Below are 57,671 nucleotides of genomic sequence, written 5' to 3' on the forward strand. Positions count from 1 at the left end.
ATTTATATTTTGATAGCAGCTTGAACCATTTAAAACCTACCTTTTGGTAATCACGAAGAACAGATGTTAGAATTGGGGGTATAGTTGCATCCAATTTTTCGGGATCATTTAAATTTTTCATTAGCTTTGCAAAGTTTTCACCTGGATCGACTAAATCACCTTGCTCTAAAGAATTGATGAGCTGCATCCCTTGAATTAAAGGAACTCGAATTTCCTCCATAATATTATCGCTGAATAGCCCCATGTCTTGCATGAAATTCGCCAGTGCCAAAAATTCTGGTGTTTCCAACGATACCAAATTGCCATTTGGAATTCGGTAAAATTTTCGTTTTTCTTCTATAGAAACCATCAGATGTTGGATTTCTTTTTCTGAAATTCCTTTCAAGTCAAAACGAAACTCTAACCACTCCGTTCGTTCCTTCACTTCCACTTTAATCCTAGGACCTATATATGCTTTTTGGACACGCATTTTAACGGCTGTTGAGGCATAAATTTGAACCCATTTTTCCATGTTTCCTAATACATGATATAAAAAATTATATTCTGCTTCCTCGTCGTATAAGAAAAATCCACCATCCGTTTGAGTAAAAGAATTTTCTTTGAGCAATTGTATAATTTGCAGTTCCTTATTTCGCTGACGTCTAATTCCAGGATAATGCGAGAAGGTCTCCTCGGTTTCTTCACTAGGATTGATGATGAGATGCCCATAATGGAACTCCAGCCCTACAAGTAATCGGTGCTTTACTCGGTCTAAAAACATCTTAATCCGAAGCGGAGTTTCCCCCATCCTTTTGGAAATAGACTCTGCAATTTCCACACGGCCAAGTTTTGTCAAGCCAGGTACTACTTTTTCCATAAAGTGATCTATTTGATTTTCCGAGATGACAAGCACATGTTTTCCGGTCTGGTCCAGCATTTCTTTGAGCTCTGCTAGCCTGTTGCATTCTTCTGGAGGAAGCTTGTACAATCCCCCGTCCAAAAGTGCATAGCTATAAGCCTTTAAAACAGTTATTCCCTCTAGCCCTTTAACTTGCAATTGATAGTCAGTCGTATTTCTCTCATCAAATTCAAAACTTAAAGATAGCTCTGTTCCTAAACGCACTCCATCATAAAGCTCTCCGCCTTGCATAAACCTTACTTCTGGTGCTTTTGCTAATAAAGGAAGGAGCTGCTCCCAATCTGAAGCGGAAATGAGTAATAATCCATCTTGCAAGACTACTTTACTTTTCACTCGCTGGCTTTTTATTAGAAATTGAAGTACATCATCCGTTTCTCTTGGCAAACTGTAAAGCTCCGGTGCATACAGCAAACCCTGGGAATATTCAAACGGTGCTCTTCTCTCCACTGCATCAAGAAACTTTGCAAGTTGTGAGATGGGTTTCAATGCATGTGTACCAGCTCTCATCTGAATTCCAATTGCATACTCCCCGTCACCTTGAAAGACCGGACGGCATGTAAATTCCACATGTAGCGTCTGTCTGTTGTCGAAATGCAGTTGCTTTCCAGAAGGTTGCATAGATCTATTTTCAAATAAATCCAACATTCTCGTAGCTAAATGATTCTCCACCCGTTGCTTCTCTACGATAGCTAGCAGTACCGCTGCAATGTGTTGACAGTATGTATGTACAAACCCTATTGGCGGGCATGTGCAAGTAGCCACAATTTTCCCATTAGAGGGTACTTTCACCGTGACGTCAAAATCATCACCAGCTTTCACACTGGCTTTAATTACTGGATCATTTGTTTGAAAGGAATGAAGATTCACTTTTCCCGCCACGTAATAAGTTTTCCCTCTTTTAAAAGCCGTAACGCCACATAATTGCTTTATTTTCGTTTCATTCATCGAAAAATTCATTATCTAATCCTTTCTCGATCATTTCGCTTATCTCTGTATCGTTTTAGTTGGTTATATCTTAGCACGTTTGGACAGACAACTACATTTAGATATACTTTATTTGCAGGGTACTATTTAAGTTACACGCAACATTAATGGCCATATTCGCAATATCGGATGGACTACTCACAACATTTCGATTCATATGCGCAATATATTAAAAAAGCACATCAACTTTATAATTGATGTGCTAAGTTTATAAAAAACGAGGTTCAAGTGTCGCTCAACAAGTGATTTTTTTTACACTAAATGGCACTTCGAGACCAGTCGACTTGGAACCAAGACCAATTTACTCAGAGGCGAGACCAAATACATACGATTCGAGACCAATTCCTACTCACCCGAGACTAGTTGAAAAAAGATTTAGCATGTAAGCATCTTTTTAGCGACCTGTGACTGCAGAAGCAACTATTTTATGCTAAGAAGGAGGCCCGGTGCTTGCCCTGGAAAGCGTCGGAAAACTCTCTATCTTATACTACACTTCATATTCCTTCGAAGTTCTTACCTCTATCGTAAGAAAGCCTTTACCATAGATTGCTTTTATTATAAAAGGTGCTTCTCTTGTATTTTGAAATCTGAAATCTAATGCACCATATGAAACTGTCGCATCTCTTCCTTTTGGGACATAACCTATATCTAAAGAGTGATGATGTCTTTCCACATATGTTACCGGTAATTGATCCACTACATTAAATAGTGTGGAGGACGTTTGGCAAACCCCTCCCCCTATACCCATGACGAGTTTCTTATTAATTATTTCTGGTGCGGGTTGGTAGCCATTTACTTCGTCTCTCGGACCTGTCAGCTCATTAAAAGAGAAATAATCTCCACTTCCAACAATTACATTATTAATAGCTTTCGCTGAAATCTCAATATTTTTGTTTCTGTTTACATCCGATGGATTAAAATAAGTGGTATAAGAAGCAATTATTACTTCTTCTAAACGAGGAATGTCTTCAACATTATAATTACTTTCTGTCACATTCAAAGGAATTTCAACGTCATTGCCAGAAATTGATGCATCAATAATTCTATTCACCAATTCACTTTCTTTTAAAATTATCCTCGGGCTTCCTTTAATAATCTGACCGTCTTCATCCTTTTTATCAAGAACCATCCTCTTGTCATAACCAACTTCTGTTTTTGTACCTCTTGCTAACTCATAAGCTAATTTTTCAATTTCCTTTTTATATGTTTCAAAATCTGTTTCATGTCCTAATTCTTTTGGTGATATAGTTTTTATTATTTCTAGCCTATTTGGATCTACAATATTTACAACTAAAGGCTTCGATTCCTTTTCGGCTTCTTCGTTATGAGCAACTGGTTTTTTTGGTTCCTCCATCGGTTGTTCTTGTTCTTCCTCATTTGTATTTGCTTCTTCTTTTACTGATTTTTCAAGACAACCTGCCAGTCCAATTAAACATAACATGACTAGTGCAACTATCCATATTTTCACAATATCATACTCCCTGCTATAAGGTATTTCCAATTAGATAGCTTATTCAGATAGTAATGATAGTGTGAATTAGTAATAAAACTAGAACTACCTGCAACCCTTTGATTTAGGTATAAACATTAAGAAAGTTTCTAATACTACTAAAAAAAGGTGATCGTTTATGGATTTCAATTTGATTTGGAAGACAGTCCTAATTCTTGTAGTTGGATTGATCTTGTTAAGGATTGGTGGAAGAAGGTCAATCTCTCAAATGACTGCCCCCCATACAATTATCATGATTATGCTCGGTACATTGCTGATTCATCCAGTAAAAAGTAAAGGGGTTTTGTCGACTATTGGAATCAGTTTCATATTAATTTTATCTCTTATCATAATTGAACTCATTGAATTAAAGTTTAATGGATTAGAATCTATAATTGCTGGAAAAGCCAAAATAGTCATTGAAAATGGGGAAATAAATGAAAAAAATTTAAAAAAACTTAGATTAACAGTCGATCAACTAGAAACGCATCTACGACAATTAAGTATAACGAGTATTAGTGACATAGAATATGCAACAATGGAGGTAAATGGACAATTAGGTTATACGTTAAAAAAAGAAAAGCAGGCTGCAACCAAAGAGGATATTCAAAATCTTATTCAATTAATTCAAACAGGCCAACTATCTATACAAAACGAGCAATCAATGGATTCTGAAGAAAATATTTTTACTGAAATAACAAACAAAACTAATTCATCGAATAAAGAAATGACTAAATGAGTAACCTCCCCATTTTAACTGGCGAATGAATATCCGTATATTTTTAATCCAACTGCAATAAACATTTCTAAATTCTCTAATTCATAACAAAACCCTGATTGACATTTAAATTCAATCAGGGTTAGAAGGAAGAAATCTAATTTATAAAAAAGCACATCAATATAATATCCATTGATGTGCATAATGATATTTTTCAGTCGAGATAAACTATCTAAATAGACTTAAAATTGATCCAAATTGTCTCATCATATTAACCCCTTTTGTTATTGTGCCCACATGGCCCATTATATTATTAAAATGGCTTGGCATTCTTTCAAATCTAGAAAATGGACGTTGTTGTTGATAAGGGTTAGAGAAGGATTGCTGATGTCTAAATTGGTTAGGTTGCCTTCTCATTCTATTTGGAGGTCTTCCCCCTTGTCTATAGACTGGCGGGTATGGTCTCCTTCTAGGATCTGGCGGATTAAATAGCATGTCGATTCACCACCTGTCAGTGTTAAACTTTAAAATATTATATGTTTGAATTTCCCAATAGATTAGACTTTTAGATAAGTTATTAAAAATAATATAAACTTCTTACATACGAATCAATCTCATAAATAGCTTATTTTAATCAATATGCCGAACATTCAAACCATGTTATTGAAGTGAAAATCAGCGACTCCAGCGGAACGCGTCCGCCTGTAACGGAAATAATGATACGGCTTACCGTCCCTTCTCTTAGGTGCAATTTTAAGACCTTGTTTAATGAGATATAAAAGTACTCAGAAAAAAAGACCGGACAAATTAATCTATTTGTCCAGTCTTTCTTCTATTTCTCCTTAAACTAAATATCCCTCTATCTCTAATTATTATTATCAAGATATTGATAAACCGCCATCATATCTCGTTTATTCAACTCACGAATACGGTTGAAAATTGGAATATCCGCAACAGCAGCGAGATTTAAACTTTCGGCAACAACATCACTTACTTTACCAGTTAGCCATGTTTGCACGTCTATGCCTTCGACGACTTCCTTCAGACCTTCATCATTGATGCCACTTGCATAACAACTAACACACGGAATTGTTAATTTAAACACGCCATCATGCAAATTATCTTCTGATATAACTTTCTTTCCTAGACAGAATGGACATGGATGACTTTTTTTAATTTTATTTATTTGGGTAACTAATTTTTTGTAACCAAATGCTTCATAAACATATGTTAGTTTTTTGTATTTCCCATTGGTGAAATATTCATCAATAATGGTTTCTCTCGTTTCAGTAATATTGTCAAAATCACAGATAGTGATCTGGTTGTTAATGCTGATTGCTTCAATATTGCTACTAATACTGCCCCAGAATGGCAGGGCATTTTGTAAAACGATTTCATAATGAGCAAAGCTTGCCAGCTCTAGTTCAAGCATTTTCAGTGATACTTGTGTTTCCCTTGGCAATAGGAAGACATCTTCCGTCAAAGCCATATCGGCGCCAACAATGTCTTTCATTTTTTCTAGTATCGGTAAATTCCCAACAGTTTTCATCACTTGATCCAGAGGCTTCCCGATGATCTCACGAATATCCGTGTCGCCAAATTTTAGCTTTTTATGATGATTGAGCACGGTTCCTTGACAAATTGGACAGGCTATCATTTCTTTGGATTCTTTCATATGCTCTTTAATAATCGATTTCGAAATGGACATATACATCCCAATTATGTTATTAAAACCTTGCCATGTTCTTTGTGTCTTGCCTGCTTTATCATAGAATGATTTTTCCCAATACCCGTAAAAAAATGTATGTTTTTCTTCTTCAGTCATGTCATTATAACTTTTACTTATATCCTGACCAAGCTCATTCTTAATCTCATCAAAGATGAATTGTAGTTTTGGATATTGATAGTATTTTAAAACCTCCATTACATCTGGATGCAGTAAGCCATCCCAGAATGGCACGTTTTTGTCCTGAATAACAATATCAAAATCAAATTTTTCAATCACCCGGCGGCCCGAGCAGCACGGACAATGATTTTCTTGGTAATAGAAATCGAAGCTATTCGTATCTTTATTGGTTGGATGCACCGCCACAATATGATTAATCAATCCACCAATTTCATAAAGAAAAGTATATTGACTATACAAGTGACGTTCCAGATCTATGGCGATTACCGGTGCAATTATATCAGATTCGTATTCACCATAAATTAAACGAGCCATTGATGATAAGCTTTTTAAGATACCACCCTTATAGACGTTTTCTGCTTTTTTAAAATAGGTAATCTGATTTTCTTTTAAGTAGTTAATTCCATTTTGTTGATTGACTGTTGAAGAAATTGGCAATGGAACAACTCTTTCCGTACTGTTTTGCTTGCGATAATAATTATCATGACTGACAACATCTAGATGCTCCACAGGTGCAAACTGTCTTTTACCAAAATCAACTATAAAATCTGAGTTTTCTAACATATAGGAATTATGTTCAATCATTATCATTGAGACGGATTCATCTTGTAGAATGACCCTGATACTATCAATAAATTGATTTAAAATATTTTGTGATAACCCTTTTGAAGGCTCGTCAAAAATGAAAAGCGTATGTGGGTTTCTTGAGTTGGCAAACAGCTCAGAAACTAGATGGACACATTGAAATTCACCAGTCGACAGAGACTGTGTTTTTCTTTCCAACGTCAAATAACCAAGTCCAAGTTTGATCAATAAGCTTAAACGTTTATGAGCGATGTCTTCATTTGGCAGTTCTTCAATTATATCTTCAATAGAGCGCTGAAAAATATCATCGATATCTTCGCTATATTTTGTGAGCTTCTTTTTAACATCAAGAAAAGTCGCAACCGTTGACCGACTGGTAATCGATTGGTTTCGATCTTGCCCAACCATTACCAGTTTGTCTTTAGGATATCGCTTTAGAAAATCTTTGGCCATACACTCATTGACAAGTGTAGATTTACCACATCCAGACTCACCAGTAAAAGTTACAAGTCTATTTTTGGGAATCTCAATTTGGGCCATTTGAATATTACGACAGTAAAGATCATGAAATTGATAGTATTCATTTGGAATTGCCTGATTTCGTTCCCAACTAATTGGTTTTGGACGTGGAGATTCTTCAACAATTTTCCCGCCGTATTTACCACTACCTGGGCCAAAGAACAATTGCTCATCCGTTATGTCTAGCACCGTGTCAGAATGATCAATGAGCCAAATTTGATTCTTATACCCCAATTGCTTAATCTCTCCTAAAATTTTCAATAGAGTTTGATGATCAAGACCCACGGAGATTTCATCAATGATAATAACCGTATTTTCACTTGAAGACATAAATTCTGCCAAATAAAGTCGTGTTAATTCTCCACCAGACAATGTGCCCATAATGCGATTTAATGTTAAATAACCGATATTCATATTGATTATATTTTTTAGAATTAGTTGTTTACCTTCACTAATCTTTAAAACTTCTGATAGTGAAAAAATAGTTTCAATGCTCAAGTCATTGATATCGGAAATACTCTGTGCTTTATCAAATACTTCAATCTTATATTGTTCAGCCTCTTGACTATAGCGCTTCCCTTTACACTTTTTACATTCGACATTTTTAGTAGTTCCGCGGCCCTTACAATCTGGACACCAGCCTAATGCATTATTAAATGAAAAAACTTCTGGAGAAAGATTATATTTTTCAGCAAGAGTAGTACGAATTTCTGTAAACACACCGGTATGTGTGCCAATTGTAGAACGTGGATTAGAAGAAATCGATGATCTACCTAAAAAAAGTACAAGAGGCATTTCCTCCATATTGATGGCACTGAAATTGGTTTCCATAATATTAGGAAATAAATACTGATATTCAGCCTTTGGCAATAAGGAAACGAGACGCTTCTTGGATTCTTCACCAATTGTTTGACAAAACGTTGTTTTACCTGACCCAGACAAACCAGCAATTCCTAACGATTTATCTACTGGTAGTACAGCATCTAATTTGTTAATATTGTTCGCAATTAATTGATTTATTTTCATATGTACTTCCTTTCCATTCTCTAAATTTAGTATTGCCATATTAATGCAACTTCAAATGAATTAATTTTATTATGACAAAACTTTTTATTTATTCCATCAAAAAGGACGCTTTTCCGTATTCCGGAAAAGCGTCCGATACCGGCTATCTTTTCTATTGTTCTAATTGTTATGGTGGTTATGTTATTATTCGCCCAACAACTTTTTAAGTTTTCCAACCGCTTCTGTCTGACCGTATTTAGCTCCTTCGAATGCCCCTGGATGTTCACTGATTCCAGTTTGATCAAGATGCAGATGGGTGCTTCCGTCTTCGGCTTTTGTTAATGTCCAAGTAACTGTATGCACTTCCGAACCAGTTCCCCATCTGTAAGATAATTTATGAGGTTCGTCTACTTCGAGTACTTCACCATTTACAATTCCATCCCACCATTCATTTGGCTCAGCTCTGAATTGAAATGTATGCCCTACGACCGGTTTAAAGTCATTTTTCCACATCCATTTTTCTAGCATATCCGAATCTGTTAGTGAATTCCAAATTGTTTCGATTGAACTTGTAAATTGAAAATCTAATGCTAAATCTGCCATTATTTATTCCTCCAATAATAATTTTTTTAAAAGCACCACTTTGTCCTGCCAAAATTTCTCGTAAAAGGTTACCCAATCTTTAATCTCCCTTAAAGGCGCAGCGTTTAAGCGATACCTCGTTTCTCTACCAACCTTTCGATCAGCAACTAGGCCAACTTCTTTAAGGATAGCCAAATGTTTAGAAACAGCAGTACGACCCATTTGAAATTGAGCAGTTAATTCGTGAAGAGGTAACTCTTCAGCATTTGCCAACAAACTTAGTAATTTACGTCTTGTTGGGTCAGCAATAGCTACATAAACATCCCGCTCTTGATTTTTCTCGTTCAAGATCACCCTCACCTTTTGAATTGGACACCAATTAGTGTCTTTATCATATGACACAAAATGGTGTCCCGTCAATTTTTATTTTTGAATAATGGAATAATTTTATTTTCCTATCTTCAAGTGGATAGATGCCCTCTTTATTATTTGGTCAAAAGATTAAACTTCTCGTTACTACCAGTGTGGAATTTCCAATACAAAGGTAGTGCCGTTTGTAAACCAAACTTATTTAGGGCTGATGTTTGCTTATAATTGCTCTAGATTATTGTGTCGTGGCTCTTATCCATCTTATATTTTTTGTATGCTAATGGGGTCATGTGCATTGACTTTCGGAATTTATCAATAAAATAACTTGTACTATTAAAACCTACTTGGTAGGCAACTTCAGTAACATTAGTATCTGTCTGTTGCAGTAGGAATAAACTCTTTTGTATTCGATATTCCAGAATGTAATTTAATGGTGTCGTATTTAAAATTCGCTTAAAATAACGACAACATTCAGAACGACTCAATTGACCAGCCCTTGCAATATCATTTAACATGATTTTCTCAGCATAATGCAGATGTATCCAACTTAACATTTCCTTCATTCGCTGATTCTTTAACACTTCCGTCTGGACATATTCTAATTGGAAGCCGTTAACGATTAAGTTCTTCCAAATTAAGGTAAGTTGCATAGTGATGTCTATTTCATAGTATGGTGATTTCTCTTCAATCCCCTGTTTGATTTTCAAAATGGCATTTAATATGTTTTTTCCCCAAACCTCCCTTTCATCTATATGTAAGTAAGATAAATTAGTTGCTTGAATATAAGGAGTTACGTAGGTTGTATAAAGTTCTTGTGATAAAACGAAATGAGGAGAAATATTTAAACAAATATAGACACAACCCAATTGATTCTTTTCTTCCGCCATATGCAGGCATCCACTATTTATAAAAAGTCCGTCACCTTCTCGAACCTCTATTCTATCCTCATTAACTTGAAAGATGGCTTCCCCTTTTACAATCAACACAAATTGAATTTCATCATGCCAATGAAGTGGAATATATCCATGTATATTTTGGTTAATAATTGTTTCATAACATGCAATCGGTAGCACGATTGTATGGTGTTTGGTTAGCTCTTTTAAGCTTTCGTCGATCATAATACTTTTAATTTGCAAAAATCGACACCTCAATATATTTATATTTTTTCATTCAATATGGGTATTATCGAAACAATTTTCCACTTATCATAACACTATTCTTATATATTAGAGGTGGAAAGTAAATCATGAATAGACGTAGTAGAAGAAGAGGATTTTTTCTCGTTATTACCGCAGCCTTATTTTGGGGTACTGGCGGCACAGTTGCACAAAAGCTTTTTCAGCAATATGCAATAGATGTAAATTGGCTTGTTACGACACGATTGCTCATCGCTGGATTATTACTACTATCTATTCAATTTTTTTGGAAAGACCGCTCACAGATACTCGATGTCTGGAAAAATTGGAAGATAGCTGTGCAATTAATTGTATTCGGGTTATTAGGCATGCTGGCAGTTCAATACACATACATGGCATCCATTAAACATGGTAATGCTGCTGTTGCAACACTCTTGCAATATTTAGCTCCTGCAATGATTATTCTTTATTTACTTTTAAGAAAAAAAACTTCGCTAACACGGCAAGATTTGTTAACTATCTCTCTTGTTATTATTGGCTGCTTTTTCTTATTAACAAATGGCTCAATCACTCAGCTATCTGTCCCAATCCCTGCAATCGTCTGGGGTATTTTGTCTGGAATAACATTAGCATTTTACACCTTAAATGCAGTTCCTTTACTAAAGCAATACGATTCTCTTGTCATTGTCGGCTGGGCTATGATTATTGGTGGTTTCGCACTAAGTTGTATCCATCCGCCTTGGCAAATGAACTATACAAGCTTCAAACCTGAAACCTATTTATATTTATCATTCGTAATCATATTCGGTACAATGATTGCATTCTGGTTTTATATAGAAAGTTTACAAAGTCTTTCACCAAAAGAAACGAGCCTTTTAGGCAGCTTAGAGCCACTAGCAGCTGTTTTAACAACTGTCTTTTGGTTAAGAGAATCTTTCGGGGCTTTTCAATGGTTTGGTACTGCTTGTTTAATAGGCATGATTTTAATATTGGCTTTAAATAAGAGCCCATCTTCAAAAACTAGCCAATCTCTAAAAAATAATAAAGCCCTTAAGAGCAGCTAATTTTACTAGCTCTTAAGGGCTTTATTATCCTACCTGTCATTATTATCTCAAGGAAAAACAATGAAATTCTTTATACAAATTGTTTGCCGTTCACTTATGGTAAGTTTCACCGAACAGTATCTAAACATAAAGAATTATTTGAGCAAAAAATTTACATTGATATATAAGTATTAACTCTAACCACTCCTTTATAACTGGGGTGGTTTTTTGATTTAATTTTAACCTTTAACTAATACCATCTAGATACCATTTTGCAGATTTTTGAAACCTTTTGAAAACATCATCTAGCCAGCCAGTGCTTCGTTCTCTCTCTAAATGTTTATTGGATATTATCCAATTGGTAATATTTAATAAATCAACTTTTTCAATTTTATTCTCTATTGAAGCTAATTTGTCTAACCATGCTTTTTTCGGTGAACTACCACTAGCATTATCTAGCCAAATAATAATTTCCGATTTTAATTCAAATGAATCTTCATGTTCAATTCCTGTTAAAATATTATTAATAGCTAGATAACATCCTTGTTTATTCTTTACCTTATATTTAGAAAGATATTCAATTACATCACTATTGTCTTGTTTAGTAAACTTTATAATTTTTTTAAAATCTTTAATATTGTGATGGTAACCCCTTTGGCTATTTAGTGCTAAAAGGCTTATTAATGCTTTACTGGTTAAGGTACTTTCAGCATTATTAAAAAATCTACTTTTTTTCTCAATTCCCCATATATATTCAAATAAATTTGAATTTGGACTCACTTCTGTTCCAATCATATACTCCAATATTGCAATAAACTCATTAAAACAATAATTTGTTATTAAAGATAATAATTGTTCAATGTATCTACTTATTTTCATCCTATTTGTATCCATTACTGATATTGACGATAACTTACAGCTTTGATATATATCCTTTATCTTTATCAAACGATTTAATAGATATTTTTGTGAGTTTTTCTCTAGATTTACTACTACGTTATCTAACAAGGTGTACAAAGTTCCAAAGTTTCTGTCGAGTTCATTTTCTATATTCTTTTTTAAGGCTAGGTTCAACCATGATTTTACTCTCAAATCTAAAAACTTTATATCTTCATCTTTTACTTGAAGTTCTTTAGCAAATTTACTAGCCTGTTCCATTTCAACAACCCAAAACTCATTTAATAATTCTTTTGACATCTTTAGCTCCTCTTATCCCTTTTCACCAATATGTTTTTAAACACAAAGTATCTTTTGACACAAATAACTTTTATCTAATTATATTAATTGTTTTTTGTAAAAGATAATAGCTGGCATTAGTATAAATGCTGACAAGAAAAGTATTTAGTTTCGATTATACGGAAGTTAATTATTTTCAATTTGAGTAAATTCCCTGACCTACCTTACAAACTAAATCGACTGCTTACTTTTCGTAAGTCGAGTTACTTGCAAACTTGTTTAAATAATTTAATATAAACAAGGTAATTTGATACAACTAGGAGGATTTTATTATGACATTCCAAGCAAAAGATTTCCGTACAGCTGAACACGAAATTGCAGACATATTTTTAAATCGTTGGTCTCCACGGGCTTATTCTGACAAACCAGTAGCTGACGACGTATTAAATCGACTTTTTGAAGCAGCTCGTTGGGCTCCTTCCTCAGGTAATAACCAACCTTGGCGCTTCATCGTTGCTAAAACAGAAGCTGACCTTGAAAAATTCCATCCAATCTTAATGGAAGGAAATTTAGTATGGGCTAAAAATGCACCTGTATTAGCAGTACTAGTTTCTGATAATACTAAAGGATCAAATGAATTTGATGCTGGCGCAGCTTGGGGATTCCTCTCATTACAAGCAGCTAAAGAAGGCTTGATCACCCACCCAATGAGCGGTATTTACAAAGCTGTGGCGAAGGAAGCATTAAATATTCCTGATAACTTCGATGTACAATTAGCAATCGCGATCGGTTACAAAGGTGAAAAAGAAATGCTTTCTCCCGAATTACAACAACGAGAAACACCATCAGGTCGTCGCCCATTAGAAGAAATTTTATTTGAAGGTTTTTTTAAATAATCTTAATAGATAAAATCCTAAGTAAAAATAAGCCGTTCAGCTTTTAAGCTGAACGGTTTATTTTAAAAACCTCACTTACTTATGATAGGGTTCACCGTAATAACTCTAAGTGAGATTATTAATTTTAGGGCATTCACAAAAAAAGATTGAATTTAGTAAATCATAGTTTACTACACATCAAACTCTAAAAAGACACATATCTTTTTTTATCATATAAAAGGGAGGTGATAGAATGATACAAATTCTTGCTTACCAAACAACAGTACCACTAAACACTTTTAATCTCGGTAATGCTTTTACAATTCCACAAGCTCTATTTAAGGTTATTTTAGCCTCTTTTCAAATAAACATCTCTACCTCTGCTTCAAGAAGTAATTGACTCTGTATGTATCAATATCATCATTCAACCCTAGCATCTTGGTGCTTCATAATAGCGTCAAAGTTCATTTTTACAGAATCTGCATTAAAAGCAGAACCGTCTGAGAATGTAACATTTTTTCGACGTGTAAAATCAATTGTCCTCCTATCTTCTGACACTTTCCAAATTCCAGCTAAACGTCCTCCCAACTTCCCATCCTAGTATTCTTCGATTTATAAAAAAAGAATCCATAATGAATACAATTGATTAATCAAAATGGTTCTCGAAGAGATAGGGTTTCAAGATATTCCTTAGGATCATTAAGATAACATTCAAAATATTTGTGTTTCGCATTATGCTTCTTGGAGAGTATTACACCCTTCTCAACCATCTCCTTATAAAAACAAGGACTATCCAGTATAACGCTATGACCTTGAGATAAATGAAAATCAATAATGATTAGTCAATTTCAGCAAATCGCCTCAGAGGCGGCATTTGCTGAATGGGTGGAAAGTAGTAACAGACCTTTCGACCTTGAATTTCTTCGAATAGATTCTGGAAAAACTATAGATAGTTACATAAATGAAGTTATAACATACATAAATAAATAAATAGAATCGAAAAAATATAAGTTTCATTTCTTTATATGATAATTAAATATAAAGCAGAAATTTGGGTACCATCACCCGAATTCCTGCTTTTTTTTGAAAGCGTGAGTGCTAGGCCGACAAACAATCAGGGAGAAACTCGCCTACTACCGTTCGCCTATTCTGAGTCTAGTTTGCTCACACACGTGTAAGCTTACTTACTCTTTTTGTTCATGATTTGTGCTGTTGTTTCATACAATGAATGACAGCGTAGAAGCTTGTCCCGGGATTTTGTTTGGGGTTTCATTTTGAGGGGGAGGATTTATCGGTGAAAAATGAAGTTAGAGTTAGTGAAAAACTTAGCGAAGCACACACATTACCATCATGGCTGTACACAGACCCGAGAGTGTTAGAAGTTGAGCAAAATCAAATATTTGCTAAAACCTGGCAGTACGTGGGACATGTTAGCGAGTTCAAAAAAACGGGCGATTATATTACAACTGAAATCGTAGGAAAACCGATTTTTGTGACTTTAGGAAATGATGGGGAAATTCGTGCATTTTACAATGTATGCAGTCACAGGGCGGCAAAGTTAGTTGAAGGGGAAGGGAATAAAAAAGTCATTGTTTGCCCGTATCATGCATGGTCTTATCGGTTGGATGGCTCGCTGAATCGGGCTCCAAATATGAAGGGTGTGGAGAACTTTGACGAGCAGGCTTTTTGCTTACATGGCGTACGATTAGAAATTTTTGAGTCGTTTATTTTTGTGAATCTCGATCCAGATGCGGAACCAATGTCATCATTGTTCGGTGGACTATTTGACCATGTGAAAAAAAATAAGATGAATCAATTTATTAAAACTCGGGTGAAGGAAACGATTTGTCATTCGAACTGGAAAGTAGGAATTGATAACTATTTGGAGTGTGATCACTGTCCCGGAGTCCATAAATCACTTGTTTCTAAGGTAGATATGAAGCAATATGAATCGTTTCTTTACGACCATTACGTATATCAAGTCACTCCGCTAAAAGGACAAACTGCAAATTTCGAATTAGGACAAGGTGGAAGGTACTACTGGCTCTATCCAAATATGTGGTTTTCGTTTGACCCTGGATCTCCCAATGTATCCATTCACCAATCATTTCCGATAGATTATAAAACGACCAAGTACGTCTATACAACATTTTTTATGAACGAAACGATTTCGAATGAAGAAAAAGAGCTAATGGCGGTTGATGAAGATGTACGAAGAGAAGATAAAGAAATTTGTGAAATTGTTCAAAAAGGAATTGAAACGGGTGTATACAAACAAGGAAGGTTTTCTTTAACTGAAAACTGTGTTCACCATTTTCATTTACTCATGCAAAAAAGAGTAGAGCATCACTTGCCCTTGGATAAGGTTGAAATCTAGTAATAATAATTTGAGGTCTATGAGAAGGATGGTGAATTGAGATGGGAACGGTACAAGAAAGTCCAACAAAACTTAAGCGTGAGATGAAAAGTAGACACTTATTTATGATTTCTCTTGGGGGAGTCATCGGAACTGGTTTATTTATCGGTTCAGGGTATGCGATAGGGGAGGCAGGCCCAATTGGTACAATTTTGGCATACCTCGTAGGTGGTATTCTTATGTATTTAGCCATGGTCTGTCTAGGTGAACTTTCCGTTATTATGCCAGTTTCGGGTTCTTTTCAGGCACATGCGACGAAGTTTATCGGACCTGCCACTGGGTTCGTTATTGGCTGGGTCTATTGGTTAAGTTGGGCGCTGTATGTAGGGCTTGAGTTTGTCGCTGCCGGATTAATAATGGGGAGATGGTTTCCGGATGTACCCATATGGATTTGGTGTGCACTATTTATTGTTCTCCTTTTCTCAATCAATGCGTTAAGCACGAAAATATTTGCCGAAACAGAATACTGGTTTGCAGGAATAAAAGTCTTAGCAGTTATTCTGTTCATTGGAATCGGTTTTTGTGCGATGTTCGGGTTAATCACAATGAATGAAACAGCAACCCCGTATTTGTCGAATATCGCTGGGGATGGTTTATTTCCTACAGGATTAACGGGTGTGTTTATTGTTATGATGACTGTAATTTATGCATTTCAAGGCTCTGAGATTATGGGGGTAGCAGCTGGAGAGACGGAAAAACCAGAGAAAAATATACCGAAGGCCATTCGCACGATTGTTGTGCGTGTAGTGGTGTTTTATATACTGGCAATTTTTGTTTTGTCAGCGCTCGTTCCATGGAAACAAGCTGGTGTTCTTGAAAGCCCGTTTGTCACTGTTCTTGATATTATCGGTATTCCATACGCTGCAGATATTATGAATTTTGTGATCTTAACAGCCATTCTTTCGGTTGGAAACACAGGACTATTTGCTTGTACTCGAATTCTTTATTCATTATCCAAGGATGGGATGGCACATCCTTTATTCGGCAAATTAAACAAGCGTGGCGTTCCAATCAATGCTTTACTCGTCACATTGGGATTTGCACTGTTATCATTGCTTACTAGTTTTATAGCAGAGTCTACGCTATTTGTAGTATTGCTGTCTGTCAGTGGAATTGGAGGGACGATTACCTGGCTGATTATTGCTTTATCGCAATATCGATTCCGAAAACAGTATATAAAAGATGGCGGGAAAGTGGAAGATTTAAAATATAGGGTGCGTCTGTTTCCACTCGTCCCAATTCTATGTATCACGATTTGTATATTTTTATTCGTTTTCACGGCAATTGATCCTACGCAACGTGTGTCTCTAATTCTAGGATTTGGTTTTATTGGATTGTGTTATTTGTATTATTATTTTAGGTACAAAAGGAAAGGGAAATCTAGACATCTTATTCAATAAAACTCTCATGAACGTTGGAACCGACAATGTGGAACCTCATTTAGTCAAGTTTAGTCAAATTGACGCTTTTGTTTTTTTTAGATCGTTCTTCAATGAAAAAGGCAATTGAATAAAAATTTGATTACAGGCTGAAATATACAAATATAAACTGTATATAGTTCAGCCTTTTCTATTTTACCTAGATAATTATTATGAATAAAATGATCGTATTCCCATGTACCTAAAACCTCATTTACTTATGGTACGGCTCACCTTATCATAAGTAACGGCAAACATAAGGTTTCCTTTTTAAATTAAAAGACTCGTTTCCTTAACATCCATTTATTGTGAATTGGAGAATTACAATTTATTACAAACTCTTTATATTACTTTCTTCTCAGAAATATAAGAATACAAAATAGAATAACGCACTGTATAAAGAACATTGTGACAGTATGAGTAATAAATATCTTTACTTCCTCAGAATGAGTTAGAATATATCCTTTACTCTCATCAAGTCTATGTATCGAAACAATAATTTCTGAAATTAATGTTGCCGTCCACATTAAGCATATATTTAGAATAAATAACATCACAAACGACAACCTTATTAAATTGTTACGTCTAAATGTATTCAAAGTAACATTCCATAGTATTTGTTATACCTATCATTATATATAATGATAGGTTCGGTGAGACTCTTTTATTCAAAATGATATTTTTCAATAAGATTTTTGCCATTCTCTATATACCCAAATCTAGGAGATTTCCAATGAGTCTGTTTTTCGGCTAATTGGTTGCCCCTTTACGGTGTAGAAAAAAGAAAAAACTAGGGAGTCATAAATGACACCCTAGTTTTTAGTTGTATAAAAGGATATTTACCAGCTGCATTAGGAGGATCCAAAACAGTTTGATAAAAAAGTATAGAAAATAGTAAATTTGAGTTTACTACACAATCAAACTCTAATAAAACACATATCTTAAAACTATCATATAAAAAGGAGGTGATAGAATGGTACAAATTCTAGATTACCAAGCAACTGAACCTCTAAGCACATTTAACCCAGATAATGCATTTACAATTCCACAAGCTCCATTTAAAGTTCTTTTAGCCTCTATTCAAATTAACATCCCTTCCACTGCTTCAAGAAATAATCGCGTTGAGCTAGTTTCAAGCATTGGCGTTACAGGAATAACAAATATTTCCCAAGTTGTTTTTAGAATCTTTCGAAACGGGAAAGAAATCTTTAATACTCAAGATGGAGTAGAATCAGCTGGTTCAGAAATAAACTACGTCTTTACATTCCAAGCAATTGACTCCAATTTAACATCTGGAGCTAATTTCTATCAGCTAACCGCTGAGAATATTACACCCAACACTCAAGCAAACGTTGTTGGACCCATTTCTTTTAGCGGACTAGCTATTAAATAGCTCTTTCTATGCTAAGATCCACATTTGAATCAAAGTAAACAAGGAGAGTACCCTAATCACTTAGGGTACTCCCCTCCAAGTGAAGCTACGCTCCACTTCTAAAGTCTATTTTTACTATGAACTCATCATTAAATAAGCTTATGTAACTACCATATTTCCTTGTACACTATTGGTCCAATAGAAATTGATTTTAGTTATCTAATATTAGAAAAACCTCATTTACTTATGATGGATTCACCGTAATGTATCTAAATGAGGATTTAGCAAACGGCTTAGTCCTTTACTGAGCCGTTTTCTTTTCTCTCTAAATCTCTCTAACACCTTTATGAGCCCTACACATTGAATAGCACCATCTCTTATTTCTTCACAGGTTGGAAGAAGAAAAAGATATTTTTATCCGCTCCCTCTTAATCGAGAATTGTATTAGCTTTCAAAAAAACCCATAGATTTTGTTTTGTTCAAACTTCTTCGTTATACAATCCCTCGTTCTAAACTCTTACTTTCCGCTATTGATTTTTGAGTTATTAGACTTACAACTACGGTTACAATTGCATTTATGATTAACATATATAATCCATTGTTAATGTCTAATATAAATGAAGGTAAGTTCGGGAATAATGTAGCCACAGTTGTACCTGTTGCTGCGGAGTATAATGCTAATGATACACCCACGACAATACCACTTATTACCCCTTGTTTCGTAACTTGGTTTTTCTTCTGTAAACTAAATATTAGAGCTGGGAATAGTTGCATAATAAAGTTATAGCTAATTAATTGCAGAAACACGATTGCACCGTGTGAATTTAATGCTGAGTACAAGCTAATAATAGCGGCAACGATTGCGAAAAGACGTGCAATATTCATTTGCTTACGAACTGAAGTATCCGACTTCAACGGCATATAAATATTAGAAGTTATCATTGAACCAATAGTAATGAGCATGACTGAACATGGAACTAAAGAAGCCAGTAATCCCGCAGCTCCAATAATTCCTACAAACCACGGATCAAATGTGTCAAATACTAACTGAATTAATGCCAAATCACTTTCCGCTCCAGATAGAGTCGGAATTGTTAATATTGCCGCCAAGCCGACAAGACATGCAAATAGCTGCATCAATGAATATAACGGCATTAAAATAGTATTTTTACGAAGGGCTTTGTCATTTTTCGCTGCATAAGTTGATAAAAATGAATTTGGCCAAAGATATAAACCTAAACACATTAATATGACTGTAGAGACATACCACACAAGACTTAGACCAGTTTTTGGAAATATTAATATTTGTGGCTTAACCTGAACAACCTCTTTAATCATAGATCCAACGCCATCGTGATAATGGAATGGGAAGTAAAGACCTAAAAATAGAAGCACACCAAACATAAGAATATCCTTTATCAAGGCTACACGAGAAGAACCATGAAGTCCCGAAATTAATGTATAAATTACGACAACAAAACTTCCAAACCAAATTGCTGTTGTAGAAGATATGGCTCCGTATGAAGCGACAGATACAATTAGCCCCATTCCTTTTAATGCCATTACTATTGTTGGAATAATGGCAATAGAACCTACTATTGTAATAAGTTTACCTAAAAATGGACTTTTATATTTTTTTTCAAAAAAGTCACCTTGTGAAATTAGATTATGCTCCTTACTATAACGTCTAATTTTTGGTAATAAAAAATAACCAATTATACAAGCAATCGAGATATATGACATGATATAAAGAGTAGCAATCCCACTATTATAGGCTAACCCTACTAACCCAGTTAAAGTGAAGGCGGTAAAAAATTCCCCTGCTAATAAGAAGAACGTAACGATAGCACCCATGCCTCGTCCACCTAGTGCCCATTCCTCCATATTCCCATTTTTCCCTTTACCCGCTTTTATCGCCCAATACATACAAACGATAACTACGGCAATCATAATCGTTAAAGAAATATTCATTCTACACCCTCCTCTTCATCATGTTGATCAAACCTATACATCACCCATATAGTCAAAGAACTTAAAAGGACCCACAAAACAATCCAAAACATTGAAAAAGCAAGCCCTAACACATAGGGTTCAATTCGATTCATTAATGGTACTCCAATAAGGAAGCCCACAACTGGAATAAATGCTAGAAAATACAATGGTTTCAAATTAATCAACCTCCGCTATTACTTTTTCTAATAAAGGCTGTACAAACTGTTGCATACGCTTCATGCCCTTTTCCAGATTCTCCATTGAACATGCATACGAAATACGGATGTACCCTTCTCCATATTCAGAGAACCCATAACCCGGAATAACAGCCACTTTCGCTTCATCAACTAGTTTATTTACGAATTCGTTTGAGCTTAATCCAGTTTTTTCAATACAAACAAACAGGTAGAATGCCCCATCTGGTTTGATGGCTTCTAATCCCATATCGGTAATTTTTTTATAAACATAGTTGCGGCGAAGTTCATATTGCTGACGCATTTCTTCTACTTCTGGCAAATCATGATTTAATGCCTCAATGGCTGCGTATTGACTGACTGAGCACGCACATACACAGTTATACGCGTGTACTTTAAACATTTCCTCTGTGATGAAAGCCGGTGCTAAAGTATAGCCAATTCTCCACCCTGTCATGGCATGGGACTTTGATAAACCATTGATAACTATGCATTGCTCTTTCATTTCTGGGAAAGAAGCGATTGAAATATGTTTCAATCCATAGGTTAGTTCACTGTATATCTCATCTGAAATAATAATAATATCTTTACCTCTTAATAGGTTTGCAATTTCCTCTAATTCTTGAGCAGTTAAAATAGTACCTGTAGGGTTTGACGGATATGGTAAAACGACACATTTTGTTTTTTCTGTTAAGTTTTCTTCAATTAATTTTGCAGAGATTTTACAATTATTTTTTCGGGTATCCACAAACACAGGTGTTGCGTAGCACATACGAATAAGTGGTTCATAACCTGGATAAATAGGCGCTGGTAAAATGACTTCATCACCTGGCTCTAAAATCGTACGGAAGGCAATGTCCAGAGCTTCACTTGCGCCCATTGTAATTAAAATTTCATCTTCTTGGCGATAATTTAGTTGGTAACGTCTTTTTACAAAGTCAGCAGCAGCTTGTCTAAGTTCAAGCACACCTGAGTTATGTGTATAACCAGTTTTACGTGCTTCAATTGCACGTTTCCCTGCTTCTAAAATGGAATCTGGTGTTACAAAATCTGGTTGTCCAATTGTAAAGTTGATAATGGACGAATCATTTGCCACTTTGTTTCCGATTTCACGGATAGCAGAAATCTTAATGTCTTTTACGGTTTTACTAAGTAAATGTTGTATGATATTCTCCCCCTTACTTTCTATTTGTTTGAGTGCACTTTATAAATATGCAAGAAACGTGCCAACTTTAGAATACTGATAAATCAGCACTTTCAAAACACTTTAGATTGAATTTACTATTCAATTCCAACTTACTGATTCTATTTAGATTCACCCCATGTCGAAAAAAGTACAGTGAACCTCTCTAACTCTTTGTGTATAGATTGTTAAAGTGTAAAGTTAATGATACCTGGATTCTTTAACGTTCTTATTGATTAAACGGATCATTTGGTTTGATTAGAGTCAATAAATCTATTTCAATTTTTTTATGCTAAATTTAATGTTTTTTAGTCTTATCAATAGTGAATTAACTTCGAATCAGTGTATCGATTTTGACTCAATATTATTAACCTATTCAAAATATTATGATAGAATTATCAAAAACATAGGAATCGGTGATTATATTGGATAAAAAATCCATTTTTCAGGATCCAAAAAATAAATTATTTCTCGATATTATGAACACCATTAGGGACGTTATTTGGGTATTAGATCGGGAAGGAAATGTAATCTGGGTAAATGAGGCTGCAAGAAGTGTATTCCATGGGATAGCTGATTATCAGGGACTCATAAATGATAATGTCTATGAGATGGAAAAAAGGGGGATATTTTTCCCTTCCCTTGCCCGCCTCGTGACCGAAAACAAACAGTTTATTAACACAGTCCAAGTCACACATGATAACAGAAAACTATTGGTCTCCAGTGATTACATTCCAAATGGAAAAGGGGAGATTGAATATATAGTCACGCATGCCCGTATCCTTAGCGAAACCTTGAATACAAATATGGAACTAGAAAAAGCGGAAGCACTTTTGCAGAAGTATAAGTATCAAATTCGACAAATATTATGGGAGAAAAATAATAAAGAACAAGAAAAAGCATTTGTTGGCAGTAGCAAATCCTACTTGTCTGCTCTCGAATGGGTTGAAAAAGTATCAAATATTGATACTACCATTCTTATTTTAGGCGAAACCGGGGTCGGGAAAAGTGCCTTTGCCCAAAAGATCCACCAATTAAGTGACCGAAACGATAAACCTTTTATCCACTTGAATTGTAGTGCTATACCCGAATCTCTCATTGAGTCTGAACTTTTTGGCTATAAAAAGGGGGCATTTACGGGGGCTAGTAATAGTGGAAAAATAGGGCTAATAACTGCAGCGGAAAACGGAGTGTTATTCCTTGATGAAATCGGGGAATTTCCGTTACACCTTCAGTCTAAATTACTTCAATTTCTTCAAAATAAAGAATATATTCCAGTTGGCGATTCTCAGGTTCACAGATCTGATGTACGAATTATTGCAGCAACTAACGCTAATCTATTAGAAATGACGGAAAACGGGCAGTTTCGGGCCGACCTATACTATCGACTCAACATTTTACCACTGAGCATACCGCCGCTCCGTGAACGCCAAGAAGATATTGTTCCACTACTTGACTATTATCTAAAAAAATATAATACCAAATATCAAAAAGTTCATATTCTCTCAGACAAATTAACCCGCTTTCTATATAACTATGATTGGCCAGGAAACATAAGGGAATTGGAAAATCTCCTAGAACGACTGATCATTACATCTGATAATGATGAAATTTGTATACAGGATCTACCTGATAACTTCCTGTTTGAGAATCAGAACAAGAATACTATGGACGTCTTGGCTGGATTCAATTCTTTACCTGAATACCTTGAAACCATTGAAAAGAAAATTATTGAACAAACATATAACGAACTGCAGAGCACAAGAAAAACAGCAGCAAGACTTGGAGTAACCCAAGCATACATTGCAAGACGATTTAAAAAATACAAATTAAAAGTAGTTAAAGAGAAAAAAATTATTACGGAAAAATAAGGCTTATCCCTTTCTTCTCTTTAGAAAGGGATAAGCCTTAACTCAAAATAGATTATGCAAAAAATCTATTTACAGAGGAATAACATATTTATATTCAATAATATTGCCCAATTTAATAGGAAAAACCACAGGTATGGTACGGCTTTTCGTAACACTTCTAAATGATGTTTTATCCTACAATAATGCTTGGAATATGTGTACTTAAAGATGATTTATGTACTATGCAATTTGTTCTACTCTACACTTTTGGCAAAGGGGATATTCAGATAAAAAAGAAGTCATTCTTTGCTTCATTTCACCAAATGAAATACCATAATAATATAAAGCTGTATTTTCTGGACCTTCCCAATGGCTATAAAATCGTCCAGAACCCTTGAGTAGTTCATCAATTTTTTCAATCACATAATTTATATCACAGTTGTGATACACTTCTTCTGACAATTCTGTACCATTTAAATAAAGTGCTAGACCTTCAAGTGTTCCAACAGATTGTTCGAACCCATCAGCTAGCAGAAAAGAACCCTTTGGTACGCCAATTCTATCAATTATTTGTAGTAGTTTATCAAAGTTTTCCACTTTGTTATCTTTAAGAAGGATTTCTATATCGCAAAACTCTATTTCGCCTGTTGGATGTTGCATCGTTCCGCCGCCGTCTGTGATTCCGCATTTACTAGTCTCTAAAGCTTCGTTAATAGGGTCCTCGAAAAACTCGCCACGGTCAATAGGTAGTAACCGTGCATTAAGTTGCAATCTTAAATGATATTTATTATTTTCCGTTTTTTTCAAAATATCAAACAATCCCATTTATACCTCCACAAATTTTTTCTAAATTAAAAGTAGCACTTTACAAACATTAATAATATAAACTATAAATTCGCCTGCTTTTGAAAAAGATTCTCTTTCATCAACAGAGATTTCCTTATCTTTGTTATTAGAAATTTTTTCCGATCTTTCGTTAAAGTGATTTATTTTTTAAAACATCTATTTTAGTAATTTATAAATTGGAATTCACAAAGCTACTCTTTCTCATTCCATTTAACACCATCTAATTTTCCCAATAATTCTGTCCATTTATCATCTTTATTCCAAATGATTTTTCCATTATAGATTTCTCCAAGCTCAGTCTCCCACAGAAAATTGTTCTCTTTAAAATAGTACCGCCATTTGAGCCCATTAGTGTAGATAACTCTTTTGTAGAAACCAAGATGACCTTCTAACTGTTCTAAATGCTTTTCCAAATCCTCATCCACATATTTTACCTCAACTGCCCCAAGAATATCTGCATCATTGCTTTTATCTCTTGTCCGAATCACGAAGTCTGGAAACCCCGAATCTCCTCTAAATAGTTTAGAAAAATCAGTTTTTCGCCGCGCAGAAACATCTCTTAAAGAAATCTCATTACCCTGTTTTCTTTCTCTGATGATACAGGCAATTATTGAGTACAAATCACATTCCACAAGGTTTTGGGCTCGTATCAATTCAATTTCATCCTTATACATATTAAAATCATTTGCTAATGACATAAATATCAACCTCTCAAATTTTAAACTTAACCAAAAAAGTAGTGCCTTCGGGACTTGTTTGAATATCAATTTTTGCATTATGACGGGCAGCAATTGCATAGCATATACCTAACCCTAAACCAGTGCCATTATCTTTAGTTGTGTAGAATGGAGTGCCCAATTTTTCTAATACTTCGGGACTAATTCCTTCTCCTTGATCTTTCACTGCAAGAACTACATAATTTTCAGCTTCCTTATATGTGCTTATCGTTAGTCTTTTTCCTATGCCCATTGCTTCTAAGCCATTACGGTATAGGTTTATTATTAGCTGCCTTATCTCATTACGATTTAATAGTAATTCGGGAATGTCTTTAGTATTAAATTGGATAAGTTTGTTTTGATTGAATGTATCAATCTCAATAATTGGTTTAATATCATGGATAATTAAGTTTAGATCTAACATCTGTAAATCAGATGTCCTTGTATTGCCCATGGAGAGAAATTCAGTAATGATGGAATTGGCACGGTCCAGTTCTTCTATCATTAGATTAAAGTAGTTCGTATGCTTCTCAAATTTGACTTCTTTTCTTAGTAATTGCAAGAATCCTTTTACCGTTGTCATTGGATTTCTAATCTCATGGCTAATACCAGCTGCCATTTGACCGATTAAATCTAAGTTGGATAACCTTCTTAATTCCTTCTCGTATTTCTTTTTCTCATTTATATTTTTAAACAAACAACAGATACCCTCGTCATAAGGGTATGCGACTACTTCGTGCCAATAACCGTCATAAGGTGAAAGCATTTCGAAATGTACTGTAATTCGCTCTGACATCGCACGATGAAGCTCTTTATAAAAGACCGTGCCCACATTTTTTGGAAATATTCCCCATACATTCTTACCTAATACGTCTTTTACTGTTTTTCCATGCGGTAAATATTGATATTTATTTATGTAAGTAAATTCCCATTCTTTATTCAAAGCAAAGAATCCATCCGTTATGCCTTCTATAACACTAGTCACTTTTTCATTCGCAGCAGCAAGTTCCCTTGTTCGCCCTACCACCATGCTTTCGAGTTGGTCCATGTATAACAAATTGGAAAACGTAGGGGCTGTGGCATCAACGATTGATTGTGCGAGTTGAATTTGAGATTCATCGTAATTGTTAGCTTTCCCCTCTAATTTGACTACTACTATTACCCCTAACACTTCTCCCATGGATACCAATGGAATTATAAGTAGATCGTTCATATCTATATTAGGACGGTGATTTATATTTTTCGTTTTAATGACCATTTGGATCATTTCTTCATAGCTTTCATCAATACTTATGTTATTTAAGATTTCCATCCAATCTGCTTCTGTCCAATCGCAGTCTTTACTTAACTTTGTTAATCTAATGGTTGTTTTCTCAAACGGATCTAGTAAATGGGCAGCAATATAATCGCTATCTAAAATCTTTCCTAAATAGAAGAAACACTTATCGAGGCTTTCCTGTATCGAGGAACACTTCGATAAGTCTCGTGTAACACTAAGTAATAATTGCTTTTCTTCTATTAGGTTTTCCTTTTGCGCTAAATTATTCGCATTTCGTATTGCGACTGCAGCCATATTTACATAAGCTTCTACACTTTGAATTTCTGAATCTGTTAAGTTCATAGGAGTTCCATAATCAAATAAGAAAACTAAACCAAATAACTCTTGTTCGAACGAGATAGGCAGAGCTAGTAAGGATTTAATCTTAAAGGCTTTGACTGGCCCCGGATCCGGTCGATTATCTTTTGATGTATCAGGGATGTAAATAGTTTTCTGAGTCTCAATCACTTCTCTAGCGAGTAAGTCTTTCTTTGGGTCAATTACCTGCGAATCAAGCCTTATTCCATTCATACTCTCTGGTTTTCCGGCAACCCCCGTGAATGTTCCATCTTTCTGAGGCAAAAAAATTCCAACAGAACTACATTGAACAATCTCCTCAGAAATAGCTATTGTTACACGTTGCAATACTTCACGCAGTTCCAACTTTGTATTTATAATTTTCGTTATATTTGCAAGCCTAGAATATCTCGTCTGCTCCATAAACATAATAATGATCTCCAATCACAGGCACAAAAACAGAAAATTATAAATCCAATTAATAATCATGCCTACATACTATTTTCAATTCTATTCCTATATTTTTTTCTTCTCTATTAGCTACTGTTATTATATCTTGACTCTCATGTATCATCCAATCTTTTCTAGTTTTATGTTAGAATATTCTACAAAGATACTTTATATTTGAGCGCTAATCAAAGTAAGAAGTCTAATTATTATTAAGGTGAAAAAAATACATTTAAAATGAGTAAGAAATTCAAAATAGCTAATAAATGATAGTAAATCAGCAGGGATTTACGTTAGTATAGATACGAGAGTTCTTCGGCATATTATTCATTCCAGAAATGGAAGAACAGATTAATATACCCTTGAGATATGTTTAAATCAGTCAAAAGAATACTTAAGAATTAAGAAAGGTGGCATCGTATGGAAATTATCATAAAAAGAATAATCAAATTCCTATTTCCGGAATTACAAATAGTCCAAATCTTTAAAGAGAAGGGTTTTATCGCTAAAAAACGAAGCTCACTAAAACAATCTCAAATGCATGCTAATCAAGTAACGCAATTACGCGAAGATTCTTTTTCACCTACCCCCCCATCTAATCACATTGATCTTACAAAAAATGAGAACAGGAAGAAACAGACTATTGAACAAAATAACACCGCAGCCTACTCGCACAAGAATAAAAGGAATGGTGATAGTCTAAATCCTTCTGACACTTTCGATATGATGAATTCTATTTTAGAGCGAGAAATTATCGGACAAAGAAGTTATTTAAAACAACTCTCCATTGCTTTTAAAAGACCTTTTGTAACTGGCTATGACGATACTAAGCCTAAAAATGTTATTTTCGTTCTTGGAAATAAAGGAACAGGAAGAAAAAGTAGTATTAATTTAATGGCAAAACTGCTCAGGAAGAACAATCTTACAAATAGTTCTACAGTTTTTAAGATGGACCTCTCTTCTTATGCGACAATATCTGAATTTAGTTTATTCTTATCAGATTTATATAAATGCTTGTACGGCGAATCTGATGTTTTGTTATTTGAAAATTTCGAGAAAACTCACTCGAGCGTGATTGATGTCATCTCCAAATTGACTATGACAGGCAAATACACTCTCAGCTCAAGATATATTCTTTACGATGATAACCTTGTGGAATCAACAGGTATGCTAACTCAAAATTCTATTAGTGAATTAAGTGCAAACGGAAAGTTTTTTATTTTTACTAGCGAGAAATCTGAGCAAGACGTTTTTAATACGTTCGGTTCTAAATTTACAGAATCAATTGGCGATATTTTACATACCTCCGAATTTGACGAAGCAGAAAAAATGCAATTGGTTCAACTTACTCTAAACAGTTTGAAATCGGAATGTAGAAGTCTACTTTCCATTTCTCTTGAATGGGATGAAAATGTATTGAATGGAATTTCATCTGAATTTAAAAACGCTTCCGGAGTTATTGGTATAAAAGAATACGTAAATGAACAAATATTTAAGCCATTAGCGGAGTATAAGCTTCGAAATATGATGAATTTAGACGAGCCAATTTTATTATCACAAACGGACCAAAAATTCTCTGCTAATATTAATGGGAATATAATTTATCTTGCCAACATATTACCAAAAAATAATGAGTTAGTACTTGAAGATATACAGAAAGAACTTGCTAATGTTATTGGACTTGATTTAGTTAAAAATTATGTATTACAACTCGAAGAAAATCTAAAGATACAAAAAAGAAGAGAACATGCAGGATTTAAAACTTCTAATGTTTCCATGCACATGATTTTCACAGGAAATCCAGGCACTGGGAAGACCACAATTGCGAGAATTGTAGCAAAGTATTTGAAGGCTCTAGGTGTACTTTCAACAGGGCAGTTACGGGAAGTAACTAGGGCAGATCTCGTTGGACAATATGTTGGTCATACTGCAAAAATAACGAATGATGTAATCAAATCTGCATTGGGTGGGGTACTTTTCATAGATGAAGCATATGCTTTATGTCGAGATAAGCATGACACATTCGGCCTTGAGGCAATTGACACGCTTGTAAAAGGTATGGAAGACCATCGAGATGAACTTGTAGTGATCTTAGCAGGTTATAGTGATGAAATGTCGGAGTTCTTGAAAGTTAATTCGGGCTTGAAGTCTCGCTTCCCTAATCTTATTCATTTTGAGGATTATACTGCCGAAGAAATGTGGGAAATTGCTTTAATTACTGCTAAAACGAAAGGTTATCGTATTTTAAATGATTGTCGAGATGCACTCATCAAATTATTTGAAAAAAGACAGATTAAAGGTCGGAATGACAGTGGAAATGGAAGACTTGTCAGAAATGTTATTGAAAGTGTAATCCTCAATCAATCTAAGAGGCTTACAGAAGATTTTTCTGCAGAGCTTGATGTCCTAACATATGAGGATTTTAAATTTGAAGAGACAGATAAATTCGACTTAGAAACTAGCTTGGCCCCAATTATAGGACTTGATAGTGTAAAAGAGTTTGTAAAAATGCAACATAAATTATTGATCGCTGATGAAAAACGGAAAAAAGCAGGTTTACAGGTTGATACCACTCAATCGCTCAATATGATTTTTAGCGGAAATCCTGGAACTGGAAAAACAACTATCGCACGAATTGTGGCGACTATGTTTAAAGAAATGGGCTTACTTAAATCGGGTCATTTAATTGAAACTGATCGCGGTGGACTAGTAGCTGAGTATGTTGGACATACCGCCAAAAAGACGGAAGAAGTTTTTAAGTCCGCTCTCGGTGGTGTATTATTCATTGACGAAGCCTACTCTTTAGCGACTGATGGAAATAGTTTTGGTGCTGAAGCAATCAATACACTCGTAAAATTAATCGAGGATTATAGGGGAGAAATTGTTGTCATCCTTGCAGGATACGATAAGGAAATGAAAGACTTTTTGAAAGCAAATTCAGGTTTAGAATCTAGGTTTCCTTTAAATATAAATTTCCCAGATTATTCTGTGCAAGAATTATTCCAAATCGCCTTAAAACTAATTTCAGCGAAAGGCTTTAAAGTGGATAAAGAAGCTGAAATTGTACTAGAAGAACAGATTTATTTACTTCATAAATCTTCTAACACTCATTCTGGAAATGGTAGAATGGTGAGAAACTACTTGGATGAAATTACGAGAAATCAGTCTGCTAGGATTGCAACAAGTGAAGTACCAATTGATGAAATGAATTTGATCATTTCTCAAGATATTAAACCAAATGAAAAAGTATTAAAAAGTTTTGATCTGGAAATGGAATTAGCCACAATTATTGGGTTAGAAGAAGTAAAAGATTATATACGAAGTTTAAGTGCGCGACTCCGGATGCAAAATGAGCGTAAAAAACTTGGAATGATAGTAGATGAAACTCAATCAATGCACATGGTTTTCAAGGGGAATCCTGGAACTGGTAAAACCATGGTCGCTAGAACGGTCGCTCAAGTATTGTACAATATCGGCCTAATTAGTTCTAATAAATTGATAGAAACAGATAGAGCTGACCTTGTTGCTGGATATGTTGGCCAAACTGCTATAAAAACAAAGGAAGTTGTTATGTCTGCTATGGACGGAGTACTCTTTATCGATGAAGCCTATTCATTAGCACAAGGAGGAAACAATGATTTCGGGAAAGAAGCAATTGATACACTACTTAAGCTTATGGACGATCATCGAGATAAAATCGTTGTAATCATAGCTGGTTACAGTGAAGAGATGGATCATTTTCTATCCATTAATCCCGGTTTGAAATCAAGATTCCCTAACATTATTGAGTTTAAAGATTATAACACGGAGCAGTTAATGCAGATATCTAAACAGTTTTTCAATGGCCGAGGCTATGTACTGGATGAAGCTGCAAAAAATAAGCTGCATCAGATATTACAAGGCGCAGGAACAGAAGCTCATTTTGGAAATGGCCGATATGTAAGAAATATATATGAACGTGCAGTTAATAACCAAGCAATACGATTAAGTATCGATAACCATTTAACTCGTGAAGAATTGATGACTATTACAGATACAGATATTGAGAGGGTGTGAATTCATGAAAAGTAAGTTAGCAGCAGTTTTTGCAACGCTGTACTTTATTTCTCCAATGTCCTTTATATTACTAATTCTAGTTTTTATGCCACTTTTATTCGTAACGGAGGTTGGTACAGTGTTAGCATCCGGATTTTCAGGACCTAAAACATCCGCTACATTTATTGGAATTTGTGGATTGTTTATCGGTATCTCTATGCTCATCCCAGCACTTAGAAGAATGTATAAGGCATTACCTTGGCTATATTCTCTTATTACGATATTTTTCATCAATTTAGTCATTATGAATATTGGCTTATCCATACTAAACTACGGTTACGAAGTGACTGACACTACCCGACATATGCATTTTTTTCAGTTAATGATATTATTTGTTATTCTAGCTAGATTGGCAATGTGTGTTTATTTAAACAAAAAGCCTTTGACTAACATAGAATTGAGGTAAGTATATGGACAAAAACCAATCAAATTTAAAAAAGAAAATTGATGACGCAATGGTGAATTCAGCTTCCAAGCAAAAAAAGTCATTCGAAAATAATGATCCATTCTCGGAAACAAAATTGGAAGATAAAGTGAATCAGAAGAAGAAAAACAAACCTCTTATCCTTTTTGGAAGCATCTGTTTGATCCTTGGTATTGTAGGAATATCGCTTGCAAATACAGCAACCGTTGATGAATCAGAAACAGCTAAGAATGCTCTCCAAAATAAGATGTCTACTGGCGTTTCAGCTGGGGTTATCTTGTTGAGCTCTGACGAAAACATAGGAGCACAAGATTATACGATTACTCATTCGTCTTCGGAAAAGGATACAAAAATCTGGGTATGGGATTATGCCGCGGAGGATGGAGATTATGTACAAGTACTAGTCGACGGCAAAGCAATTTCAGAACCTTTTATGATCAAGCATAAGCCCAAGGTGTTTACTGTACCTTCTGTAGGAACAATCCAAGTAAAAGGAATTAAGGATGGCGGCGGGGGGATAACCTATGCCGTAAGATATGAACTTAATGGCACAAGCTACTTCAATAGTGCACCAGAAGGAGAGTTCAATACTTATGAACTGGTGAAGTAATCCTTATTGCTAACCATTAAAAACAATCATTCTCTAAGGCTACCAGAGAATGATTGTTTTTTATCTTTTCAATGAAAGACCCCATAAGAAATTAGTGAAGTTGAGTATCGTAGTGTAGATAGACTTTATACTTTTAGTTATTTATACCCAATATTATGCACAAATTTACTATGTTAATTACCCCTTACCGTGTACGTATGTATTTTATATAATCGAATTAAAAATATTTCTTTCAAATACACCAGATTTTCTTTATGATAGGTGATATGAAAAAATTGAAGGGATCTGTAATTATGTGGGGAAAAGTAAGAAGTAGGTTAGAGAGGCTATCACCTGCCCAAGTTATTACAGGCTATTATTTACTGGCAGTAACTATATCCATACTATTATTTAGTCTCCCGGCGGTTTTTAAGCCTGGTGTTCACGTATCTTTTATTGATACGGTCTTCACTGCCGTTACTGTGGTAAGTGATACAGGTTTGACTGTATTTAATATTTCGGAGACATATAGTGTATTCGGCTATTTTGTTATTATGATTGTTTTGCAATTTGCAGGGCTTGGCATTATGGCGATCAACACATTTTTTTGGATACTTTTAAGGAAAAAAGTTGGTTTACGTGAACGCCGTCTAATTATGGTTGATCATAATCAATTCGAATTATCAGGGCTCGTACAAATGGTTAAAGAAATTCTTAAAATCATTTTCCTTATTGAGATTTTAGGTGGGCTTATCCTAGGATTGCATTTCTTAAATTATTATTCAACCTGGGAGGATGCTTTACTCCATGGTTTGTTTGCATCCGTAACTGCGACAACAAACGCTGGAATGGATATTACGGGAGAATCACTCGCTCCTTATGCTGGTGACTATTTTGTGCAAATAATAACAATCATTCTAATCATTCTTGGTGCTATTGGATTCCCGGTATTAATTGAAGTGAAGGAATATTTATTTCGAAGAAAGACGGACTATCAAAAGCCTTTCCGGTTTTCATTATTTACAAAATTATCGACAGTAACTTATGGAATTCTTCTTGTTATCGGAACAATTCTTATCCTAATATTTGAATTTCAACATTATTTTAAAGGTTTAACTTGGCATAAAAGTTTCTTCTATGCCTTTTTCCAAGCAGCAACTACTAGAAGTGCTGGGCTTACTACAATGGATATTACCGAGTTTACTATGCCAACACTGTTGGTTATTAGTATTTTTATGTTTATCGGTGGCTCTCCAACCTCTGTCGGCGGAGGAATACGTACGACGACATTTGCTTTGAATGTATTATTTATTTATCATTTCGCTAAAGGAAATCGTAATATCAAAATTTTTAATCGAGAGCTTCACGAAGAGGATATATTGAAATCACTTGCCATAACAATGCTAGCTATTATTATGTGCTTTATATCCGTTGTAGCAATAAGTGTTTTTGACCCAAAGCCCCATCTTATTGAAATTGTATTAGAAGTTTGCTCCGCATTTGGTACAGTAGGTTTGTCTATGGGGATTACTCATGACCTTAGCATTTATTCCAAGTGTATTCTTATGGTTTTAATGTTTGTAGGAAGAATCGGCTTAACTTCTTTCTTATTTATCATTGGTGGTCAGAAGAAGAAAACAAAATATCAATATCCGAAAGAGAGAGTTATTACTGGTTAATCAAGTAAACTTTTTCTTATAATAAATTGTTGAGCCCTTTGAAACTCTAATTGAAGTTTCAAAGGGCTCACTGTGTATTATATTCAGTTCAACATATCCTTCACTCTCTGTACATATGGAGCCTTATTGTATGCATGGTATAGCTCGCTAGTAAGTCTAATAGGATCGCCAAAGAAAAAGCGTTCGTATAAAGTTTGCCGTGTACCGAAAGAACTCATCGTTAAATCCCATGCTAAACGGAAGAGTTTAACACGATTCTCGGCATTATCAGCTTTTGACTGTAAGTATTGATCCAAATCGTTTCTAATGGATGATTGGAATGCATTTTCAGTTGGGATAGACATTAATCCACTTGCCCCTAAAATCTGAATAATTTCAGTAAACCTTGGATAGATTCGCGGAAAAACATTGATAGCTACTTGCAGCGTTGTAACGTTTGGTTGCATTAAACCCCATTTATCTACTTCGGCTTCTACTTCAGACTTTATCAACAATGCCTTCATCGTTTCTAAAGCGATAATAATTTCAGAAACTTTTTCTTGAACTTGTTGGTATTGATTTATATTTATCGATTCGATGATCGATTGGACAACCCCTAATACAAATTCAGTTTTTACAATTTGTCTTGAAACAACTTGATGTAAGGCAAAAGCTTGAAACGAACTAGTTTTCATAAAATTGTTTGACGCAGCTAGATTGTCATAATAAAATACGCGCTCCCAAGGAACCAATACATTGTCAAATACTACTACCGTATCCATTTCCTCATATCGTGAACTTAAAGGATAGTTAAAGGTTGAATCTCCACCAACAAAGGATTCTCTACATATAAACTTAAGCCCTTTAGTATTACTAGGGATGGAGAAAGCAAACCCTTTTTCTTCCTCCACTACAGCTCCGGATGATATTACAAGTATTTCATCCGTTATTCCACCTTGTGTTGCCAGCAACCGCGCACCCTTTACAATGATTCCTTCTTCGTTTCTATCCATCACTTTTGAAGCAATGGGCTCTTCTGATTCCTCGATATAAATAGGTGCTCGATTGACTTGGGGATCAATAAATGTATGTGTCATAGATAAATCTTTTTCACGTGCATACTCATAGAACGATCGTAAGTTATTAGGAAAACAATTCTTTTTTTCATTCAAAAGATCGGCAGATGACGCTAAGGCCATTAACACCGTGTTCATATAGTCTGGACTTCTTCCCATAAGGCCATGGTTCGATTTAGCCCAATGCTGTACCATTAATCTCTTTTTAACTAAATCTTCTTTTGTTTTAGGCTGTATATAGGACATACCTACAGGCTCAGATGTTAATGGTGAAGGATGCGTCATGACATCTTTTAATACTGTATCATGTTGCATGTCGTACAATGCCGCCTGACTTTTCATAATCCCTTTAAACGAAGCGTGCTCTGAAATCTTACCTGTCACAGGCTTCCCGTCTATCCAAATATCCGTTTTCAATTGGTCGATTCGATCAATATACTGTTTCCCCGTAATAGCTGGCATACTCACACTCCTAGTTGATACAAGCTAATTATTCTGCACATCTTTTGTTGTATACTATTAACATTTCCTTTTTATTGTTACAAGTTGGTATGCCTTACTTGAACGAGGAATTTTTTCGTTACAGAAAGATGCCGATATACAAGGAGAGAATAAGAAAAACAGTCATTAATAAACCAGCTATAATACCTTTACGTTTATGTGCTGGCCCAGCTTTTTTTATGGCATTTTGAAAATATAAAAAACAACCTACGGCGATTAATAATGACTCGACTAGAATGCTTCCAGGAATGGTTTCCCATAGTCCTAATCCTAGAAGTGGCATATTACCGATATTACCAGGTAAAATCGGCATATCAGGACGATGAACAATAAAATCAAGAATCCAATGGCTGAATACAACAACTCCTATAATAATTCCAGATTTTTTCCCCCAAAACCTTTTTGCGAGTAGCCCCGCTAATATGGAAAGGATAAGTGCACCTACTAAAGAATGCGAGTAGAAAGCATTAATAACAACATTTCCATATCCACCTTTACCTATTGGTTCAATGGACTCTAAACCAACCAAATTAAATATAATAAACGCAATATCAAGCAATTGTGAGCCAACTATTAGTGACCATAGTGGCGTCTCAGGCGTTTTACTTTTTACTGCAGCCGAAATTCCAAAATGCCCTGCAAACATTTTTACTGCCCCCTAAAGAATATTCAACACTAGGAAACTATTTATTAGCCTGCTTTGGTTCATAAAAAAACCTTATTAGAAAAATGATGCAAGTTGACTTAGCCCCATAAGAAAAACCGGGCAAAAAGACGTTAGGTCCTTTTAAGATGAGTAACCCTAGAAATACAGTTGATTTCCGCTTTGACGGACGCTTTTCGCGGGCATGGCTTCAGTCTCCTCGTCACTGCGTCCTATTCCCGCGGAAGTCTCCGTGATATAGGAGATTTAAATTACTTCCCACTAAGTTTTCTCTCGACAGTTCGAACGTAGTCCTCTAATTGATCAGCGGGATTAAACACAGTATTTCCATGACATACTTCTAAACGTTTTGGTTTCAATATTCCAACGATATCACTGCTTTTTAATGCTTCCTCCATATCAGGTGTAAACATGGGAGGTTGGAGTTTACCATTTTTCGACTTAAACAAATCACCTGCTAATAGCACTTGATCTTTTTCATGATAGTACACAACATGACCGGGGGAATGGCCAGGCGTAAAAAATGGCTTCAATCCGCCTACTGATTTCAAGTTTCCGGACTCCTCTTCTAAAAGCGGTTGAGTTAGTTGTTTTGGTAAGTTGTTTTCTAGTTTCTTTCTTTTTGGATAGAGCGTATTCCCTTCCAAATAAGGAATTTCTATTCGGTGTGCGTAAACAGGCACTTCATTTTCAGTCAATATTGCTTTTACCGATCCAACATGATCAGAATGTCCATGCGTGAGAAGAATTTGTTTTAGCGGGCCAGCGTTTAGTTGTTTCATGAATTTCATGATCCCTTTTGCCATCATTGGCATTCCAGCATCTACTAAAGTTATCCCGTCTTCTTCCACAACAACCCACACATGAATTGGGATAATCATCCACGTTTTTAAGCTCCATATATGTTCAGAAATCTGTTTTGCTTTCATCTTCATTTCCCCTTATTTAATTTTTCTTTAAAGCCTAATAAAAGTATTTCAATCGAGAGATCAAATGTAGGAGTCAATCTCTCCATTAAAACGTCAAGTGGTTCATGCTGATACGAATAAGTACTTAATATCCCATTCAAATTGAAATAATAAATACGGGAATAAGCCAACAATTGTTCATCGTTTAGATTAGAGAGGCATTCCTGAATATTTAACTTCATCATGTCAAAAATTCTAATCCGAAGTTTATTGATCTCTAGTTCTTGCTCTGCTTCATCTACTCTTGAAGATTTAGCATTGAAAAAAATGTCGTACATATTACGATACTTTAAACAAAAGTGAATATATTCACGACTAATTTTTTTTAGTTTTTCTTCTGCTGCTAATGTATTCCTATTTGAAATATGATGCAATTGGTCGTGAAGTTCCTGCAAAGACGGCATAGAAAGTTGGTGGAGCAATGCTTCCTTATCTTTGAAATACAGATAAATTGTTGTATGTGAACATCCTGCATCCTTAGCAATTTCTCGTATCGTGACTGAATCATATCCCTTTGTAGCGAATAACTTCCCTGCAGATTGTAATATTTGTTTTTTCGTTTCTTCCGAACGTTGCTCTTGTTTACTTGTCATAATTGAATACACTCACTTCTTTTAAAAATACTAACCACTGGTTACATTATAACCAGTGGTTAGTATTTAGTCAAAAAAATAATCCTCGAAAGGATATTTTTTGTATAAAAAGCTAATTCACCGCCTTGCTTGTTAATGCACATGCATTATTTCGACAAAACTTTCAATATTATCTTCGTTAGTTCTACTTTTAGGTACTAAGAAAAGCGAAAGCGCCCTTTAAGTACAAAACCTATTTCCAATCGTTTCCGGAGGGCTTTGGATAGTCTTGAGCTATATCATTACCGAAAGCTATAGAAGAGGCAGGTCGTGACTGACGTCACCACCTGCCTTTCTTTTCGATAATCTTATGGCTGTCGTCTGTCCGTCGCTCTCCTCCAACTTTAGGAATAAGTTCAAACCCTTTTTGGATAATGAAAGAAAAGATCCTTTCTTACTAAAACAGGAAACTCCCGAAGTTACAATTTCGGGAGTTATTTTAATTCTTTATTTGATGTATGCTTCCTATTTTTCACCAGCGTATTCCTACATAAAAGTTTACCTTTAGTTGATTGGAGTGAAAGCGGCGACTCCTATGGGATTAACAAGCAAATCAAGACCCTGGACTGAGCGTAGCGAAATTAATTTTTGCGACGAGCTTGCGAAAGAGCAAAATCTTTTCTGCGACGAGCTTGCGCAGGAGCAAGGCAAGCAGCTTGATGCTTGCCCCCTGGAAACATACTAACATTAGTAGAAGTGAAGTCGAGCTAACGTGGGGATCTTAGAATCCGTAGAAGGAAACCCATTCACTTCACACCATTAATTGAATCAGTTTAGTATGTTGGATCCTCGAGATCGTGTATAAGAAAGTTGAATCGATAAGGCACTGTGAAGGTTTCTATGAAACAACCTATGTAGAAAGAATCCTAATTAAGTAATTAATTTTAAAGGTGATTATTGATAAGTCCCCTTGTTTAGTGTTCATTGTTGCTTGGAGTGCAGGTGCTCGACTCCTGCGGGAATAGCATGAGCCTTGAGACCCCGCAGGTAGCGAAGCGAACGAGGAGGCTCAAGCCATGCCCGCGGAAAGCGAGCGCCGGAACGGAAAGCAACAACTCGGCCTGTAGGAAATCAATATGTTCATGGCATCAAAATTTATATACTTTCTTATTCTTTAAAAAAGGCATTACCAAAAAGACCATCATTTGATAACACCACATTTTACTCTATTAAATTATGGAAATAAAATTATCATTCTTTTAACCTAAAATGTCTCTCCTATTGTAGGTGAAGAATCCTGCTATAGTTAAAACAACTGCTATGATTAACAATACTGTAACCGACATATAATCCATTTCTTGCACTGGTAATTTTGGAATTTGACCATACGGTGAAAGATTGCTCATCCAGTTAGGAAACTGAAGTAACCCCCCTAAATATACAACTATGAATGAATACACTAAATACAACCACGTAAAACCTGTGAATTGTGGAAGAAATCCTACCAATAGTATAGCCAAACCAATCATCGTCCAAATTGCAGGCAAGTAGATCATCCCAGCTTTTAACAACGTAGGAAAGGAAATAGCATCGTCCATCACCGCTACACTTGCAGACCATAACCCAACTACCGCCAAAAACAGCATCACAAAGCTACTACCAATCGAAATCACAAAATAACTTCCCATTAGCTTTGCGCGAGATATCGCACGACTAAGTAAATGCTCCGTATGATTCTTCTTTTCTTCACTTTTCAATTTAAAGATTATCATGAGTGTAGGAATAGTACAGAGCATCGCCATTACCGTCATTAGCATAGGGATAAATTGTTCTATTAATGAAAATCCTTCGACTGGTTTTATTAAAGCTTGCATCATTTCCACGTCTTTGAAAAATGATTCTAAATCACCTAAAACAGATCCATACGAAGCTCCTAAAATGAACATTCCAATAGCCCAAGCAATTAATCCTGTACGTTGAATTCTTAACGCAAGGCCAAATGGGCTTCTCAAAAAGGGAGATGCATGAATTTTCCCTAGTCTAGATGGAAGAAATCCTGCTTCTAAGTCTCTAATAGAATTCAGGTACAGTGCAAATGCTAGTATAACTAATGCTAAACCTATTAGTAATATAACTGGTGACCAGTAATTGTAAACATAGACTTCCGCTTTTAATCCAATTCCTAGTGGTGAAAACCAGGAAAGTGTTTCATTACTAACATCTCCTATTGCTCGTATTAAATACGCCATAACAAGTACGGCAAAACTTAACCCTATTGTCCCACGAGAATTCTCCGATAGCTGGGCAAATATAGCCGTGACCACCGTAAAAATTATTCCCGTTGCCCCTAAGGTCGCTCCGTATAACATGGACCCTTCTAAATCCATACTTTCAATCCCTAATGCAAACAATCCAAATCCCATCAGGAATGCTAACAAAATATTCGTACCGCTAACCACTAAGACAGTGGCACTTAAATTCGACAATCGCCCAATAGGTAGAGAGCGGATTAATTCTATCTGTCCATCCTCTTCCTCTGCACGAGTATGTCTTGCTACTAATAAAATACTCATGATAGCAACTGCTATAGAAGTGAAAAGCAACATCTGATGAGCCATCATCGCACCGTTCGTATAGTTATCTAACCCATTACTATGACCAACCATCGCTGTCATTGCGGGGTTCAACATTGTTTGCGCTATTGCCTGTCTATCCTCTGGAGTTTGGTATAAATTCTTAAATGCAGTCGCCGTGCTGAGTGTTATTAATAATAAAGCAATAATCCAAATAGGAATCCGTAAACGATTTTGTTGTAAGATAAAGCGTGCAAGTATTCCTGTATACTTAAACAGCTGCTTTGACATTAGACTGCACCTCCCACTCCCTCATAATGGCGCATAAATAAGTCTTCTAAAGTTGGGGGTGCACTTTCTAATCTTACAACTCCAAACTGACTAACATGTCTAATCACCGTATCTAAATGTTCTGAATCTACTTGGAATGCAAATGTTTGATTGTTTACTTCTATTGAATAAACACCTATTAATTCACTTAAACCGATAATTGGTAGCTTTGCTTCGACGAGTAAATTGGTTCGGGTTAAATGTCTTAATTCACTTAATGTACCCGTTTCGATCATTTTACCTTGTCGGATGATTCCTACTTGATCACATAATTTTTCTACTTCGGATAGAATGTGACTGGATAGGAGAATGCTTTTCCCTTCTTTTTTGGCATCCATTACACATTCTTGGAATACCCTTTCCATTAGTGGGTCAAGACCTGATGTTGGCTCATCTAAAATATATAAGTCCGCATCTGATGTGAATGCTGCTATTAATGCAACCTTTTGTCGATTTCCTTTAGAATAAGTTCTGCATTTTTTGGCAGGGTCTAGTTTAAACTTTTCTATCATTTCTTCTCGCCGATTTTTATTTACTGCTCCACGTAACTTCATGAACAAGTCAATTACTTCTCCGCCCGTTAAGTTCGGCCATAAGTTCACATCGCCTGGTACATATGCAATCCGTTTATGAATATCTACGGCATCGTTCCAAGCATCCTTACCAAAAATAGTTGCCCCACCCTTTGTTGCTTTAATCATACCGAGCAACAAACGAATCGTTGTAGATTTACCCGCCCCATTCGGACCTATGAAGCCATATATTTCCCCTTCGTTCACTTCTAAATTCACACCATCTAACGCAGTAAATTTCCCAAACTTTTTCGTTAAGTTATTCGTTTGTATGACTGACATGCTTTAACCCTCCCATTATTTATAAAATAAGGTCCGCATTACTTTTATATAATCCAAAAACTCTTCCGCATATGAATCATAGTTTATTGCACTTAAATCTTGCCCCTTCAATTGCCTCTTAAGCTCATTTTCATAGCCTTCAATCGACCATCGAATCAAATTAAACGTTTTTTGAACATCTATGCTCTCTTTAAAAAATGTATAATCTATATTGCCATAAATCTTAGCGTATCCCGTTTCATACAATGCTGTTATCCGAGATTTTAAATCCGCATCAATTTGATCATTCAAAACAATAGTGCTTATAAAGTTAATTGCTTCTGGATTTTTCGAAAGGAAATCCATTTTGACTACTACGATTTGCTTCATTCGTTCCAATAAATCAGGTTCTTTATCATCTATTGCTTCAAAATACTTTTTTTCCACCATTTCAAGACAATATTCTATCAAATACAAATAGAGGTCCCGTTTAGTTTTGAAATAATAGAAAAGCATTCCTTTCCCAATTCCAGCTTCCTTCACAATTTGATTGGTTGAAGCTTGCTCATAACCTTTTTCCTTAAATTCACTCAAAGCTGCGTCAATAATTCTTTTTTGTTTATTTGTATCCAAGTTTTCAAATCGCTTTGTAATACCCATTTCCCCCTTACTGTTTTAAGTTTATTCCAGTAACAGCAAACATAGACCACTTCGGTCGATTATAGAATAACACTAATCGACCGGAGTGGTCTATTTTTTAAAAAACGCAAGCTCCCTCTAAACCTATTTTCAATCGTTTCCGGAGGACTTTGGACAGACTTGAGCTATATCAATACCGAAAGATATGAAAGAGGCAGGTTGTGACTGACGTCACGACCTGCCTCTCTTTTCGGTAATCTTATGGCTGTCGTCTGTCCGTCGCTCTCCTACAACTTTAGGAATAGGTTTAAACCCTGTTTAGATAATGAAAGAAAAAATGCTTTCTTACACATCCAAGAAACTCCCGAAGATACAATTTCGGGAGTTATTTCAATTCTTTATTTGATGTAAGACTCCTATTTCTCACCATCAAAAAGTTTACCTTTAGTTGATTGGAACGGAATCCTTGTACAAAAGTTCATGGTTACTGTGTTCATGTCATACTGAATTTTTTTACTTTCTTATCTTTTAATAAAAACTAGGCTAAGAAACCCGATGGAAATGGTTTCTTAGCCTAGTTCTCTTCTTACTATTTCATGTCATTTGGTACTATATTGTTTGGTTCATCTGCATTAATCTTGATCAAATCAGATGAAAGTGTATCTCCAGTAACTAGTTTTTCTAACATAAACTTATTAAATTCTGTTTGGAAGAATGTCGGTGATTTCTCCCATTCAGCTTTTGGTAAAGTCACAACAAAGGTTCCGTCTTTTTTAGGAATAGAAACAGAATACTTTACTCCTTCAGGTACATTGACACCGATTAAAGTTCCTTTATATACAGCACCTGGGGCTGTTGTTGTAACCAAGGTAGGAGGAGCATCATTAATGATTGTTCCTTCTGCCGGTAGGGTAACATCTACATTTACACTTAAATCTTCCGGAAACAAGAATACTTTATATTCCGGCAATGTATATTTTACGTCGTTGTAATGCACATAAAAGTAATGATTTTCATCATCTTCTGGAACGTAATCTAAGTAGTACACTCCATTTGCATCACTTGGGTTGGACATAGAGAAACCTTCTACTCCATCTCTTCTCAAGTTAATAGTTGCACCTTCTACAGGATTACCATTAGCATCTTTAATAGTACCACTAACACGATATTTTGCCGGTCCAAATGACGGATATTGTTGACCTTCCGCCATCTCTGCATGTGCATGTACTTCTACGTTTTCCGGATTTTCTTTAGAAGCGACTACTTTATCAATTGTTATCGGGAAGTTTACACTTAACTCTTCTTTTAATGCTAATAAATTCTTCGCAGTTTTCTCTCCAATTGATTTATCATTTATAGTAGCTTTATCAACAGATACAACTTTAATACTTTTTAGATCTAACTTACTTCTGTCTACATTGAATGTAAATTCTCCATTTTTATCTGTATCTAATGTTCGTTTGTTGGCCACTTGAACAACTGCACCTACTACCGGTGTCTCTCCAACTAACAGTTTCCCATTTACTTCCTTATAATGCGAGTGATCTGTATTCCACGAAAGTACCGTCAATTGTTTATCACTTAGTTGTAATGTGGCTTCACCAGCTTCCTTACTACATGCAGAAATTATGGTGACTAACATGACAGAAAGAAACAACAAATATATCTTCTTCATACATAAACTCCTTATTGTAAAAAGGGCAGAGGAATTTTCCTACTGCCCTTTTTTATTTCACTTACACAGTAATATTATATTATTTACCTGTGTGTGGATTAGTTGAATCTGATTTACCAGCTTCAGCTTGCGTTTTATCTCCACCTAGAGCAAATACAAAAATTTGAGGTTTTGATCCAGCAGATGTAATCATCACGTATGATTTACCATCAACTTCAAAAATTGAAGGAGCCGCTGAAATTGTATTACCAGCTGTTTGGAATGACCAAACATTTTCACCTGTTTTAGTGTCGATTGCATTTACTTTACCGCTCAATTCACCGTAAAAAGTAAGACCTGCTTTTGTACTTGTCAAACCGCCACGCATTGGTTGATCGGTTTTAACTTGATATGCTATTTTACCTGTATTCACGTCAATAGCAGTAATCGTACCATATCCTTTTATGCTAGGATCTGCTGCTGCAGAAGAAGTACCAAATGCCCATGCACCAAAGTATGGAGAAGTATCATTAGTTACCGCTTCTTCTTCGTTCTTAGCTGTTTTAAGAATACTTGGTTCTTCAATAGCTGGTATTAAATCTAAGTTCAACTCAGGGTCAAATGTATCTGGCGCATAGTTTTGTCCACCTAAAACTCCTGGATAAACTAGAACTCCTTCTTCTGTTGGATCTGGATGATCAATTTTACCGAAAGCTACATTATTGTATACAGGATCACCAGTAGCTGCATCATAAGCAAACCATTCAGAACCCTTTGTTCCTACAGCAACAAGTTTGCGTTCTTTTCCATCTACTTTTGCATTAAAGATAGATGGGCTATCAGCAGTATCATAATCCCAAAGGTCATGAGATTGTTGTTGTTGTGCCCAAACCATTTTACCAGTACCTGTTTCTAAAGCGATAACAGAGTTTGTATGAGGGTTCACACCCGGACGTTTCGCACCATAAAAGTCGGGAGCTGGGTTACCAGCAGAAATGTACATTAAGCCAGTATCTGGATCAACACTTGGTGGCATCCAAACTGCTCCGCCTCCGCCAAATAAACCATCAGATAACCACTCTTCTCCTTTTGGAGGTACTGTCCAGAAAGGTTCATCCCAAGCTGGTGTTAGATCGCTAGATTTGAAAGCCATTTCGAATCCACGTACCCCGTTATCTCCACCTGAGCTACCGACAAAGATTTTTCCGTCAAAATAAACAGGCGCTGTAGTTTCATAGTAACCATTATCAGATGTTAGGTCAGGGAAGAAATCACTAGCATGAATGAAATCAACCGTTTTTCCAGTTTTTTGGTCAATTGAAACTAAGCCAACATCCGCAGTAATCATAAATACTTTACCTTCTGCAACCGCAACACCACGGTTAGATGATGGCATACCTGTGCGTTTTATTGTTTCTAATACTTCTGCTGGAGGAGTCCATTCCCAAATGACATCTCCTGTTAAAGCATCAAAAGCATATACATAGTTAGAACTAGTAGATACATATGCTACACCGTCCACAACGATTGGAAAGCTTTGATTACCATTTGGAATATCTTTATTAATTTCTTTAAAATCTTTACTCCAAATAATACCTAAATCTTTCACATTATCTTTTGTGATTCCCTCGAAAGGTACATGTCTTGTAAGTTGAAGGTCGTATCCAAAGTTCGAGAAATTCTTATAGCTAACATCTTCTGATTTTTTGTCGTTGTTCTTTTCTTTATCTGTTTTTGACGAATTATCATCAGAACATGCAGCAAGCATAAGGGTAGCAGCTAATAGCGCTGAACCGTATTTTAATTTTTTGTTCAATTCAAATAACCTCCTATTATTTTTATTATTTCAGTAAGTTATATTATCACTTGTGAACAAATTTTGATAGTTAAAAGTTTTTTCATTAAAATATTTCTTATTAAATATTATAACGAAAAACATTTTAGTTGAATTTATTAAAATTAATATCTATAGTTATATAGTATTTCATAAAAAAATGGAGGTATAACATAATGAAAAACAAACTTTTTAGTCTAGTAATCTTATCCCTACTAGTATTCGCTCTTGCTGCTTGCGGATCAGATAAATCTAGCGAAGAAAAAGCAACTGAAGGTACTACAACTGACAAAACAACTTCAGAAGAAGCTACTGTAAAACCTACTGGTAATGTAGTAGAAGCTACTGTAAATGCAAAAAACTTTGAATTTGATGTCAAAGAAATTAAAGCTCATGTTGGCGACACTGTAAAAATTACACTTGTAAATGACGCTGGTGCCCATGGTATTGGTATTGATGAATATAATGTAGATATCAAAGGTGGAGAAACAGCTGAATTCGTAGTAGATAAAGCTGGAGAATTTGACTATTACTGCTCTCTTCTTTGTGGTGTAGGTCATGATAAAATGGCTGGTAAATTAATCGTAGAATAATTTACTTCCTTTATGCATAAAAAGAACCGAATTCACTTTGTTTTTGGTTCTTTTTATATAGTAAGATTTAGAAAAAACGATGTTATGAAATCACTTAATGTGTTTTCATAACATCGTTTTTTTATTTTGTAAGTAGATCAATTTTTGGATTCACACAGACCATAAGTGCAAGAAAGAGGACGAATATAGTCTTTACCTATTGTTAAAATGAAGTACGACAATATGTAGGAGGCATTCAAATGAACAAAATTCAGCAATTCAATCAGCAACATCATTCTTCTGATCTATTATTTTTAGGTAATGCATGGGATTTACTTTCTGCTTTGACTTTAGAAAAAGCAGGTTTTCAAGCAATAGGTACGACTAGTTGGGGAATTGCTAATTCCCTTGGTTTAAAAGACGGTGAACTCATCGATTTTGATCAGCATTTACGAATTATTAAAATAATTACTGAGCATGTGTCTATCCCTGTATCTGCAGATATTGAAGCAGGTTACGGAGAAGACACCGATACAATTGTGAAGAACGTTTTAAGGACGGCTGATATTGGAGTTGCGGGGATTAATATAGAGGATTCCTTAAAAAAACAAAGAGGCTTAAGAGATATCTCTCAGCATGCAAGGTTATTACTAGAAATAAGAACCGCTTTAAATCAACACGGTTATAAGGATTTCTTTATAAATGCCAGAACGGATACATATTTTCAAAAAGATAATCCTCTTTTGGAAACTATTGAGCGTGGCAAGGCATATGTAGAGAGTGGAGCTAGCGGTTTTTTCGTTCCTGGTGTTATTTTAGATTCAGATATTCATGGCATAGCAACTCAAGTTAAAGCACCATTGAACGTTTTATCTTTACCTGGATTAACAAATTGTAATAAGCTTAAAACATTAGGGGTTCGACGATTTAGTTTTGGAAATGCACTATCCGACAAAATCATTGCAGTTATGGAGAATAATGCAGCTCAGCTACTCGCTTTAAAGGATACAACCCATTTATACGAAGATTAAAACTAGAGAGGACGGAAAAAGGTATGCATTCTACCATCAATCTTACATTTGAAGAAAAGTGGGAGAAAATTATCGCTTGCGATCGGACGTACGATGGATTATTTTACACTGCTGTCAAAACAACGAGAATCTATTGCCGTCCTTCTTGTCGTTCTAGAAAACCAAAAAAACAAAATGTAGAGTTTTTCCTTGATAGAGAGGAAGTTGAAAAAGCGGGATTTCGAGCCTGTAAAAGATGCAAACCTGATGTGGAGCATTCCCCAAATACGGAACTAGTTCAAAACGTCATTACCTTTTTAATTAACCATTCTAATGAAAAGCTTACATTAGTAGATATCGCAAATCATGTCGGTGTCAGTCCTTATTATTTGGAGAGACTTTTTAAACAAGAAACTTCTAAAACACCACGTATGTATTTAGAAAAAATTAGAGTTGATAAAGCAGCTCATTTATTAAAAAATACAGATATGACAAATTTAGAGATTTGCTACGAAGTTGGATTTCAAAGTGCATCCAATTTTTATAAAGTATTTTTCGATACTAAAAATTGTACCCCGAGTAACTATCGTAAACTGGAGGTTGTTATATGAGTAAACTTTTTCAAGTAGATTATCAAACGCCAATTGGTGTGTTAGAAATTATCGGGACAGAGGAAGCTATCAGCTCGATTATGTTTGCAGAACAAGATGTAGTTGTTCATCAGTTGACTAAGGAAACTCCTCCAGTACTTCAGACTTGCTATGCTCAAATGGATGAATATTTTCAAGGTTTACTTCAAGACTTTTCATTTCCCTATATTTATGACGGAACAGATTTTCAGAAAAGCGTTTGGAATGCATTGACAACAATTTCTTATGCGGAAACTGGGTCATATAAGGATATTGCCATTGCAATAGAAAATGAAAAAGCAATTCGCGCAGTAGGAAGTGCAAACGGCAAAAATAAGCTAAGCATCGTGATTCCTTGTCATCGTATCATAGGTTCAAATGGTAAATTAACTGGTTATGCAGGAGGTTTATGGAGAAAAGAATGGCTTCTTGAACACGAACAGAAATTTAAGCAGCAGTAAATCTGACTGCTCACGTGAAAAATTCAAGAGTCAGTGGGGTTACAGAAAATAGATTGTAACCATCAATAAAGTGTTACGCGCAACATTATGTCCATTACTCGCAACTTTAAGTGTCATATTCGCAATATTACGATTCATTTGCGCAATCTATAAGTTACACGCAACATTTTGTCCGTTACTCGCAACTTTAAGTGTCATACTCGCAATGTCGGATGAGCTACTCGCAATATTCCGAGCCATATGCGCAATAATAAAGAATTGCGTAGTATCCGAAATTGTATCTTCGGATGCTTATATGAGCATAAGACAAGAACTTGTCTTTAATTACTCAAACCATTTGCAGAGGAAATCAACCTGTTGCTTGCCTGTTTAAAAAATCGCCTCTCCACAATGGAGGGGCGATTTTATGTGCACTAAAACGGATTTCTTAAGCATGTTCAAATGCTTTATTCCACTCAAAGAGTTCATCTGCTTTCATTGGCTTGGCAAAATAGTATCCTTGAATAATTGGATTTTCACAAGTAGTTGCTAAAAAGTCAACTTGTCTCTTCGTTTCGACTCCTTCAAATACAATAGCTAAATCCAGAGATTCCCCTAACGCTATAATAGCTTGAATAATAGACGAATCCTTTTCAGATTGTGGAACATCATCTATAAAAGACTTGTCTATTTTCAATGTAGAAATGGGCATTTTTTTTAAATATGATAACGAAGATACTCCCGTTCCGAAATCATCTAGTGCCACCGAAAAGCCCTCTTGACGGAAAGTATTAACTGCTCTCATTGCTTCCTCGATATTTTTAACAAAGCTCGTTTCTGTAATTTCTAGTTCCAACAAACTAGGTTCTAGTTTATATTTATTCAATTTAGACTTTAAAACATCTAACAAAAGATTGGATGTAACATATTGACCTGGAATATTGATAGCCACTTGTTGAAATGAAATCCCTTCTTTTCTCCATATGGACATTTGGCGACAAACTTTTTCAATAATCCAATTTGTAACTTCAATCATACGATTATTTTCTTCTAAAATAGGAATAAATACCCCTGGCGAAAGAAATCCGTATGCAGGATGATCCCACCGCAGCAATGTTTCAACTCCAATAACTTTATTGGTGATTACATTTACCTTTGGTTGATATACAAGAAAAAGCTCTTCTTTCTCCATCGCTTGTCCTATATCCTCAACGACCTCAAGCCCAAACGCATACGTATGTATAGTCGAATCATAGTGGATAATTTCATAATTGTATTCGATAGATGAATAATTTAGCACAGCTTGTGCTTTTGTGAATATATCCAGAGATTCTTCCGAATTGTTTGCTCTCGATATAGCACAAACTGCTTGTATATTAATTTTAAAATTATCAATTATAAGAGGTTTGCTCAAATATTTTGCTACATTCTCCATCGCGGTCGATAAATAATTTACACCATCTATATCGTGTGTTAAAAACGCGAAGCGATGGCCATCAATTCGATAAAGCTCTGTCATGGGAGGCACAAGTGTTTTCAACCCAAAAGACAATTGTTGAATTACTTTGTCACCAAATTGATAATCAAACTCACGATTTACAAGTTCTAAGTCATGTAAATGCCAAATAGCTAAACTTTGTGGGAAATCCGTTTTTTTTATTTTTTTCTCAAACAAACGGCGATTAGGCAATTTAGTTAGAGCATCATAATAACTCGCTCGATATTCTATATATTTATCCATAAGGCTTGATAATAGAAGAAAAATCAGGAGAAGAGTCATACCAATTGTTACTATTACTACTATTAAATCCATATTAAATAGTTGAGAATTACCAGGGCGAGGTGCATAACTATTCGGAAGGTAATATTTAGTTGAGACCATATAAGTATAATGAGTACTAGAAATAGCCACACCTAAGGAAATTGCCATCAATAAATGAAGTAGACGACCTTCTATATAACTTCTTAACTTAAAAAAAGAAATACTAGCCAGAAAAGGTATGAATATGGAAATCAATATAGATAAGACGATTAAGCTATGACTGTTCGTATGAATTGCGTCTGTTTTCATTCCTATCATACTTACAAAGTGACATGTCGAAATTCCGATTCCGATTATTACACTAAAGGAAAATGTATACCAAATAGACTTTTTTTGATGATTCGCTAAGTAAAAAGCAATAAAAGAGGCGACTATCGCCGGTATAATTGAAAGAATAATAGATATACGATGATAATATACGGCGACAGGTAAGGAAAAAGCAAACATACCAACAAAATGCATAGTCCATATACCAAATCCCATTGCAATAGAAGCAAATACATACCAAAAGTTCCTATGAATAAAACTATTTTTTTGAACACGATTATTCATCAATAAAGCAGTATAAGAAGTAATACATGCAAGAATAATCGAAAGGATTACAACTGGGAAAGAATATTCAGCATGTAATTCTATTAAATTATTCTGCAATGGATGATCCAGCACTTTCATCACTACCTTTAATGGAGAAATATACTAGAATTATATCATATAACCATTAATTTTTAAGGTAAGTTCACCTAAATTAAAAAGGACTTTCGTATTATTTATAAAACTAATTTTTAATATTATTTTTATTTAATGAATAAAAAGTCGCTCAAAATAAGTTCCTATAACTAGTTTTTTATTATTTTACAGGTCAATGGACTTTTTTTATTAACTACTTCTTCACTAGAAGGAAATATAATGAAGTTCGCAATTTTTGCATTTTTTTGATTTGAATATTTATTCTATAGTTTTAAATCTATACCATCTTCTGCTATTTTTTCTTCTAAATTATCACTTATCAAGCTCGCTAATACATGAACACGAAGAATAATTCCCTTAATAGTTAAATCCTCATCTGTAACTACAAGCGGATATTTAGAATCTAGTACATAAGGAATAATATCTTGTACATATTCGTCCGGTCGAATTGTTTTCACATCTGTAGACATCACTTCTAATAACGACTTTTTCTGTTTAAGCCCATCAATCGCTTGATCAATCGTAACAATTCCTTGTAGTTTACGCTTTCGATCGGCTACAAACGCACTGGATATCCCATTTTCACGCATTACTTTTGCAGCTACATTCAGTCCATCTTTTAGTGAAACTAAGCCATGGGGTTTCATCATAATATTTTCAGCTTGCAATATCTTAGAACGATCGATATCTCGAATGAATTCCGAAATGTATTTACTCGCTGGTTTATCTAAAATCTCTTCAGGTGTGCCAATTTGCTCAACTTTTCCATTTTTCATAACTGCTACACGATCACCAATTTTAAAAGCTTCATTCACATCATGTGTAATAAAAATGATTGTTTTTTGCAGCCTATTTTGGATATCTAGGAGCTCTAATTGCATTTCTCTTCGAATTAACGGATCTAGTGCACTAAAAGGCTCATCCATTAATAGTATATCCGGGTCGTTAGCAAGTGCTCTTGCTATACCAACACGTTGCCGCATCCCTCCTGAAAGCTCTTCAGGATATTGATTTTCATATCCTTTCAACCCTACTATTTCTAAATGCTTTTGTGCGATTTTTTGTCTTTCCTCTTTGGCCATACCTCTTACTTCTAACCCGTATTCAATGTTTTCTAGTACCGTTCGGTGACTAAACAATCCGAAGTGTTGGAATACCATTGCAATTTTTTTCTGACGATAATATTTTAGTTGGGATTTATTATAACCAACGACGTTTTCTCCATCGACGTAGATAGCACCTGACGTTGGGCGATTTAATAAATTTAAGCAACGAATTAGGGTAGATTTACCACTTCCTGATAAACCCATAATAACGAAGGTTTCTCCTTCCATAATTTCCATAGATGCATCGTAAACTCCTACGGTATGGCTAGTTTTAGCGAGTATCTCTTCCTTAGAAACACCACTTTGAATCATTGGAATCACTTTTTTAGGTCTAGGGCCAAAAATTTTGGATACATTTTCAATTTTTAGTTTTACTGTCATGCCATATCCCTCCCTTGTTTCTGAATGCGCTTCGCAATTCCACCTGTAATTCGGTCAATAATGATAGCTAAAAATACAATACTAACTCCCGCTTCAAAACCTAGTGCAATATCAATTCGGTTGATGGCAAATAGCACTCGTTCCCCAAGTCCTTGTGCCCCCACCATCGATCCAACAACAGCCATCGCTAGCGCCATCATTGTAGTCTGGTTTACCCCTGCCATAATCGTTGGCAAGGCTTGTGGAAGCTCCACTTTCATAAGCATTTGTTTTCTAGAAGAACCAAACGATTGGGCAGATTCTATAACCTCATGGTCAACATTACGTATTCCGAGCTCCGTCAATCGAATAACCGGTGGCAAAGCGTAAATAATCGTTGCAATTACTGCTGGAACGTTCCCTAACGGAAAGAAGAAAATTACAGGAATTAAGTACACAAAGCTTGGCATCGTCTGCATAGCATCTAAAATCGGGCGCATAATTTTTGAGATAGTTTTGCTAAACGCCGTCAGAATTCCTGCCGGGATACCTATGACAAGAGAAAGAATTACAGATATTAATACAATCGATATAGTGGTCATCGTTTGTGGCCATAAATTAAAAGTACCTATTAGAAACATAAAGAGAGCAAAAAGTAGCCCAGCATATAAAGTGGTAAAGTACCATCCCAATGAGAAAATAACAATAATAAGCAGCCACCAAGGGATAGCAAGAAGTCCAGTTTCCAATCCCTTAATCATTGTGGATGCAATAACAAATATAAAATCAAAAAAACCATCAAAGTTTGCGGCTAAAAAATCAATAAATTTTTCCATACCACTTCCTATTGGTAAACGTATATCAGGAAATTCTTTCATAAGTCTCGGACTGTTAGATTACACAGCCTCTGACACCTCACATTTCTCGGTTAGATTTTTTGTAACATGATATATTATTTCAAAGCTGCTTTTACTTTTTGAGCAACTTCATCAGACACCCAAGCTGTCCAAACGTCTTCATGTTGTTTCATCCACCAATGTGCGGCTTCTTCTGGTTCAGCTCCAGTTTCATTCATGTAATTCAGAGCGCTCTCTGTTAACTCACTGCTAGTTTTATATTTACTTAAGAAATCTACAACATCTTTTGCTTGTGTTGGTAAATCTTTATTCACAGCAATGACGACATCATTAGGAGGAAATTCCGTTCCTTTATTTTCATCCCACACTTTTTTATCATAAGGATTGTCCTCAAGCAGTGTTAAATCATAACTCGCAGTAACCCAAGTTGGGGACCAATAATACCCGACCCAAGGCTTACCTTTTTTGTATGCACCCGCTAAATCTGCAACAATTGCAGAATCAGATCCTGGCGCTAAGTAGTTATATTTTTTATCCAGTCCATATGTTTTGAGTTTCGTTTCCAAGTATTCACTTAGAATCCAACTAGATGGTGCACCAACAATACGTCCTTTGCTTTTATCTTCAGGATCTTGAAAAATTTCTGGGTACTTCGCTAAATCTTCCACCGTTTTTAAATCTGGAGCTACAGCTTTAATCCCTCTTTCTGGATCTCCTTTTATCACGTAAGTTGGAACATATAATCCTTGTGAATTATCATCAAAGTTTGTAGTTACTTTAATAACTTTCCCACTATCAATCGCTTTATCGTAAACATCTTTAATATTATCCGACCATATTTCCATATAGACATTAATATCCCCTTGTTCAAGCGCTTGCATAGTTGCAGCAGTTGTTCCACTTGTAACCTCTGTATCATAACCATAACCTTTTTCCACAATTAACTGCGCAATACTATTATGTACCCGTATACTATCCCATCCGGCATCGGCAAATTTGATAACCTTTATACTCTCACTACTTGAATCATTACCACACGCGGAAAGCATTAAAAGCGTGCACAACGAAAAAAACAACACTATCTTTCTCATTTAAACTTCTACCCCTTTTCTTATTTTATAAAGACTCACGGCCTTTTCTTTATTCAATACCCTATTTTGAAACAATTAATCATTTAATAGACAAATAGCCTTGAGTTTCTCGTTTTTTGAGTAAGACATTTATATAAAACCTTCTATTGGTTTTCTTTCATTTTGTGCATTAAAAAAGCCCTATGTTGTCTTTTATTTGACAACTAGGGCAATTTCTCTAGATTATACAACTCTATTTTCTGGTTCTTTTTCTTCCAAGACAGCTTCAATAGCTTTGGCGTTCATTTGCATCATCGCAAGTCTTGTACGAATACTTGCGCTCCCGATATGCGGTAGGACCGTTACGTTTGGTAACGTTAATAATGGATGATCTAGTGGCACAGGTTCAACTTCGAATACATCTAAGCCAGCTGCCCAGATTTTGTTCGTCGCTAAGGCATCGTATAGGGCTTGTTCGTCAACGACCCCTCCTCTAGCTACGTTAATAATGGTTGCCGTATCTTTCATTAGGCTTAACTCGCGTTCACCAATTAGTCCCTTCGTTTCCGGAGTTAGTGGAGTTAACAGCACGATAAAGTCTGATTCCTCTAGTAGTGTATCGAGTTCTGCATAAGTAAATCCGAACTCTTTTTCAACATCCATTTTTCGTGTTCGATTATGGTAAAGTACGTTCATATTAAATCCTTTTGCCCTTCTTGCCACCGCTTCACCGATGCGGCCCATTCCAATAATACCAATGGTTGCGCCAAATACATCCATCCCTGTATATTGCATTGGTGACCGTGACTTCCAATGGCCAGCACGAAGATCACGTTCTGCCTCCATAACTCGACGAGCAGTAGCTAGAAGTAAAGAAAATGCTAAATCTGCAGTAGTTTCTGTTAAAACTCCTGGAGTATTTGTCACAATAATTCCATTCTCTTTCGCTGCCTCTACATCGATATTATTATATCCAACCCCTAGATTACTAATTACTTTTAAGTTTGGTAGGCTTGCTATAAGTGAACGATCCACTTTATCGGATAGCATTGTCCAAATAGCATGCGCATCTTTCGCTTCAATTTTTAATTCTTCAGATGTCATTTGAATTTCATCACTATGCCACATCTTAACTTCAAATTTTTCTTTTAATGAAGCCACTGCTTCATCTGGTAATTTACGTGTAATAAAAACTTTATCCAAACCTATTACCTCCAACTATTCTGATAGTTTAAGCATGGACGAAAGTATAAAATTTTGCAACTAAGTTTACATTGGTAATTTCATAAGTTATACTGAGGGCACATAAAAAATCAAATTGTTTTTATAACAGTTTAGCAAACTACATACCGTTTTCTGCACTAGGGGTGCCCACTTTGGCTGTGATGAGAGCTTTTTAGCTCCGATCCCTTATTACTCGATCAGGATAATACCTGCGTGAGGAAGTGCGGTGACTTTCCGAGTTTTTTCATATTGGATAAGTGGCTGCATCTTCAACGGATGTAGTCTTTTTTTATGAAAATTTTAGGAGGTTTTATTATGCAATGTGGTTTAAGCCCAATTGTCGGATTTCGTTTTTCCCTGCATCCGATGACCAATGATTTTATTTCAGTTATTAAAGGAGCCCTTCAAGAAACAGACACTTCGAAAGTTTGGATGCATACAGATGATGTATCAACCGTGATTCGCGGGAAACAGGTGCATGTTTTCAATGTAGCAAAAGCGATTACGTTACATGCTGCTAAAACTGGCGTGCATATTGCGTTGTCGGGCAGTTTTTCTGCTGGTTGTCCAGGCGATACTGCTGGAGATGTCTATTTGGATAAGGACGATCAGGTGGCGAATAAAGATACTACAAGACAATATGTTTCTTCTCAATTCGCATTATATCCGATGAATAACCCCAACTATATGGACGTTATTTACCGAGAAGTAGACCGGGCAAAAGAATATGGAGTCTTCAATGAATCTATGCACTATGCTAGTGGTATTCATGGGGACATTCACGATGTGTTTGCGTTTTATGAAGAGACATTTACACATGCACGTTCTGAAGAACATAAACATTTAGTAATGACCGTTTCGATGAGTATTAATAGTCCCTCGCACGGAGGTCTTTAATATGTTGAAATCGTGGAAGTTAAAAGAAATTGTTCTAATGTCATTATTTTCAGTCGTGTTTGGGATTGTCTATTTATTGTTCCTTCATGTCGGCAATATTTGGGCAGGGTTTATCGGGCCGATTGCATATGAATGGATTTTTGGTATTTGGTTTATCGTTTCGATTATTTGTATGTATATTATTCGCAAGCCTGGTGCGGCGGTCATTTCAGAGACAATTGCAGCTGCGATTGAAGTTTTGTTAGGTAATGCGGTTGGCCCTAGATTAATTTTATCAGGTCTTATTCAAGGTTTAGGTGCGGAAGCTGTATTTGCAGCAACACGCTACAAGCGATTTGATTTGTGGGTGCTGATGCTAGCTGGCGTCGGGTCTTCGGTATTTAGTTTCGTTTACGGTTATCTGTTAGGTGGATTTACGGTATATACTCCTAGTTATATTGCTTTGATGCTAGGAATTCGCATTTTAAGTGGTGCAATAATTACTGGTGTTGGAGGTAAGGCTTTATCTGACGGATTACTTGCGACTGGTTCGCTTCGTGGGTATGCCATTTCACGCTCGAAAAAAAGTGATGTTCGTGCATGATATTATTCGGTTTGAAAAAGTGAGTTTTCGTTATCCAGACGAGGAAAAATGGATATTGAGCGATTTTTCCTTTTCTGTTCGGGGTGGCGAACGTGTAGTTATTACCGGTCCAAGTGGTTGCGGAAAAACAACGTTACTATTTTTGTGTAATCGGTTGTACCCTGATAATTGTGATGGTATTTTGACTGGTACAATAAATTTGTTTGGACGGGATCATACGAAATTCATTCCCGGGGAAATAAATCACCGAGTAGCGACCGTTTTCCAAGATCCTGATTCGCAGTTTTGTATGCAAACAGTAGAAGAAGAGCTTGCTTTTACATTAGAAAATTTACATGTTCCGAGAGATGAAATGGACAAAAAGATTTGCAAAGTTCTAGCTTTAACAGACTTAAGCGATTTTCGACATGCCGTTATTCAACAGCTTTCCGGTGGTCAAAAACAACGGATCGCTACTGCCTGTGCACTAATTATGGAGCCTCAAGTTTTGCTGCTTGATGAACCGATCTCTCATTTAGATCCCTATACCGCGAAAAAGTATGTCGAATGGTTGGATCAGTTGCAGAAAAAACAGGGAATGACGGTGATTGCTATTGAACACAGATTGGATTTATGGGGGGACTTCTTTGATAGAAGCATCCCTTTAGTTCCAATCGACAATGCTGTTCCC

General features: G+C 35.5%; 47 protein-coding genes, 1 pseudogene and 1 riboswitch (2 of these 49 cut by a window edge). Of the genes and pseudogenes, 19 read left to right on the forward strand and 29 right to left on the reverse strand.

What is annotated here, in order from left to right; translation table 11 throughout:
• Positions 1-1,855: the 5' portion of a DEAD/DEAH box helicase gene (locus ACFVR1_RS09800; protein ID WP_387583563.1), read on the reverse strand. It extends 1,307 nt beyond the left edge of the window; 1,855 of the gene's 3,162 nt are visible here — the first part of the coding sequence; its start codon is at positions 1,853-1,855; its stop codon lies beyond the left edge, outside the window.
• Between the two features lie 514 nt (positions 1,856-2,369).
• Positions 2,370-3,353: a VanW family protein gene (locus ACFVR1_RS09805; RefSeq protein ID WP_387583913.1), complete on the reverse strand. Its 984-nt coding sequence runs from the start codon at positions 3,351-3,353 to the stop codon at positions 2,370-2,372.
• A gap of 157 nt (positions 3,354-3,510) precedes the next feature.
• Here ACFVR1_RS09805 and ACFVR1_RS09810 point away from each other — a divergent pair, with 157 nt between their 5' ends.
• Positions 3,511-4,110, forward strand: coding sequence for a DUF421 domain-containing protein (locus ACFVR1_RS09810; protein WP_387583565.1), 600 nt, complete (start codon positions 3,511-3,513; stop codon positions 4,108-4,110).
• Between the two features lie 844 nt (positions 4,111-4,954).
• Here the strand turns inward: ACFVR1_RS09810 and ACFVR1_RS09815 are convergent.
• The 4 genes from ACFVR1_RS09815 to ACFVR1_RS09830 all read right to left on the reverse strand — a co-directional run bounded on the left by ACFVR1_RS09815 (position 4,955) and on the right by ACFVR1_RS09830 (position 10,191).
• Complete coding sequence (locus ACFVR1_RS09815; RefSeq protein WP_387583914.1) at positions 4,955-8,125, reverse strand: ATP-binding cassette domain-containing protein; 3,171 nt, start codon at positions 8,123-8,125, stop codon at positions 4,955-4,957.
• A gap of 183 nt (positions 8,126-8,308) precedes the next feature.
• On the reverse strand, positions 8,309-8,710 hold the full coding sequence (locus ACFVR1_RS09820) for an SRPBCC family protein (protein ID WP_387583915.1): 402 nt from the start codon (positions 8,708-8,710) through the stop codon (positions 8,309-8,311).
• Positions 8,711-9,034 (reverse strand): ArsR/SmtB family transcription factor, encoded by a 324-nt coding sequence (locus ACFVR1_RS09825; RefSeq protein WP_387583567.1) that lies wholly within the window; start codon positions 9,032-9,034, stop codon positions 8,711-8,713.
• 251 nt (positions 9,035-9,285) lie between these two features.
• Complete coding sequence (locus ACFVR1_RS09830) at positions 9,286-10,191, reverse strand: AraC family transcriptional regulator (RefSeq protein ID WP_387583570.1); 906 nt, start codon at positions 10,189-10,191, stop codon at positions 9,286-9,288.
• A gap of 110 nt (positions 10,192-10,301) precedes the next feature.
• On the opposite strand from ACFVR1_RS09830, the gene ACFVR1_RS09835 reads away from it, so the two are divergent.
• Positions 10,302-11,255, forward strand: coding sequence for a DMT family transporter (locus ACFVR1_RS09835; RefSeq protein WP_387583572.1), 954 nt, complete (start codon positions 10,302-10,304; stop codon positions 11,253-11,255).
• A 225-nt stretch (positions 11,256-11,480) separates the two neighbouring features.
• Here the strand turns inward: ACFVR1_RS09835 and ACFVR1_RS09840 are convergent, their stop codons facing one another.
• Complete coding sequence (locus tag ACFVR1_RS09840; protein ID WP_387583575.1) at positions 11,481-12,431, reverse strand: hypothetical protein; 951 nt, start codon at positions 12,429-12,431, stop codon at positions 11,481-11,483.
• Between the two features lie 311 nt (positions 12,432-12,742).
• Here ACFVR1_RS09840 and ACFVR1_RS09845 point away from each other — a divergent pair, with 311 nt between their 5' ends.
• On the forward strand, positions 12,743-13,306 hold the full coding sequence (locus ACFVR1_RS09845; RefSeq protein WP_387583578.1) for a nitroreductase family protein: 564 nt from the start codon (positions 12,743-12,745) through the stop codon (positions 13,304-13,306).
• A 232-nt stretch (positions 13,307-13,538) separates the two neighbouring features.
• The gene (locus ACFVR1_RS09850) at positions 13,539-13,685 is read left to right on the forward strand and encodes a hypothetical protein (protein ID WP_387583581.1); all 147 of its coding nucleotides are present in this window, start codon (positions 13,539-13,541) and stop codon (positions 13,683-13,685) included.
• A gap of 20 nt (positions 13,686-13,705) precedes the next feature.
• Here ACFVR1_RS09850 and ACFVR1_RS09855 read toward each other — a convergent pair whose 3' ends face one another.
• Together ACFVR1_RS09855 and ACFVR1_RS09860 are read right to left on the reverse strand one after the other, a co-directional pair.
• Entirely contained in the window at positions 13,706-13,873 is a 168-nt protein-coding gene (locus tag ACFVR1_RS09855; RefSeq protein ID WP_387583583.1) for an ABC transporter substrate-binding protein, read from the reverse strand.
• 71 nt (positions 13,874-13,944) lie between these two features.
• Positions 13,945-14,121 (reverse strand): annotated as a pseudogene (locus tag ACFVR1_RS09860) (AAA family ATPase); the annotation flags it as partial.
• 458 nt (positions 14,122-14,579) lie between these two features.
• Between ACFVR1_RS09860 and ACFVR1_RS09865 the strand changes: the two are divergent.
• The 3 genes from ACFVR1_RS09865 to ACFVR1_RS09875 all read left to right on the forward strand — a co-directional run bounded on the left by ACFVR1_RS09865 (position 14,580) and on the right by ACFVR1_RS09875 (position 18,512).
• On the forward strand, positions 14,580-15,662 hold the full coding sequence (locus ACFVR1_RS09865; RefSeq protein ID WP_387583586.1) for an aromatic ring-hydroxylating oxygenase subunit alpha: 1,083 nt from the start codon (positions 14,580-14,582) through the stop codon (positions 15,660-15,662).
• A gap of 41 nt (positions 15,663-15,703) precedes the next feature.
• Complete coding sequence (locus ACFVR1_RS09870; RefSeq protein ID WP_387583589.1) at positions 15,704-17,101, forward strand: amino acid permease; 1,398 nt, start codon at positions 15,704-15,706, stop codon at positions 17,099-17,101.
• Positions 17,102-18,092: 991 nt separating this feature from the next.
• Positions 18,093-18,512: an exosporium protein C gene (locus ACFVR1_RS09875; protein ID WP_387583592.1), complete on the forward strand. Its 420-nt coding sequence runs from the start codon at positions 18,093-18,095 to the stop codon at positions 18,510-18,512.
• A gap of 471 nt (positions 18,513-18,983) precedes the next feature.
• On the opposite strand, the gene ACFVR1_RS09880 is transcribed toward ACFVR1_RS09875, so the two are convergent.
• Genes ACFVR1_RS09880 through ACFVR1_RS09890 form a run of 3 tightly spaced genes read right to left on the reverse strand, consistent with a single transcriptional unit; the run spans position 18,984 to position 21,842 of the window.
• A complete protein-coding gene (locus ACFVR1_RS09880; protein WP_387583595.1) occupies positions 18,984-20,462 on the reverse strand; it encodes a sodium:solute symporter family protein in 1,479 nt (492 codons plus the stop codon).
• Complete coding sequence (locus ACFVR1_RS09885) at positions 20,459-20,659, reverse strand: DUF3311 domain-containing protein (protein ID WP_387583597.1); 201 nt, start codon at positions 20,657-20,659, stop codon at positions 20,459-20,461. Before ACFVR1_RS09885 ends, ACFVR1_RS09880 begins: the two co-directional genes overlap by 4 nt.
• 1 nt (position 20,660) lies before the next feature.
• Complete coding sequence (locus ACFVR1_RS09890) at positions 20,661-21,842, reverse strand: aminotransferase A (RefSeq protein WP_387583916.1); 1,182 nt, start codon at positions 21,840-21,842, stop codon at positions 20,661-20,663.
• A 443-nt stretch (positions 21,843-22,285) separates the two neighbouring features.
• Between ACFVR1_RS09890 and ACFVR1_RS09895 the strand changes: the two genes are divergently transcribed.
• Positions 22,286-23,731: a sigma-54 interaction domain-containing protein gene (locus tag ACFVR1_RS09895; protein WP_387583600.1), complete on the forward strand. Its 1,446-nt coding sequence runs from the start codon at positions 22,286-22,288 to the stop codon at positions 23,729-23,731.
• A gap of 219 nt (positions 23,732-23,950) precedes the next feature.
• Here ACFVR1_RS09895 and ACFVR1_RS09900 read toward each other — a convergent pair whose 3' ends face one another.
• The 3 genes from ACFVR1_RS09900 to ACFVR1_RS09910 form a co-directional block, all read right to left on the reverse strand.
• Positions 23,951-24,535: a hypothetical protein gene (locus ACFVR1_RS09900; protein WP_387583602.1), complete on the reverse strand. Its 585-nt coding sequence runs from the start codon at positions 24,533-24,535 to the stop codon at positions 23,951-23,953.
• 212 nt (positions 24,536-24,747) lie between these two features.
• Positions 24,748-25,254, reverse strand: coding sequence for a hypothetical protein (locus tag ACFVR1_RS09905; protein ID WP_387583604.1), 507 nt, complete (start codon positions 25,252-25,254; stop codon positions 24,748-24,750).
• A 13-nt stretch (positions 25,255-25,267) separates the two neighbouring features.
• Complete coding sequence (locus tag ACFVR1_RS09910; RefSeq protein ID WP_387583606.1) at positions 25,268-27,316, reverse strand: ATP-binding protein; 2,049 nt, start codon at positions 27,314-27,316, stop codon at positions 25,268-25,270.
• Positions 27,317-27,754: 438 nt separating this feature from the next.
• On the opposite strand from ACFVR1_RS09910, the gene ACFVR1_RS09915 reads away from it, so the two are divergent.
• The 4 genes from ACFVR1_RS09915 to ACFVR1_RS09930 all read left to right on the forward strand — a co-directional run bounded on the left by ACFVR1_RS09915 (position 27,755) and on the right by ACFVR1_RS09930 (position 34,121).
• The gene (locus tag ACFVR1_RS09915) at positions 27,755-31,390 is read left to right on the forward strand and encodes an AAA family ATPase (RefSeq protein ID WP_387583608.1); all 3,636 of its coding nucleotides are present in this window, start codon (positions 27,755-27,757) and stop codon (positions 31,388-31,390) included.
• Positions 31,391-31,394: 4 nt separating this feature from the next.
• Complete coding sequence (locus ACFVR1_RS09920; protein WP_387583610.1) at positions 31,395-31,835, forward strand: hypothetical protein; 441 nt, start codon at positions 31,395-31,397, stop codon at positions 31,833-31,835.
• A gap of 4 nt (positions 31,836-31,839) precedes the next feature.
• Positions 31,840-32,463 (forward strand): hypothetical protein, encoded by a 624-nt coding sequence (locus tag ACFVR1_RS09925; RefSeq protein WP_387583612.1) that lies wholly within the window; start codon positions 31,840-31,842, stop codon positions 32,461-32,463.
• A gap of 293 nt (positions 32,464-32,756) precedes the next feature.
• A complete protein-coding gene (locus ACFVR1_RS09930) occupies positions 32,757-34,121 on the forward strand; it encodes a TrkH family potassium uptake protein (RefSeq protein ID WP_387583918.1) in 1,365 nt (454 codons plus the stop codon).
• 83 nt (positions 34,122-34,204) lie between these two features.
• Here ACFVR1_RS09930 and hpaB read toward each other — a convergent pair whose 3' ends face one another.
• From hpaB to ACFVR1_RS09975, 9 genes are all read right to left on the reverse strand, one after another.
• The gene (hpaB, locus tag ACFVR1_RS09935) at positions 34,205-35,638 is read right to left on the reverse strand and encodes a 4-hydroxyphenylacetate 3-monooxygenase, oxygenase component (protein WP_387583614.1); all 1,434 of its coding nucleotides are present in this window, start codon (positions 35,636-35,638) and stop codon (positions 34,205-34,207) included.
• 118 nt (positions 35,639-35,756) lie between these two features.
• Positions 35,757-36,323, reverse strand: coding sequence for a metal-dependent hydrolase (locus ACFVR1_RS09940; RefSeq protein ID WP_387583616.1), 567 nt, complete (start codon positions 36,321-36,323; stop codon positions 35,757-35,759).
• A 269-nt stretch (positions 36,324-36,592) separates the two neighbouring features.
• The gene (locus ACFVR1_RS09945; protein WP_387583618.1) at positions 36,593-37,270 is read right to left on the reverse strand and encodes an MBL fold metallo-hydrolase; all 678 of its coding nucleotides are present in this window, start codon (positions 37,268-37,270) and stop codon (positions 36,593-36,595) included.
• Positions 37,271-37,272: 2 nt separating this feature from the next.
• Entirely contained in the window at positions 37,273-37,902 is a 630-nt protein-coding gene (locus ACFVR1_RS09950; protein ID WP_387583620.1) for a TetR/AcrR family transcriptional regulator, read from the reverse strand.
• Between the two features lie 1,238 nt (positions 37,903-39,140).
• The gene (locus tag ACFVR1_RS09955) at positions 39,141-40,745 is read right to left on the reverse strand and encodes an ABC transporter permease (protein WP_387583622.1); all 1,605 of its coding nucleotides are present in this window, start codon (positions 40,743-40,745) and stop codon (positions 39,141-39,143) included.
• Entirely contained in the window at positions 40,745-41,638 is an 894-nt protein-coding gene (locus ACFVR1_RS09960) for an ABC transporter ATP-binding protein (RefSeq protein WP_387583624.1), read from the reverse strand. The genes ACFVR1_RS09955 and ACFVR1_RS09960 overlap by 1 nt, the downstream gene beginning before the upstream one ends.
• A gap of 15 nt (positions 41,639-41,653) precedes the next feature.
• Positions 41,654-42,277, reverse strand: a complete 624-nt coding sequence (locus ACFVR1_RS09965; RefSeq protein ID WP_387583627.1) for a TetR/AcrR family transcriptional regulator — start codon at positions 42,275-42,277, stop codon at positions 41,654-41,656.
• A gap of 568 nt (positions 42,278-42,845) precedes the next feature.
• Positions 42,846-43,931: a carboxypeptidase-like regulatory domain-containing protein gene (locus ACFVR1_RS09970; protein ID WP_387583630.1), complete on the reverse strand. Its 1,086-nt coding sequence runs from the start codon at positions 43,929-43,931 to the stop codon at positions 42,846-42,848.
• Between the two features lie 79 nt (positions 43,932-44,010).
• On the reverse strand, positions 44,011-45,726 hold the full coding sequence (locus ACFVR1_RS09975) for a pyrroloquinoline quinone-dependent dehydrogenase (RefSeq protein ID WP_387583632.1): 1,716 nt from the start codon (positions 45,724-45,726) through the stop codon (positions 44,011-44,013).
• Between the two features lie 194 nt (positions 45,727-45,920).
• Here ACFVR1_RS09975 and ACFVR1_RS09980 point away from each other — a divergent pair, with 194 nt between their 5' ends.
• The 4 genes from ACFVR1_RS09980 (at position 45,921) to ACFVR1_RS09995 (ending at position 48,416) form a co-directional block, all read left to right on the forward strand.
• Entirely contained in the window at positions 45,921-46,337 is a 417-nt protein-coding gene (locus ACFVR1_RS09980) for a cupredoxin domain-containing protein (RefSeq protein WP_387583635.1), read from the forward strand.
• 239 nt (positions 46,338-46,576) lie between these two features.
• A complete protein-coding gene (locus tag ACFVR1_RS09985; protein WP_387583638.1) occupies positions 46,577-47,347 on the forward strand; it encodes an isocitrate lyase/PEP mutase family protein in 771 nt (256 codons plus the stop codon).
• Positions 47,348-47,370: 23 nt separating this feature from the next.
• On the forward strand, positions 47,371-47,937 hold the full coding sequence (locus tag ACFVR1_RS09990) for a bifunctional transcriptional activator/DNA repair enzyme AdaA (RefSeq protein ID WP_387583641.1): 567 nt from the start codon (positions 47,371-47,373) through the stop codon (positions 47,935-47,937).
• Positions 47,934-48,416, forward strand: coding sequence for a methylated-DNA--[protein]-cysteine S-methyltransferase (locus tag ACFVR1_RS09995; RefSeq protein WP_387583643.1), 483 nt, complete (start codon positions 47,934-47,936; stop codon positions 48,414-48,416). Before ACFVR1_RS09990 ends, ACFVR1_RS09995 begins: the two co-directional genes overlap by 4 nt.
• Positions 48,417-48,843: 427 nt before the next feature.
• On the opposite strand, the gene ACFVR1_RS10000 is transcribed toward ACFVR1_RS09995, so the two are convergent.
• The 5 genes from ACFVR1_RS10000 to ACFVR1_RS10020 all read right to left on the reverse strand — a co-directional run bounded on the left by ACFVR1_RS10000 (position 48,844) and on the right by ACFVR1_RS10020 (position 55,500).
• The gene (locus ACFVR1_RS10000; RefSeq protein ID WP_387583645.1) at positions 48,844-50,883 is read right to left on the reverse strand and encodes a bifunctional diguanylate cyclase/phosphodiesterase; all 2,040 of its coding nucleotides are present in this window, start codon (positions 50,881-50,883) and stop codon (positions 48,844-48,846) included.
• Between the two features lie 284 nt (positions 50,884-51,167).
• Positions 51,168-52,391, reverse strand: a complete 1,224-nt coding sequence (locus tag ACFVR1_RS10005) for a quaternary amine ABC transporter ATP-binding protein (RefSeq protein WP_387583648.1) — start codon at positions 52,389-52,391, stop codon at positions 51,168-51,170.
• Positions 52,388-53,206 (reverse strand): ABC transporter permease, encoded by an 819-nt coding sequence (locus ACFVR1_RS10010; protein WP_387583651.1) that lies wholly within the window; start codon positions 53,204-53,206, stop codon positions 52,388-52,390. The genes ACFVR1_RS10005 and ACFVR1_RS10010 overlap by 4 nt, the downstream gene beginning before the upstream one ends.
• 116 nt (positions 53,207-53,322) lie before the next feature.
• Positions 53,323-54,318 carry an ABC transporter substrate-binding protein gene (locus ACFVR1_RS10015; protein WP_387583654.1) on the reverse strand — a complete coding sequence of 332 codons (996 nt, stop codon included), beginning with the start codon at positions 54,316-54,318 and terminating at the stop codon, positions 53,323-53,325.
• 222 nt (positions 54,319-54,540) lie between these two features.
• On the reverse strand, positions 54,541-55,500 hold the full coding sequence (locus ACFVR1_RS10020) for a 2-hydroxyacid dehydrogenase (protein WP_387583656.1): 960 nt from the start codon (positions 55,498-55,500) through the stop codon (positions 54,541-54,543).
• A 150-nt stretch (positions 55,501-55,650) separates the two neighbouring features.
• Positions 55,651-55,758: riboswitch (TPP riboswitch) on the forward strand.
• A gap of 78 nt (positions 55,759-55,836) precedes the next feature.
• On the opposite strand from ACFVR1_RS10020, the gene ACFVR1_RS10025 reads away from it, so the two are divergent.
• The 3 genes in view from ACFVR1_RS10025 to ACFVR1_RS10035 are tightly spaced (at most 4 nt apart) and all read left to right on the forward strand, a layout consistent with a single transcriptional unit that may run on beyond the window.
• Positions 55,837-56,418 carry a YkoF family thiamine/hydroxymethylpyrimidine-binding protein gene (locus tag ACFVR1_RS10025; protein WP_387583658.1) on the forward strand — a complete coding sequence of 194 codons (582 nt, stop codon included), beginning with the start codon at positions 55,837-55,839 and terminating at the stop codon, positions 56,416-56,418.
• A gap of 4 nt (positions 56,419-56,422) precedes the next feature.
• Complete coding sequence (locus ACFVR1_RS10030) at positions 56,423-57,001, forward strand: ECF transporter S component (protein ID WP_387583919.1); 579 nt, start codon at positions 56,423-56,425, stop codon at positions 56,999-57,001.
• A protein-coding gene (locus ACFVR1_RS10035) for an ABC transporter ATP-binding protein (protein WP_387583661.1) crosses the window boundary here: on the forward strand, positions 56,961-57,671 show its 5' portion. It continues 693 nt past the right edge of the window; 711 of the gene's 1,404 nt are visible here — the first part of the coding sequence; its start codon is at positions 56,961-56,963; the stop codon falls past the right edge of the window. Before ACFVR1_RS10030 ends, ACFVR1_RS10035 begins: the two co-directional genes overlap by 41 nt.

It is taken from the genome of Psychrobacillus sp. NPDC058041 (assembly GCF_042885655.1).
In the GTDB taxonomy this organism is placed as follows: domain Bacteria; phylum Bacillota; class Bacilli; order Bacillales_A; family Planococcaceae; genus Psychrobacillus.

What these genes read in the sequence shown, in the direction of transcription:
- ACFVR1_RS09810 (WP_387583565.1), top strand. Translation starts at nt 3,511, where the DNA reads ATGGATTTCAATTTGATTTGGAAGACAGTCCTAATTCTTGTAGTTGGA.
- ACFVR1_RS09815 (WP_387583914.1), bottom strand. Translation starts at nt 8,125, where the DNA reads ATGAAAATAAATCAATTAATTGCGAACAATATTAACAAATTAGATGCT.
- ACFVR1_RS09835 (WP_387583572.1), top strand. Translation starts at nt 10,302, where the DNA reads ATGAATAGACGTAGTAGAAGAAGAGGATTTTTTCTCGTTATTACCGCA.
- ACFVR1_RS09840 (WP_387583575.1), bottom strand. Translation starts at nt 12,431, where the DNA reads ATGTCAAAAGAATTATTAAATGAGTTTTGGGTTGTTGAAATGGAACAG.
- ACFVR1_RS09845 (WP_387583578.1), top strand. Translation starts at nt 12,743, where the DNA reads ATGACATTCCAAGCAAAAGATTTCCGTACAGCTGAACACGAAATTGCA.
- ACFVR1_RS09850 (WP_387583581.1), top strand. Translation starts at nt 13,539, where the DNA reads ATGATACAAATTCTTGCTTACCAAACAACAGTACCACTAAACACTTTT.
- ACFVR1_RS09870 (WP_387583589.1), top strand. Translation starts at nt 15,704, where the DNA reads ATGGGAACGGTACAAGAAAGTCCAACAAAACTTAAGCGTGAGATGAAA.
- ACFVR1_RS09875 (WP_387583592.1), top strand. Translation starts at nt 18,093, where the DNA reads ATGGTACAAATTCTAGATTACCAAGCAACTGAACCTCTAAGCACATTT.
- ACFVR1_RS09880 (WP_387583595.1), bottom strand. Translation starts at nt 20,462, where the DNA reads ATGAATATTTCTTTAACGATTATGATTGCCGTAGTTATCGTTTGTATG.
- ACFVR1_RS09900 (WP_387583602.1), bottom strand. Translation starts at nt 24,535, where the DNA reads ATGGGATTGTTTGATATTTTGAAAAAAACGGAAAATAATAAATATCAT.
- ACFVR1_RS09905 (WP_387583604.1), bottom strand. Translation starts at nt 25,254, where the DNA reads ATGTCATTAGCAAATGATTTTAATATGTATAAGGATGAAATTGAATTG.
- ACFVR1_RS09910 (WP_387583606.1), bottom strand. Translation starts at nt 27,316, where the DNA reads ATGTTTATGGAGCAGACGAGATATTCTAGGCTTGCAAATATAACGAAA.
- ACFVR1_RS09915 (WP_387583608.1), top strand. Translation starts at nt 27,755, where the DNA reads ATGGAAATTATCATAAAAAGAATAATCAAATTCCTATTTCCGGAATTA.
- ACFVR1_RS09920 (WP_387583610.1), top strand. Translation starts at nt 31,395, where the DNA reads ATGAAAAGTAAGTTAGCAGCAGTTTTTGCAACGCTGTACTTTATTTCT.
- ACFVR1_RS09925 (WP_387583612.1), top strand. Translation starts at nt 31,840, where the DNA reads ATGGACAAAAACCAATCAAATTTAAAAAAGAAAATTGATGACGCAATG.
- ACFVR1_RS09930 (WP_387583918.1), top strand. Translation starts at nt 32,757, where the DNA reads ATGTGGGGAAAAGTAAGAAGTAGGTTAGAGAGGCTATCACCTGCCCAA.
- hpaB (WP_387583614.1), bottom strand. Translation starts at nt 35,638, where the DNA reads ATGCCAGCTATTACGGGGAAACAGTATATTGATCGAATCGACCAATTG.
- ACFVR1_RS09940 (WP_387583616.1), bottom strand. Translation starts at nt 36,323, where the DNA reads ATGTTTGCAGGGCATTTTGGAATTTCGGCTGCAGTAAAAAGTAAAACG.
- ACFVR1_RS09945 (WP_387583618.1), bottom strand. Translation starts at nt 37,270, where the DNA reads ATGAAAGCAAAACAGATTTCTGAACATATATGGAGCTTAAAAACGTGG.
- ACFVR1_RS09950 (WP_387583620.1), bottom strand. Translation starts at nt 37,902, where the DNA reads ATGACAAGTAAACAAGAGCAACGTTCGGAAGAAACGAAAAAACAAATA.
- ACFVR1_RS09955 (WP_387583622.1), bottom strand. Translation starts at nt 40,745, where the DNA reads ATGTCAAAGCAGCTGTTTAAGTATACAGGAATACTTGCACGCTTTATC.
- ACFVR1_RS09960 (WP_387583624.1), bottom strand. Translation starts at nt 41,638, where the DNA reads ATGTCAGTCATACAAACGAATAACTTAACGAAAAAGTTTGGGAAATTT.
- ACFVR1_RS09965 (WP_387583627.1), bottom strand. Translation starts at nt 42,277, where the DNA reads ATGGGTATTACAAAGCGATTTGAAAACTTGGATACAAATAAACAAAAA.
- ACFVR1_RS09970 (WP_387583630.1), bottom strand. Translation starts at nt 43,931, where the DNA reads ATGAAGAAGATATATTTGTTGTTTCTTTCTGTCATGTTAGTCACCATA.
- ACFVR1_RS09980 (WP_387583635.1), top strand. Translation starts at nt 45,921, where the DNA reads ATGAAAAACAAACTTTTTAGTCTAGTAATCTTATCCCTACTAGTATTC.
- ACFVR1_RS09985 (WP_387583638.1), top strand. Translation starts at nt 46,577, where the DNA reads ATGAACAAAATTCAGCAATTCAATCAGCAACATCATTCTTCTGATCTA.
- ACFVR1_RS09990 (WP_387583641.1), top strand. Translation starts at nt 47,371, where the DNA reads ATGCATTCTACCATCAATCTTACATTTGAAGAAAAGTGGGAGAAAATT.
- ACFVR1_RS09995 (WP_387583643.1), top strand. Translation starts at nt 47,934, where the DNA reads ATGAGTAAACTTTTTCAAGTAGATTATCAAACGCCAATTGGTGTGTTA.
- ACFVR1_RS10005 (WP_387583648.1), bottom strand. Translation starts at nt 52,391, where the DNA reads ATGACAGTAAAACTAAAAATTGAAAATGTATCCAAAATTTTTGGCCCT.
- ACFVR1_RS10010 (WP_387583651.1), bottom strand. Translation starts at nt 53,206, where the DNA reads ATGGAAAAATTTATTGATTTTTTAGCCGCAAACTTTGATGGTTTTTTT.
- ACFVR1_RS10015 (WP_387583654.1), bottom strand. Translation starts at nt 54,318, where the DNA reads ATGAGAAAGATAGTGTTGTTTTTTTCGTTGTGCACGCTTTTAATGCTT.
- ACFVR1_RS10025 (WP_387583658.1), top strand. Translation starts at nt 55,837, where the DNA reads ATGCAATGTGGTTTAAGCCCAATTGTCGGATTTCGTTTTTCCCTGCAT.